Source organism: Pseudomonas sp. FW306-02-D09B (assembly GCF_058782685.1).
On sequence record NZ_JBYSXY010000024.1, the window covers coordinates 1 to 55143 of the forward strand.

Consider the following 55143-nt stretch of genomic DNA (forward strand, 5'->3'; position numbering starts at 1 on the left):
TTTCCCCATGTGAGAGTAGGTCATCGTCAAGATTAAATTCCGAAACCCCAATTGCGAAAGCAGTTGGGGTTTTGTTTGTTCTCGAAAAAAGCATTCTGAGACTGGGTACGAAGTACCGTATGCACAATCCTGGTGGTGCTGTCTTGAGTAGAGCGAAACCAGACGACCATCCGCTTGCTGAAGCTGCTCCAGCATATTGGGGGAGATTGTTCCCATTTCTCGTTGCAGTCAGCTCAGCGTCCGGATCTGGCCGATATCTGCCTGCCGCCAAGGGCTGTAATCGACCCAGAACAGCCTTTCGCGAAAACCAGCCAATGAGGCATTTTTTTGGACGTTACGGGGGCTTTTTCGTTTCTGGCGTTTTGTTTACCACACGCCAAGTGCCGGTTTAGGCATGCGGCATGCTGCAAAAGCCGTTCCTGGTACGCCGCTTCAGCGTTCGCCCAGCGCCTCTTCCTGCGGGGCAGTCTCTGTTTTGAACAGCAGCCAGACCAGGCAGAAGCTGATGCTGTAGATCGAGGTCATGATCATCATCGGGTAGACGCTGCCATCCGAGAGTTTGCCGGTGACGAAGCCGCACACCGCGGTCATGGCCATCTGGATAAAGAAAAACAGTCCGGACGCGGTGCCGGCAATGGCCGAGAACGGTTGCAGTACCGCCAGTTGGCAGGCCGGGATGGCGATACCCACCGAGAGCATGATCAGCAACATCGGGCAGACGATCGACAGCAGCGCCTCGGGCCAGAGCCGAGTGGCCATGATCAGTAGCAACGAGCCCACCAGATTCAGGGTGATGGCGTACCCGATCAAGGTATCGGCATCGTGTCTGGCGGACAGGCGGCGGAACAGATTGGAACCCAGCACATAACCGGCCACGGTGACGGCAAACACTTGGGCATATTCCATTGAGGACAGGTGCAGGGTGCGTTGCAGCAGGGTCGAGGACTCGGCGATAAACGGAAAATAGGTGCAGTACACGCAGCCTATGGCCAGGGAGTAGCGCAGGAAATAGCGGTCGCGCAGCAGCCGTGCGTAAATGCGCAGGGTGCCTTGCTGGCGGGTATCGGGCTGGGCGGACGGACGGGTTTCCGGCAGCAGCAGGCTGATCAGGATCAGCGTTAGCGCAGCAATCACGCTCAGGACCGCAAACACTCCACGCCAGCCGAAGGCGGTTTCGATAAGGCTGCCGATCATCGGGGCCACCATCGGCGAAATGGCCATGCCCATGGAGATCCGGCTGAGCAGGCGGGTCTGTTCATGGCGGTCGAAACGGTCGCGGACCATGACCCTGCCGATCACCGTGCCGCAGCAGCCACCGAGGGCCTGGAGCATCCGGGCGACGATCAGCACCTCGACATCGCGGGCGAGCGCGCACATCAGGGTTGCCATCAGGTACAGCGCCGTGCCGCCGATCAGCACTGGCCGCCGACCAAAACGATCGCAGAGCGGGCCGCCAATCAGCATCGAAAAGGCGTACCCGACCATGTACAGGGTTAGGGTCAGTTGCAGTTGGGCATCGCTGGCACGCAGGGCATCGGCCATTGCCGGCAACGCGGGCAGGTAGATGTCGATGGTGACGCGTGGCAGGCAGACGACCACCAGCAACAGCGCCGACCAGATCCAGGGTGCCAGGTTAGATTTTACAGGCATGGGTTATTCCGTAGGGGCGAGCGTGACATCCAGGTGGCAAGTCAGGCTCGGGCCGCCAATGATCGCGAGGGTGAATTCGGGTATCCGTTACAGGGCCGTGACGTTAGGCGCTTTGTGGTTTAATTCCGAGAGCCGTTAATTAGTATTTCGACTGGACCACTATGAGCCGAGGAAAGGTTTCCGTTCCCCTTGATCTGCCCCAGCCCGGCAGCCTGAGCGATGGCAGCCGGGTGTTGACCAAACAGGAAAGTGCCTACGAGGCATTGCGCGGCGCGATCCTGGAAAAGCTCCTGCCCGCCGGTAGCCAGTTGCCTTCTACGCGAACCCTGGCGCAGCGCTGGTCGCTGTCCCGGGGGACCGTGGAAATGGTCTTCGACCGCTTGCGCAGCGAAGGTTACGTGACCCGGGTGTCGGGTTCGGGGACTCGGGTCAGTGCGGTAGTGCCCGATCTCTTTATCCGCGCGCCGCAGGTTCCGGCGACCCTCCATGCGCGAGAGCAGCAGGCGCCAGTGGCATCGCCGCCGGCGCTGGAGATCGCGGTCAGGGTAGGGCAGCCTTTCGTGGCGCGCCTGGCGGACCCGGCGCTGTTCCCCATTCGCGTGTGGTCGCGGGCGGTGGCCAAGGCCATGGCCGAAGCCTCGGCGCAGTTGCTCTGTTCGCCGGACCCCGGCGGCATGCTGGCCCTGCGCGAACAGATTGCCGATTACCTGGCCAAGTACCGTGGCATCCGTTGCAAGCCGGACGACCTGATCGTGACCACGGGCATTCGCCACTCCCTGGACCTGGTGGCCCGCAGCCTGGTGACGCAGGGCGACAAGGTGTGTGTCGAAGATCCGGGTTACCTGTCGGCGAAAAGGATCTTTTCCATGGCTGGAGCGCGGCTGGTGTATATCCCGGTCCTCGAAGATGGCATCGACGATGGAGCACTGCGCGAGCACGGCGATGCCCGGTTGGTCTATGTCACGCCTGCGCACCAGTCGCCGCTCGGGGTGACCCTCTCGGTGTCGCGGCGCCTGGCCCTGCTGGACTGGGCCAGTCGGACCGATGCCTGGGTGGTGGAGGACGACTACGACAGCGAATTCAACTACAACAGCGCGCCACTGGCGGCCCTCAAGGCACTGGATCGCGATGACCGGGTGATCTACTGCGGCAGCTTCAACAAGACCTTGTTCGCTGGGCTGCGCGTCGGTTTCATGCTGGTTCCCGGGGCGTTGCGCAATCGCCTGCTGGCGACCCTGCAGACCACCGGCCGCTCCGTTGGGGTCACCGAGCAGGCAGCGCTGGCGGAATACATGAGGAGCGGGGCGTTCGTGCGTTACCTGCGTTCGGCGCGCCAGGCCTATCAGGAGCGCCGTGACGCGCTGCTGGCCTGCCTGGGGGAACAGGCGCCGGGAGGTTATTCGGTTTCCGGGCACCATGCCGGTCTGCACTTCGTCCTGGAGTTGCCGGCGGGCAGCGACGAATCCGATTTCTGTCGCCGTGCCAGCGCCATCGGGCTGGCCTTGCAACCGGTCAGCGAATTCTGTCAGGAGGTGCGACGGCCGGCGGCGGTGATGATTGGGTTCACTGCCCTGAGCCTGTCGCAGATCCGCTTCAGCGGCCGCAAGCTCGGGCAGCTGCTGGCCGGGCAGGCGGAACTTCTCGCATCAGGCTAAGGCGTCGTCGATTCTGGCTGCCTGCGTGCTGCTGAAGGTTTCCAGCGCTTCGGCGTATGACAAATCATGCTGTACGCAATACATGAAAGCCCCGTAGCTGAACACGCTACGGGGCTTTTTCGTTTTTGGGTTTATGGCTTGGCGCGCGCTCCGCGGGCTGTGCTTATTCGGCACTTCTCTCATGATGGCTGGAGACGAATTGCCGAAAGCGTTCGGTGGGCAAGCCTTCGAATAGTTCCGTCGGTGTACCCTGCACATCGATCAGGCCGCCATGCATGAACACCACCCGATTTGACACGTGTCGGGCAAAGCCCATTTCGTGCGTGACCACCAGCATGGTGCGACCTTCTTCAGCCAGAGAGCGCATTACGCGCAACACCTCTCCAACCAGTTCAGGGTCAAGTGCCGAGGTTGGTTCGTCGAACAACATGACTTGTGGGTTCATCGCCAGTGCGCGGGCTATCGCTACGCGTTGCTGCTGGCCACCGGACAGGTGCGCCGGGTAATAGTCGCGGCGGTCGTACAGGCCGACCTTGTGTAGCAGGGCTTCTGCTTCCTCAACGCATTCGGCACGGGAACGTTTGAGAACCCGCATCGGGCCTTCGATGACGTTTTGCAGCACCGTCATGTGCGACCAGAGGTTGAAGCTCTGGAACACCATACCCAGGCAACTGCGCATGCGCTCGACCTGGCGGCTGTTGCTTGGTGTCTGGCGGCCGTCGGCATGCTGCTTCATTTCGATCACTTCACCATTGACGCTGATGATGCCTTGATCGGGTGTTTCCAGGAGGTTGATGCAACGCAGGAAGGTACTTTTACCTGATCCACTTGCACCGAGGATCGAGATCACATCGCCCTTGTGGGCTTCCAGGGAAATGCCCTTGAGGACATGTGCGTTGCCGAAGGACTTCTGAATATTAGTTACCGACAAGGCTGAAGCGGGCTGAGTGCTCATGGCATGCTCCGTATCAAATCAGGAATGGGAAGGCAGCGAGGGGCTGGCTTTTTTGATGGCGTCAACTGGCCGCTCACGCAAGTGCGGCGAGAGGCGATACTCGAGCCAGGCGACAGCGCGGACGACCAGGAAATTCAGCACCAGATAGATCAGGGCTGCGCAAATGAACACTTCCATCGTGCGATAGGTACGCTGGATGATCTGTTGCGCGACGCCAGTGACGTCCCACACAGTCACCAGGCTAGCCAGAGCCGTGGACTTGACCAGCAAAATGGCTTCCGTGGAGTAGGCCGGCAGGGCCTGGCGCAGGGTGACCGGAGCAATGATCCGGAGTAGCAGTTCCCAAGGCGACATGCCCACGGCCTTGCCCGCCTCGATTTGCCCTTGTGGCACGCTAAGCAGCCCACCGCGAATAATTTCGGCGGTGTAACCGGCGGTACACAAGGCCAGTGAAAGCACCGCGCAGCCATAGGGCGATTTGAGCAGTACCCAGGCGAAGCTATCGCGAATGGCCGGGAACTGGCCCAGCCCGTAGTAAATCAGGAACATTTGAATCAGCAGCGGCGTACCGCGAAACAACATGATGTAGAACCGCGCCGGATAGCTGAAAAACCACCAGCGGCTGACCCGCAGGCTGACAATGCCGACAGACAGGGTAAGGCCGATCACCAATGAGCTGAAAAACAGCGTCAGTGTTGTGGGCAGCGCTGCCAAAAGCTTGAGCATGGTGTCAGCGAGGAACGGAAAATCGATCATACGTAGCGCTCCCGACTCGAACTAGACTGGACTGCGCTGCCGCGTGCGACGCACACGAGCCTCAGCCATATTGAAAAGCCGACCGGACAAGCCGGTTAGAATGAGGTACACGGCGCCCCCGATGATGTAGAACGTGAAATATTGACGAGTGGAACCGGCCGCAACCTGGCTGGCACGCATCAATTCCACCAGGCCGATGACTGAAATCAGCGCCGAGTCTTTCAGGCTCATTTGCCAAACATTTCCCAGCCCAGGCAGCGCAAATCGCAGCACCTGGGGGACCAGAATCCGTTTGAAGCGCATCGCGCGGGACATGCCTATGGCCAGGCCGGCTTCCAGTTCGCCTCGCGATACCGCTAGAAAAGCGCCACGGTAGACTTCAGCTTGATAGGAGCCCGAAATCAGCCCGACTGCCAACGCGCCGACCAGAAAAGGTGGCACGTCGATGTAGCCTTCACCCCCGAACCAGTGGCCAACCGCCGTCACCACACTGGCTCCGCCAAAGTAGAACAGGTAGATCACCAGCAACTCGGGGATCCCCCTGAACAGTATCGAATACAGGTCTCCCAGCCAGCGCAAACTGCGTCGACGGGATAGCTTGGCAGCCGCGACCAGGCTGCCAAATACCGCACCCACCAGCAGCGCTGCCAGGGTCAATATCACGGTCATGCCCGCTGCCTTGAGCAGCGCCATTCCCCAGCCTGAGTCACCAAAACTGAGTAGCTGCAAGAGGTTCATAGAGGCTCCCATTCTTGAGAAGGTTTAAGCAGCCCGGCAGCCTTCACGGTGCCGGGCAATTCAGGGGTCAAGACTTAGGTGTGAGGTCTACTTTGAACCACTTCTCGCTAAGTGTCTTGATCGTGCCGTCAGCCATGGCTTCCTTGAGAGCTGCGTCGAACTTGGCTTTGAGCTCAGGGTCTGTCTGGCGGAAGCCTAGAGCTTCCCCTTCACCCCAGATCGGGCCTTTGATGACCGGGCCGGTAAAGGCCAGCGGTTTGTTCTCCGGCTTGTCCATCACCGAATTGAAAAAGGTCACGTCATCGAATGCGACGTCAATGCGGCCGGCCAGCAGGTCGAGAATGGCTTCGGCCGAGCTGCCGTATTCACGAATGGTCGCCACATCCTTGAAGTTCTGATCAATGAATGACGTGTAAATGGTGCCGGAGGCGATACCAATGGTCTTGCCCTTGAGTGCCTTGCGCAGCTCTTCAACGCCGGCGCGTACTTCCTTGGCATCGGTACCCAGAGTGATGGCGGCTTCGGCACCGGTTTTGCCCGGCAACAGATCGGCTTTCAGCGCAACGAAACTGGCAGGTGTCTGGGCGTAGGGAATCGAAAAGGCCATTACCTTTTGGCGCTCTTCGTTGATGACAATGGCGTCCATCAGCATGTCGAATTTACCGGCATTGAGGCTGGCGATCATCCCGTCCCAGTTCTGTACGACAATGTTGCACTTGAGTTTCATGCGCGGACAGATGATATCCATCAGCTCCGGTTCGAAGCCGCCAATTTTTCCGCCTGGCAGAGTCACGTTCCAGGGCTCATAGGCGCCCTCGGTTGCAATATTCACCGAAGTCCATTCTTTGGCCTGCAGTGCCGGAGCACAGGCGAGAACGATTGCACTGAGCGCTACAGAACCCAACCAGCTTGATTTCTTCGACATCTTGATAATTCCTGCCTAATCAATGGAGTGTTGCGATCTGATCCGGCTCAGGCCGAATCTCCTATGCTGGTCTGCACAACTATTTTTGTGCAGACCGGACAAAGCAGTAAAAACCAGCCTAGGCAGCGGGCGAGCAAGCCCGTGCATGGCATTGCGTTACAAGCGAAATAGTGGCGGGTGCAAAGAGGTTCTCACGACTCTTACGCACACATACTTACTTGTACATACAAGAGTATGCAATCAAGCGGCCAACTTATTGGATCGCTGCTCTATAAAGCTCAGGTTTGGTAGGAATGGCTTTGGGACAAGGGTTTGGCGGGAGGCATTTTTTTTTGAGATATTTTGCGAAGGTGTGACGACCGTTACTTGAACGTGGAATTGCGCCATGCCGGGGCGCTCGGTAACAAATTGAGAGATGTTGGTGCGCGATGGGGAACGATTGGGTGAGTGCTTTTGTGGCGTTTATCCGCCGCAGCCACTTATGAATGGCTGCGGCTTGGCACGCTGCTTGGGAATCGATTTTAGTGCAGGCTCGGTAACGCGGTTTGCAGCAATTGCGGATCTTTCAAAACGCTTGCTGCACTGGCGATATCTGGCGCCAGCCAGCGGTCCTGGTCGTAGGCCGGAACGCGCTCGCGCAGCAGTCGCCAAGCGACCTCCGTGCCTGCACCGAAGCATGGCCCCTTGAGAAAGTCAGCCTTGAGAAATTCGAAGGCCTGGGCCGCCAGCAGATACTCGATAGCGAGGATCTGCGTGCAGTTTTCCAGCGCCCGATGCAGCTTTAGTGCAGCGTTGGTGCCCATGCTCAGGTGGTCTTCCTGCAGACCCGATGTGACGTAATTGTCGAGCACCGCCGGTTGCGCCAACTGACGATTTTCCGCACACAGGGACGCGGCAACGTACTGGACGATCATCATTCCAGAGTTAACCCCAGGGTTGCTCACCAGAAATGCCGGCAAGCCACTGACGTGCGGGTTGATCAAACGGTCCAGGCGACGCTCGGCAATCGAGCCGATCTCCGCCATGGCGATCGCCAGCAAGTCGGCAGCCAAGGCCACCGACTGGCCGTGCGGGTTGGCCTGAGACATCACCCGGTAGTTATCCGGTGTACCCAGAAGCAGCGGGTTGTCGGTGGCGGAGTTGAGTTCGGTTTCGATCTGCCGGGTCGCGTGGTCAAGTTGATCACGGGCCGCGCCATGTACTTGCGGGATCGAACGGATGCTCAGTGCATCTTGAGTACGAATGCCCTTGCTGCTGGCAATCACTTCACTGCCATCGAGCAGGCCGCGCAAGTTGATGCCGACTTGCTGCATGCCCGGATGTGGCTTGAGGGCGATGATTTCAGCGTCGAATGCGTCGATCTGACCGCGCAGGGCTTCGAAGCTCATGGCACCGATCACGTCTGCCCACTGGATCAAGCGGGTTGCATCGGCGAGGGCGAGGCAGCTCAGGCCGGTCATGCACGGCGTACCGTTGACCAGGCACAGCCCGTCTTTTGCGCCCAACTGCACCGGCTTCAAGCCTTCTTCAGCCAAAGCTTGCTGCGCAGGGACGATCTGCCCTCGATAACTGACCTGGCCGACCCCCAGCAGACTGATGCCGATATGCGCCATGTGAGTCAGGTAGCCGACCGAACCCTGGGACGGTACTTGTGGGGTAATCCCGCGATTGAGCAAGGCCAATAGCGCTTCGACCACTTGCCGATGCAGACCGGACTTGCCGTGGCTGTAGTTTATGATCGCCGCGCACATGATCGACCGCGTCTGCTCATCAGTCAGTGGTGCACCGACGCCACACGCGTGGCTAAGCAATGTATTGCGCGACAGCTGGCTCAGTTGTTCGCCTTGCAGCGAGACATTGCAGAGCGCACCCAAGCCGGTATTGACGCCATACGCGCGCTCGCCGCTGACGACGATGTGCTGGACGATGGCCTGGGCATTGTCGATCCGTGCCCAGGTTTGAGCCGACAATTCAAGCACAGCACCGTGCCGGGCAACTGCGACCACATCCTGCCAACGCAACGGCGCATCGGCGATAACAATTTTTTTAGCCTGTGACATGTGAAGCCTCACGCAAGGGTTGTTGTCGAGTTACACCTGTGGCCAGAGGGTTCGGCCCCTGGCCACATTGGATACACGTCGTCCGGAAAAACTCATTTCAAGCTAGGTGCGGCAGGACGCTGAACGAAGCGATCAATCTATTCGTCAGCAGACGAGTCAAGGATCTCTTTCGGCGCACCGATCTGAATCAATCGGCCGTCCTTGAGAATCACGACGCGGTTGCCGATGCACACGTCTTTGTTGTGCGCGGCATTGCTCTACAAGCAAGGCGGTGGAGGTGAAGAGGTTCCCGCAACTCTTGTGCACACACGTTTACTTGTACATACAAGGATATGCAATCAAGCGGCCAACTTGTTGGATCGTTGTTCAATAAAGCACAGGGTTTGGCTGGAACGCTTTTGGGGCAAGGGTTTGGCCGGAGGCGATTTTTTCGGGAGGTTTTGCGAAGGCGTGACGGCTGTTACTTGAGCGTGGAGTTACGTCGCGTCGGGACGTTCGGTAACAATTGGGTGTGCTTAGGAAACGGCTGCAAACCAGAGCCGAAATTTGATTCACCCCCCTCTTGGTCTGAATGGTTTGAGCTGGAAGGTGTCCCCGTCGAGCAATCACATCGAGTCAATCGCAGCCGTTGCGCAGAGGAATGCAGCACCGCTACGCGAAGTCGCTGAGGATCACCGAGTCGATGGTGATGTCGCCACGCATCGCGAGGTTTTCCAGAATCTGCGTAAAGGCCCGCGTTCAAGCTCTTGGAAAGAGTATCGAGTATTTTGGCGTTGGATAAGCGAGCGCTGAAAATATCCCCCCTTTCATTGACCGCTTCCCTTCCAAGGCGCATTTCTTGTGATGATGTCATTGAGCCATTAACTCAACTCTATTATCCTCCTCGCGTTTTCAGGGACAGCCGCCGACACTCCGGCCTTCATTCGCAGACCCTGATACGACGTTTACCGTTACTCGCCCCTTTTTGGACATCAAGGATCGACCATGCTCCGTTTGCTTTCTATCTCCCTGTTTGCCCTTGTTCTCACTGGCTGTGCTTCATCAGCCAAGGTCGAGAATATGCAGGTCAATCCCGCGCAAGCACAAACCTATGACGTTGCGCTTCGCGACAACATGAAAGTCGACAGTGTCGGCGGCGGCAGCACGACCAACCCGCTGTGGACTTCGCAGATCGAAAGCGCAGACTTCCGTTCGGCACTCGAGCAATCGTTGAGCAACGCTGGCCTGCTGGGTAAGAACAGCAAGGCAAACTACGCCCTGCGCGCCAATCTGGTAAGCCTCGACCAGCCGCTGATCGGCCTGAACTTCACCGTCACTTCGATGGTTGAATACAGCCTGGTAGAGAATGCCACGGGCCGGGTGATCTGGACCGACAAGCTCAAGGCTCCCTTTACCGCCAGCGTCGGCGACTCCTTCTTCGGTGTGAAACGCCTGCGACTGGCGAACGAAGGCTCGGCGCGGGAGAACATCAATGAACTGCTCAAGCGCCTGGCCGGGTTGAAGCTTGGCGCTGGCCAGGTGTCGCTGGCCCAGTAAGAAAGCGTTTGTCCCCGTTATTTTGGGGACAAATCCCTATCTCTGCGCCATTACATAGAAAAAGCCCCCGTAGCTGAAAAGTTACGGGGGGGCTTTTTCGTTTTTGGGTTTATGACTTGGCGCGTTCGCTTGCGGGCGACGGCTGCGCATCCAGACGTTGCGAAATCACATCAAGCAAGTCGCAGCCATCACGTAGAGGAATGCAGCAGAGCTGCGCGAAGTCGCTGAGGATCACTGAGTCGGTGGTGATGTCGCCGCGCATCGCGAGGTTTTCCAGAATCTGCGTTACGGCCCGGATTCGATAACCGGCCGTGTCGAGCAGTACGTGCAATTTCAGATACCCATCGGTGATGGGCGAAAAAAATGTGCCGAACTATCAACAAGATTTTTATCTTTCACCCGCCCCTAATTTTCAAGGACCGTATCCGCATGGACGCCAGCTCTACCTTTTTCCGCCACCCGGTTGTGTTGGGCTTCTCGCTGCTGGCCCTGAGTCTGACCGGTTGCAGCTCCAGGCCGATCCCGCAGGAGCCCAAGGTGCACCCGGGCCTGGCCGTCTTCAATGAGGCCCTCACGTTGCCCGTCCTGGAGCACTCCATTGTGCGCGAAGGCGACAAGGTGACCTACTTGGTCACGCGAGTGGGCAACACTGCGATCTATGCCAGGTTCAATGCGTCCTGCAAGCAGGGGCCGAACAGCATGTTCTATCCCACCCGTAACGGTTTGAGCGCGTTTACCGACCAGCCAATGACCAGCACTGCTTTGCCGGCGGAGCAAAGTCAGCAGTTGCAGCACAGTGCGCAGTTGCAACAGGTATGCACACAACGTCCCACGCCCGATTGGCGGATGCTGGAATTAGCCGAGGATCAGGATTGGCTGATGCTTGACCGCAATAGCCTGCAACAGGAAGGCGGACTACTGTATGTCTGGGCCGGCCGCGATTATCGGCACTACCTTATTGCCAGCGACGGAGCCGCGCTGATAGCTCAGAGCCAGGAGCGACTGGCCTTGGACTGCAAGCAGCAAACGGTCACTGCACTAAGCCAGTTCATGATTGATGGCTCGCACGAAGTTTCCAGCGGCAAAGTCGAAAGGCCGGCTGTGCCGCAACCGCTGATGCAGGCTTCGGCCGACCGGCAACGCGTGTTCAAGGCCGCTTGCCTGCCGCAAGCGGAGCTGGCCAGGTTGCCCGTCTTCAACGCACGCCAAACCTTGCCGCCGGTCATCAGCACGCCGACGGTTGCACCGTCAGTCGTAGCGGCCATCCAGGCCCTGGACCTGCCCGCGCCGGCCAGGCCCCTGCGCCACCTGGGATATCGCTATGACATGGTGATGTTTAACGGGACTAAACTTGGCGACTTCTCCAAGGAGGTCTTCATCAGCACCGACAGCGCCTCGGGGCAAACTCTGGTGCAGCCAGTGGACTTTGTGCTCCCGCCTGCGATCAACCTGACCTTCCGTGGCTTGTTCGATCTGGCCAGCCACAACATCGACAAAGAAACCGGCAAGGAAGTGGCGGATTCGCGGCCCCTGGTCGACCTGAGCTTCCAGGGTGACTGGCGCAACTTGCCGCTCAAGACCCAGGTCAGCTATATCGAAACCCGGGCAGAGCCTGCCAACGCTGACGGCAGCCCTTCGCACAAGACCAGTGAACCCAGGACTGTGACCTGCCAGATCGTCCGCGAACAACCTGCCAGCGCCTTGCATCCGACTCTGCTGGGCTCGGCCAAGCTCCTCAATTGCACCAAGATGAAAGCCCGCGGGCTGGATTGGACCGATCTGTCCTGGTACCTCGCCGACTATGGACAGTTCGTTCATGTTCTCGAGAACAGTCCGGTAGGTCTGTGGAAGTGGCGCATCGAGTCGGTGCGCTGATAAGCCCGGAAGCATGACGCCATGACATCCAGTGTTGGTGATGGCGAATGATGAAAACGCCGCTTGTCTCGACATGAGAAAGCGGCGTTTTACTTGGTTTTCACCGTAGAGTTTGAAATAAAAAAGCTCTGGTCTCCGGCTTAAGTGAACAGAATGGCGGGTAATGCCGGGTTTTTTATTGAAGCGCGACCCGATTCAAACCGCTGCAAGCCCCGGCCGAATCCGCGCCGACCGCACCGCAGTCACCAGCGCCAGAATCGGCGCAATGGTAAACAGCGCAAACAGCCAGCGTGCGGCGTTGGCAGTGCCTTGCGTGTTGCTCGGGTCGTTGAGTCCGGCCATGTTGGCGATCATCCCGGCCAGTGCCGCGCCGAGTGCGGTGGCGAACAGTTGTACGGTGGTGATGGATGAAGCCGCCGAGTCCTGGTCTTCGGCCGAGGCCACTTGCAGGACTCGGGTCAGCAGGTGTGGCCAGCCGATACCGATGCCGAATCCCACCAGGGTCAAGGCAATGCAGATCGGGGTGAGCCGCGCCCAGTCTCCACCACTGTCGAACGGTATGGCGACGGCCAGGATGATCAGTCCGACCAGTACGAACACCGGGCCACTGATGATTGCGCGGCGCACGCCACGCTCGCGCCAGCCGGAGCTCATCACTTCGGACAGCGTCCAGCCAGCCGCCATGAGGGCTGCCAGGTAGCCGGAAATCAGCGGCGTCTGCCCGTGCAGGGTTTGCAGGAAGTACGGCACGAAGATTTCGCTGGTCATGCCAACCACCAACAACCCCATGGTCGCGTACAGCGCACAGAGTGGGGTGTTGAGCCGCAAGGCATCCTTGGGCAGCAGGCGTGTCAGGGTGCTGGATTCATGACGAACCAGGAAAAACACCAGCAGCAGGCAGAGGCCTATGCCCAGCAGGTTCCAGGTCGGAAGCGACGAAGCGCTGCCGATGCATACCGAGAGCACCGCCGCAGCCAGCAGGAACAGTTGCAGCAAGGGCAAGCGGCCCACGGGCGGTTGATTCATGTCACGTTTGGGCAATACGCTGCTGGTCAGCAGTATGTACGCCAGCGTCACCGGCACCAGCGTGCCAAAGGCTAAACGCCAGGCATCCATTTCCGCAAAAATGCCGCCGATGGCCGGGCCGATCAGCGTGGCGATCCCCCACATGCCCGAGACCAGGGCCATGGCCCGAGGCCAGAGGCGCTCTTCGAACACCAGCTGAATCATCGAGTAGCACAGGGCGAACATCAAGCCGCCGCCCAAACCTTGAACCGCGCGACCGACCAACATCACTGGCATGCTCGGTGCCAGGGCACAAATGAGGCTGCCAGCGAGGAAAAATAACGAGGCTATCGCATAGGAAACGCGTGGCCCTGTGCGTTGCAGGATTTTGGCCGTGAGCGCGGAGCCGAGGATGGATGCGACGACGAACAGTGTGGTGTTCCAGGCGTACAGGTCGAGCCCGCCGATTTCCTTGACCACGGAGGGCAGGATAGTCGTAGCGATGTAGATATTGATCGCGTGCAGCGTAACGCCTCCTGACAGTGCGATGGATCGCGCGGCGTTTTTTCCGGAGAGTAAATCGCTCCAGCTGCTTCCTTGTGTAGACATACAACCTCCTGCTGTGACTCGCGACCCGGCGGATTGCGAGAGTCAATTGCCTGCTTTCAAGGCTTGGGTTAGATTTACCAAGTTAATTCTTTAAATATTGAAGCTGCGAGGGCTGTTGTTTGTCAAGTAAACACTTGGAAAACCAGGATGACGTGTCGATGTCGGCTGCCGACCGACTGCTTCACATGCTCAAGACCCGCGGCCCGCAACTGGCGGCCGATGCCGGACGCGCGATGGGCACCACGGGGGAAGCGGCGCGCCAGCAGTTCGTCAAACTGGCCGCCAGTGGCCTGGTGGAGGCTCAGTCCGAGGCCCGAGGCGTCGGGCGCCCGTCGCAGGTCTGGCGTCTGACGGCGGCCGGCCATGCGCGGTTTCCCGATACCCATTCGGAGCTGACCGTGCAGCTCTTGCAGACCGTGCGCGAGACCTTCGGGCCCGAGGCCATCGATCGTCTGATCGACGTTCGCGAGCAGCAGAGTCGCACCTTGTACCTGCAAGAGCTGGCCAGTGCCGAGACCCTTCAGGAACGGGTCAAGCGCCTTGCGGCCCTGCGGGCCCGCGAGGGCTACATGGCCGAGTGGAGTGAGCAACCGGATGGGGCCTTTGTGCTGATCGAAAACCATTGCCCGATCTGCGCGGCGGCGACCGCGTGTCAGGGTTTTTGTCGCGCCGAACTGGATGTGTTCGAGCACGTTCTGCAAGCGAGGGTTGAGCGTGTGGAGCACATTCTGATGAATGCCCGCCGTTGCGCTTACCGCATTACTCCGGTTTGAAGAGCCTTCGAGATACTCATTTGCGGCATATCAGGGCCAACTGATCGCGCTGCCGGGGATGACCCCGGCAACGATGTCCGTGGGGGGAGGGTTACTGAGTGGGATCACCGCCTGCCATTTTGGCAAGGCGGCCTCCAGGCGCTTGCCGAACTACCGGGAAAGATCGTCCTCGCGAATCATCGGTCTGCGCTCCGTGGGGTCATGGCGTAGGGGATGCGGTAGAGATTGCGGATGATCGGCGTCATCAGTTTGAGCATCCAGCGCGGCTTGCTGGCGACGGCCTCGAGGGATTCTTCCAGGGCCTTGAGGACCTGGCTCACTTGCGCGGTGCTGATGGTCAGCGGTGGATAGAAACGCAACACCGGCGCCGAGGCTTTTTCGTTCAACGAGTGCCCTGAGTGAACCCCGCGTTTGCTCAGTTCCATGCTGATCAGGTTTTCCCACACCGCGCCCTTGAGGCGTAAACCGGTCATCAGGCCAATCGCTGGCGCGTCGCTGATGATCTGCGGGTAGGCTTCGGCCAGTAGCTGCAATCCCTGACACAACTGTGTGCTGGCAGCCTGGGATTTTTCGATCAGTTGGCCTTCTTCAATCGCATGAATTGCGGCCAGGGCCGTTTCGCAGGCATAGGGCAAACCGCCCTGGCCGCAGACCTGATCTTCAAGAGGGTCGAGTGGCTGCCGGTCGATCAAGGCGCGGCTGTACATCACCGCCGCGATGGCTGCGTAGCCGCCGGTCAAGCCCTTGGACAGCACCATGATGTCAGGCACCACGTTGTCGTAATCGACGCCGAACCATTTGCCGCAGCGACCGAACGCCGTCTGGATTTCATCGGCGATCATCAGGCAGCCGTGGGCGCTGCACAACTCGCGGATCCGCGTGTTGTAGCCGGCTTCGGGCAACGTCAGGTGGGCACCGCCGAGGATCGGCTCGATGTAGACCGCCGCCACCTGGTCGGTGATGGCGTGTTCCAGGGCGGCGAAGTCGCCGTAGGGAATGAAGTCGACCATCACGCGGTTCAGGCCATGCTGGTTGCTTTGGTACTGCTGGCCGAGGATCGCCATAGTGGTCAGGGTTTTGCCATGGTAGGCATTGCGCATGACCACGATCCGTTTGCGCGGCAACTGCCGTTTGAGCGCATAGCGCAAGGTTTGCTCGATGGCTTCGGCACCGGTCATGGTGTAGCGCACATCGCCCCACTCGCCGGGAGCCAGACGCTTGAGGGTCTCGCTCAGTTGGTGCTGCGAATTGTGGGTCAGCCCCTCGGGCTGCCAGGCCATCCGGTTCAGCTGACGCTGGCTGGCGTACTTGACCTGAGGGTTCTGGTGACCGACCAGGAATATTCCATAGCTGCACGCACAATCGATGAAGTGCTTGCCGCGATGGTCGGTAACGATCACCCCTTCGGCGGAGCGTTCGATGCCGGTATTGGCAATGCGATAAAGCTTGGCCGCCGAGGGCGTCCAGTGTTTGTAGCAGTCATCCACCAGGCGGTTAAGCAGCATATTGCAAAGTCCTTTTTATCAGGTGTGCGGCGTCGACCACGCGCTCCGTGCGCGCGACCAATGGGCAACGCAAGAGCAGTTCGCGCCCGCTTGGCCGGCGAATATGCACACCGGCGGCGTACAGCGCCCGTTGCGCCTCGAGGGCTTGCTCGGTGCTGGCCAGCGGAACTTTGACGATGCCACCGATGGCCCTTGCATTGAGGTCGGCCAGTTCGCTGGCCAGCGCCTTGCCGTTGTCGAGACTGCGCTGGTCCAGCCGCTGTTCCTGCGCGTAGCGCAGGGCAGTCTGTGCCGCGATGCACGATGGCGGGTTACCCGCCGTGGTGCTCCCGTGTTTGGCCGGTGTGGCTTTGCCGTAGGCCTTGTAGGCCAGCGCATGGCTGCAGGTGTAGGTGCCGATGGGGATGCAGCCGCCGCCCAGGCTTTTGCCCAGGACGACGATGTCCGGGCGCGCACCGGACAGGTTCTGCGACAGCAGATGCCCGACGCTGCCCAGGCAGGTGTCGACGTCATTGAACAGGGTCACAATTCGCTGGCTGTTGGCGATCCGTTCCAGGCTGGCGATCAGCATCGGGTCGACCGCTTCCAGCAGCCCGTTGGCAGCCGTGCGCAATGGGCCGTAGCACAGGGCAAAACAGTCCTGCCAGATCGCCATGTCCGGCAGGTCGTGCACCGAGTCGACGTGCACCACCTTGATCCCCAGAAACTCCCCGGACTCCGGATAAAGTTCGGGGGCGCTCAGGTAGCGTCCGTAAGACAACGAACCGTATGCCACGCCGCCCACGGCGATCACTGTGCGCCGATGGGGGTTGATCGAGCGCGCAAGTTTCAGTGCACCTTCAAACGCCTCGTCGCCAGAGTTGCAGACGTACGAGTTCTCCAGTCCTTCGGGCATGAACTCGCTGAGTTGCTTGCACAACTCGATCAACGGCGCGGACAGCAGGACACGGTTGGACAGGCCGATTTTATCGACCTGCCGACTCACGGCCTGCACCACCTCAGGTACTTGCAGGCCGAACCCGCCACTGAGGTCAATCAGTTGATGGCCGCGGTTGTCGATGAAACTTTCGTACTGGCCTTCGACGGCCCAGGTCTGCCCTGGGTGAATCGTCACGGCGGCCATTATCGATAGCTCAGTGCATTGAAGATGCGACGCTGGTCGTCGATGATCGCTTGCCGGCCGTGCATCACCCGGCGGTTGTCGATCATCACCAGGTCCAGGTCCTGCCAGCCTACGGTGTGCGTGTTGCGTTCGGTGACCTCGGTGATTTCCGCCAGCAGGTCGGCGGGAATCTCTTCGCCGTTCTCGAAGTCGATCACCGGTTTTTCGTAGTTGAAGGACGGCCCGAGAATGCTGTTGGCGAAGGCTGGGTGCTCACAGAAACTGGAGGTCTGGCACGCCGGGACACTGTAGGCGTAGGCCACGCAATCGGTGCTTGGGTTGTACTCCATCCGGGTGTTGGGGTCCTGGCCGATGATCTCGTTCAGGTGCTCGAAACTGGCGTCTTCCAGCTGCTGGATTTCCGGTTTGTAGTAGCAGACGATCTTGCGCCACTTTTCGCCCGTCACCGTGCGGCGGTAGCGGATGCGGCTGCTCTCGAAGCGCTGACGGGCTTCTTCGCTGAGTTCCTGGTAGACCTTCACCCCATCGCACAAGGTGGTTTGCGAACCTTTGGTGGGGGCGATCTCGCAGAAGAACCAGGTCAGGTCAGGCCAGATCGGCGCGTTGCCGTTTTCGCAGTGCAGGCCTACAGCATCGGTGCCGGCGTCCACCAGTTGTGCAACGCCTTTGGCTATCACCCGGCCCGGGTCCAGGCTCAGGCGCGAACTGTGTTTTTTCACGAAGGCGCCGAACTCATCCAGCGACTGGATACAGTTGCGGAAGATAATCACGCCAGCATTCGATAGCTCTTCGAACACCGCCGCAGTGTCGGCGTTCAAGGCATACGCGCGATCGGTGATGACACTCGCCTGATAAGTAGATTGAGTCATGTCGCTAGTCCTTTAGTGAGTACATGTCTGACGATGCAGGTCGGTGGCGTGCGCTCTACGGGCCGGGCCATTGAGGGCATAGAGGCTTTGCAGCTGCGGGGCGTCCGGCGCCAGTGGCCAGATGGCCTGCGGCAGCTCGACTTCCGAGAAGCGCTGTTGCGCCCAGTCCTGAGTGTGCTGGTGATCGAATAGCGGTCCGATGCTGAGTACGATCGCCAGTTGCCCGTCTGTGGTCATGAACATCAGTGCATCGTTCACGCCGGTTTGCTCTTTGAACTCCAGCTCGATTTGTTCCGGAGAAACATTGCGGCCGTTGGGCAGGCAGATGATGTTTTTCTCGCGGCCGGTGATGAACAGGAAACCCTCGTCATCGAACTCGCCGATATCACCGGTGCGTAGCCAGCCATCCTCGGTGAAGGAGCAGGCGCTCGGATCGACCCACGAGTAACCCTGGAACATCGAGCTGCTTTTGATTTCTACCCGTTGCTGATCCGTCACCCGGACCTGGACGTGCGGCAGGGGTTTGCCAACGCTGCCGAGCTTGCTGTTGGCCGGGGTGTTGACGCTCACCACCGAACCGTTCTCGCTCAATCCGTAACCTTGATGAACCTGAATACCCTGTGCGCTCAGACGCTGCAGTTTTTCACTGCTGATCGGAGCGCCACCGGCGGTGATGTACAACTCGTTGCGCAGCAACGACAGCAGCTCCGTGTCGGTGTTTTGCTCGGCCACTTCAAGGAGCACGTCGAGCATGATCGGCGGTACGGTCACCGCGCTTGCCCGGGTTTTGAGCAGTTGCGCCAGAATCGCCGAGGTGTCGTAGCCCGCTTCGCCGATCAACGGCGTGCGCTCGTCGAGGAAGTACACCGTGCCGCCGGACAGCAGCGGCAGGTAGACCGCCGTGACCTGTTCGATCAACAGGCTCAGCGGCACCACCGACAGGTAGCGCTTTTGATAGCTGGCCGGGACCACGCCGAGTAGCGATTGCAGAACGGCGCTCAGGCCGCCCAGGCTTTGCTTCACGCCTTTGGGCTTGCTGGTGGTGCCGGAGGTGTGGATGACTTTGCAGGTCCATTCGGCATCGGCGCTGTCGATGAAGCTCGGGCCCGTCGGCACCGGAGCCGGGGTCTCGAGTGCGCTGGGCACATGGATCAGGCGGCTGGCGTTCAGGTCGATTTCCCAGCGCTTTTCCAGCGTCTCCCGGCCTTTGTCATCGACCAGGAAGCCCGAGCATTCGAAGGCCAGGTGTTCGGCCTGGTACTTGCTGAAACCCAACGGCAGCGGCAAGGAGGTGAAGCCGAAGAGCAGGCAGGCGAAGTCGGCGATGACCCAGTCGCTGCTGTTGCGCATGACGATGCCGATGGTGCGCTTTTCGTCGGTGAACTGACGGTTAATGTGTTGCCCAAGCTGCCGGGCATGCTCCAGCACCTGGGTGTAGGTCAGGCGCCGCCCACCCGTGCCGTCTGCCGCAGGAATATCGACGACGCAGACGGCATCCGGTGTGCGTTGGGCCTGGGCCAGCAAGTCTTCGACGAAATGCGTCATGCTGCTTGCTCGCTCTGCACGTCGAGTCGGAAAACGGTCTTGAGGACGGTCTCGTGATAGTGATGCTTCATCTCGCCCAGCTTGATGTAGCCGGTGATGGGCGTCTGCTCGTAGTAGGAGCCCCATTCGACTTCCGCTTGGGGAGTCATGCGTTGCGGGTCGGCATCGCAGATCTTGTGGACCTTGACGTTGCAGTAGCCCATCGATTTGATCAATTGCGGTGTGCAGGTGCACAGCACGTAGCGTGCGCCCATGCACCAGGTCACCATTGAGAGCATGTTGAACAGGGTCTGGCCGGCAACCGAATTGATCGACGCGGTATTGCCGATTTCGACGATGCTGTCGCGTTCAATCCGGGTGTTGGTGATGCGCGACAGCGTCTCCTCGGACGGTGAGTCCAGATAACACTCGGACAATAGAGGGCCTGACTTGGCGAAACTGAAACCGGCACACGACTGAATGGAGTCATTGCTATCGAATACGATTAAAAAGTACTCGGGAGATGGCTCGATGATGGCATTAAAGGCTTTCATGTACCGACGTTTTACAAAGTCAACGGCGGACTTCCAGAGTAAGGTGTTGCGTTTGGCTACTTGAGTACGCATGCAAGTTTTCCTTTCTTTTCTGCGTGAGTCGATAGACGGGTTGTTTTGGTACAAAGGTACTAAAGCCTCTTGTTGTTACGGCAACAGGGGGCTTATCCATGCCCTATGTAATAGCGTGGCTTAATCAAGTTATTGGATTGATTTTTATAGTGTTTTTATTTAGTTATGACGAATTTTCAGGCCGCCGCACGCGTCCGCAGAAAAGGCCACAAAGGTATGTGCGGTTTTTCTGAACGTAAGATATGGGTGTGATTTGGCGTGTCAGCGAGTAGCGAATCCTTCCGATGGATTAATGAGATAGCGTCCTGCTTGGCGTGGCGTTTTATCATGAGCGGCTTGATTGTTTTAAATGAATTAATTAGTCGCTATTCATTCAGAATCTTCATGTGAGGCATGAGGGCAATCGCGGTATCGATGGTGTAGGGCGAGAGGTTTTTTTGTGGTAAAACGCCGAGCCGCAGTAGCGGTGGTTTTTACCCGATACGGACATGGAGGTTCGAATGTTTTCCAGGATCAGTCTCGACCAGTGGCAGGCTTTTGTTTCTACAGTCGAGTGTGGAGGTTTCCAGCAGGCCGGCGAGTATATGTTCAAGTCACAGTCTGCCGTCAGCCATTCGGTCAACCGCATGGAAACCCTGCTGGGTCAGGAACTGTTCCTGATCGAGGGGCGCAAGGCCGTATTGACACCTCTGGGCCAGGCCCTGTTGCCTCAGGCCAAGCATCTGCTGGGCTCGGCGAAAAAGCTTGAGCGACTGGCCATTCAGTACCAGCCGGGGTTGTGTATCGAACACTCGCTGGCGGTCGACATGCTGTTTCCCGCCAACGTGCTGGAGCAAGCGCTGTCACGCTTTTCTTCGGTTTTGCAGGGGTACCGTGTCCGGCTTCACGAAACGGCCGTGTCCGGCGCATACGAATTGCTGGAAAACGGCAAGGTCGAGTTGGGCATCGCCAGTAGTCTGCCGAAGGGCTATATGCAGGAGTTCCTGCTCAACGTTTCACTGCTGTGTGTCGTGGCGTCTGATCACTCTCTGGCCCATTTCAATGGCGAGTTGAACCTGGCTGACATGAAAGACTACCGGCAAATCGTGGTTAGCGATTCGGCTATCCGCAACTCCCAGAACAGCAGTTGGTCCGGCGCGTCCCAGTGCTGGACCGTAAGCAACCTGAGCACCGCGCTGACGTTTGTCGAACGCGGTCTGGGTTTTGCCTGGTTGCCTGAACACATGGTCAGCGACAAGCTGGCGAGCGGTCAGTTGCGCCTGGTGCCACTGTGTCATCAACGCGAATGCAACGTGCCGATGTATATGGGGTTCCTGGAAGAGTACAGGTTCAACCCGGAAGTCCGGCTGATGACCGACATCATTCGCGAGCAGTGCCGGAACATTAATAGCGCCAAGGCCGATACTCTGGCCCTGGCGCTCTGATGTGGTCGACCGAGACGGGTGGGCTGGTCAATTATCCTCGGCGCTCGGCAGGCTCTTGAGGAGTTGATTGATGCGTTTGACCTCTTCGGTTTTGGCGCACTGTTCCCAGTGCTTATAGAGACTGCATGGGGTATTTCCTGAAATCGATGAGATGGCAGGACTATCCCTTGGCAGGTGATGAACAAAAAAGCGACTTTTTTGAGGTATATCCACCCAGGGTGCTCATCATCGGGCGGATAGCTGTTGCAGCAGAAAGTTATGGGGGCGGTGCAAAGACGGAACGATCCTGTTTGTTCCGTGCTTTTTTTCAGCAGGTCGGGATGAATGCGGCCCAGGCGCTGTATGAAAAATAAGTACGATTTCCTGAAAAGTGACGCTGTTCAGTCAGCCTTTTAACTGGCCTCAGTGTCTGTTGGCTTTCGTCGGGGTGGAGGATTTTTTGGGTAATGTCTGCTTACTTTTGATCGCCGTTAAATCTTGAATCACTCGTCTACTCTGCCTGCACAGACCAGGAGTCTGTCGTTATCAGCAGTCGCAAGGAGCGAATCATGTACTTTGAGATCTACAGGCAGTCGCGAGGCACCCCGCTTACCGGGAAGGGCCAATGGCGCTGGCGTTTAAGGGCGGCCAATCATGAGACGGTTGCCAGCGGCGAGTCGTACGTCAACAAGGCGGATTGCCTGCACGTGATCGGGTTGATCAAAAGCGTCCACAACGAAACGTCGGTGAAGGAAATCTAGGCTGTACCTGTTGGTGTGTGGAAACGAAGCTGCTCAAGCACATCGAGCAGCTTCGCGGCTTCGGCGTCTGCTGAATCAGGTCATCTACCAGGTGGCGAAAGGGGGTAAATGAATGGCCAAAATCGCCGCAATTTCGCCCTTGCATCACCTCCCACGCTCCTGCTTAATGTCACGCAGTTCATGGCGCTGGAGATTAGCCGGCGACCTCGGATAGTAGAAAAATCACTATAAAAAGAGCAATCAGTGACTCATCAGCATGGAACGCATTGGGGCGAGCATGTGGCGCTATCGCTCGTCATTCCGGTCTTTAATGAAGCTGCCACCATCGATTTGTTCATGGCGCGGATCACTGACGTCTTCAAGGATGAGGCGCTGGTCGGTTTGGAGATGGTGTTCGTCAATGACGGCAGTACCGACACCACGCTGGAGCTGCTACTGGAGCGCCAGAAGACTGACCCCCGCGTGCGAATCGTCGATCTGAGTCGCAATTTCGGCAAGGAAGCGGCGTTGACCGCGGGCTTGCAGACTGCCACTGGCCAGGTGGTAGTGCCCATCGATGTCGATCTCCAGGACCCTCCCGAAGTTGTCCTCCAGATGATCGCCCGCTGGCGTGAAGGCTATGAAGTGGTGCTGGGCCATCGCGTGAGTCGTCACAACGACTCTTGGGCCAAGCAAACCTCCGCCAACTGGTTTTATCACCTGCACAACAAAATCTCTGATCAGCCGCTGCCGAAAAATGTCGGTGATTTTCGGCTCATGGACCGCTGCGTGATCGATGCCTTGCAGACCTTGCCGGAGTCGCGGCGTTTCATGAAGGGCTTGTTCGCCTGGGTCGGGTTTCGGACGACCCATGTCGATTACGAGCGTCCGGAGCGGGTGGCGGGGGAAAGCAAATTCAATGGCTGGCGCTTGTGGAATTTCGCGCTGGAAGGCATCACCAGTTTCAGCACCGACCCGCTCAAGGTCTGGACGTATCTGGGGCTGTTGGTGTCGGTGGTTTCTTTTTCATTTGCCACTTTCATTGTGCTGCGGACGTTGTTGACCGGGATCGATGTCCCGGGCTACGCCTCGCTGATGGTTGCCGTCACCTTTCTGGGCGGGCTGCAATTGATCGGTATCGGGGTGCTGGGTGAGTACCTGGGCAGAACCTACATCGAATCAAAACGCCGCCCGGTTTTTCTGGTGCGTCGCGTCCATAACGCCAAGGACTGACCATGGATCTCAAGGAAACCGACATCCTCGGTTCAAGCATCGAGCAGCATTGGTATTACCGCTCAAAAGCGGCGGCGGCGACTCGTTTGCTGGGCAATGCGCGGGTCGACAGGATTCTTGACGTAGGTGCGGGTTCGGGGTTCTTTTCCCATCATCTGCTGACCCATACGGCAGCCACCGAGGCCTGGTGCGTGGACATCAGCTACGAAGCGGATTCGGACGCCACGATCGCCGGGAAACCGGTGCACTATCGCCGTTCGATCGACTCGGTTGATGCCGATCTGGTGCTGCTGATGGATGTGCTGGAACATGTCGATGACGATGTCGGGTTACTCAAGGCGTACGTCGATAAAGTCCCGTCCGGCAGTCGTTTCCTGATGACCGTGCCGGCGTTTCAGTTTCTCTGGAGTGGGCACGATGACTTTCTTGAACACAAACGGCGCTATACCTTGGCGCAAATGGAAGCAGTGGCCAGGGACTCCGGTTTGATAGTGAAGAAGGGGGCTTATTATTTCGGCGCGGTGTTCCCGATTGCAGCGACCCTGCGGTTGCTGTCCCAAGGCGCACAACCTTCGCCGCCACGCTCGCAACTCAAGCAGCACCATCCATTGGTCAATACGCTGCTCAAGACCTTATGCAGTATCGAACGTCCGTTCATGGGCGCGAACCGCCTGGCGGGTCTGACGGTGTTCGTGCTGGCGCAGAAACCGTGACCTCAGCCGAAAAATCAGCCCTGATCAAGCGTGGCCTGCGTTTTGCCGTGACCGGGTTATTCGTAACGGCCCTGCATGCGGTGGTGGCCGTGTTGCTCATCAACTACGTGCTGGCGCTGCCACCCGTGGCCAACGGTGTAGCGTTTTCTGTGGCGACCCTGGTTTCTTATGTGATCAACACGAGCTGGAGTTTTTCCAGCCGATTGCATGGCCGGACGCTGGCGCGCTTCATGATGGTTTCCGGGGCCGGTTTACTACTGGCGATGCTGGTGGCCTGGGCCGCACAAATGGCCGGGCTTCATTACTTGCTGGGGATAGGGGCGGTGGCGCTGACCATTCCGGCCTTTACGTTTGTATTGCATAACTTCTGGACGTATCGATGAAGGTTTCGGGCAAGCATTGGGCGATCGGGTTATTGCCCCTGTTAATGGGCGTGGTGGCATTTTTCATGGTGATCGGGCCACGGGCCCTGGACCCGCAAAACATTGCCTGGCTGGAAAGCGGCGATCCGGCGACCCATTACTTGGGGTGGACGTTCTTTCGACATTCTCCCTGGACTTTTCCGCTCGGACTTAACCCGTCCTATGGGTTGGAACTGGGCAGTGCGATCATTTTTTCCGATTCCAATCCGCTGTTGGCGCTGCTGTTCAAACCCTTCAACTCAATCCTTCCCGAGACGTTCCAGTATTTCGGTATTTGGCTGCTGGCATGTTTTGTTCTGCAAGCCTGGTTTGCCTGGAAGTTGCTGGGGCTGGTTACGCCCAGTGTTGCGCTCAGGGTGCTGGGGTCAGGCCTGTTTCTGTTTTCGCCGCCGATGTTCTTGCGCATGGGGGGGCATTTGTCCCTGGCCGGGCATTTTCTGATTCTGGCCGCGCTCTATCTGGCGCTGCACCCGGGCGTGCAGAAGCGCCGGGTGGCCTGGGGAGCGCTGTTGGCGGCGACGGCGATGATCCACGCTTACCTGCTGGCCATGGTGGCTTTGATCTGGGTAGCCGATGTTGCCGGTCGAACCCTCAAAGGCCAGCTGACTCGATGTACTGCATTCATCGAGGTGGTCTTGCTGTTTTTGCTGGTGAGTCTGTGCTGCTGGCAGGCGGGCTATTTCAGTATCTCGGATGGTATGGCTTCCGGTGGTTTTGGCTTGTACCGCATGAATCTGCTGGCGCCGATCGACTCCAGCGGCTGGTCGTTGATCTTGCCGGACTTGCCCGAGGCCAGCGGCGATTACGAAGGTTTCAACTACCTCGGGTTGGGGACGCTGGTGCTGGCCATCTGCGCCTGCGTCGTACTGCTGCGACGTACAACTGACTTTGGCAGTGCGGTGCGCCGTTTGCCGGTTCTGCTGTTGGCGTTGATTGGGCTGACGCTGTTTGCGCTCTCGAACGAGATCGGTGTCGGCCTGCTCAGTGTTCATTACCCATTGCCGGAAAAAATCATCAAGCTGGCGAATATCTTTCGGGCGTCGGGGCGGATGTTCTGGCCGGTGTTCTATGCCATCGTGTTTGCCGTCATTTTCCTGGTGGTGCGTGGCAACCGGCCACGCACCGCGCTGTGTTTGCTGACATTGGCACTGGTTGTTCAGGTGGTTGATACCCGCAACGGATGGGTGGGTTTACGGTACGCGAGGATGATGACGCCTGCGTCCGAGTGGTCAACAGCATTGCATGACCCGTTCTGGTCCAGCGCCGCCGCCCACTACGCGAATATTCGTTCTTTACTGCCGCAGAACCAGTCGCAGACCTGGCTTGCGTTAGCCTACTACGCGTCTACTCATGGTCTGAAAACCGATACCGCTTATCTGGGGCGCATGAGTTCTACGGCGCTTGAGCATGCCCAGCAAAAAGCCGGGCAAATGCTTGTGAGCGGGCAGTTCGACCCTGATTCGCTGTATATCCTCGACGAGAGTGCCATGCTTGACGCCGTGAAAAGCGTCAACAGCGACACCGATCTGCTGGCCCGCATTGACGGCCTGGTGGTGCTTGCGCCGGGCTGGAAAAAATGCGCTGAATGCCTCCCGGTCGTGGACGAAGGACGTTCGATGCAGTTAGTGCCGTTGATCAAACTCGGGCAGCAACAACGGTTCAACTACAAGACCCCTCATCTGGCCCATGGCTGGTCGACCCCGGAAGCCTGGGGCACATGGTCCGAGGGAGAGGAGGCAGAGATCGTGCTTCGGGTTCCACCTCAGGCTCACTCCATCGTGATCGAGGCGCTGGCCTTCGTACTGCCGATGCATCTTGGCCAGGACGTGGTTTTTACCATCAACGGTGTACAAGCCAGTTCGACACGTCTGACCCGGCTTCAGGACAATCGCATCGAAATCCCCCTGACTGCGGCCATCCATGAAGCCATCGCCCGAGACACGCTGATGCGTATTCATGTGCAGTTACCCGACGCAATCAGCCCAAAACAATTGGGGCTTGGAGAAGATCAGCGTGTGATGGGCCTGGGAGTGAAGTCGCTGACGGTACAGTAAGCCGTCGCAGCCTCTCGTTCACGTGCAGCGCTCATGTCGATAGACGCCGTCCCCCCGGCCTTTCTAAACTGGCCCGAGTATTGAGAGCCGGGAGTAGCTGATGAACCGCAATGAATTGCGTAAGGCCGACATCAATTTGATGGTGGTATTCGAGACGCTGATGCTCGAACGCAACGTGACGCGAGTGGCAGAGAAGCTGTTTCTCGGGCAACCGACCATCAGCTCGGCACTCAACCGTTTGCGGGCGATGTTCAACGATCCGCTGTTTATCCGGGTTGGCCACCGCATGGAGCCAACGGCGCGGGCCGAGGAACTGATTCAACACCTCTCGCCGGCGCTGGATGCGTTGTCCTCGGCGTTGAGCCTGACCCACCACTTCGAACCTGCCAGCAGCACCATGACCTTTCGCATCGGTTTGTCCGATGATGTCGAATTCGGCCTGCTGCCACCGCTGTTGCGCGCATTGCGCCAGGAAGCACCGCAAGTGGTGTTCGTGGTTCAGCATGTCGATTACTGGCGGATCCCGGACTTGCTCGCGTCCGGTGATATCACGGTCGGCATCAGCCAGACCCGCGGCCTGCCGGCCAATGCCAAGCGCAAACTGTTGCGGCACATTCAGCCCTGCATACTGCGCGCCGATGCCTGCGATACGCCGCTGACCCTCGACGAGTACTGTTCGCGGCCGCATGTGCTGGTTTCGCATACGGCCAATGTCAGCGGTTATGCCGATGAGTGGCTGGCCGAGATCGGTCGCAAGCGCCAGGTGGTGCTCTCGGTGCCGCAATACAGTGCCTTGCCGGCCCTGCTCGCGGGGACCGACCTGATTGCCAGCCTGCCAGACTACGCGGCAGCGGCGATGGCCGCCTCGGGTCAGTTGTTCATGGAACCGTTCCCGTTCAAGACGCCGACCCTGGACCTGTCCATGGTCTGGCTGAGCCACGTCGATAGCGACCCCGCCGAACGTTGGCTGCGTGCACGGCTCGAAGCCTTCATGAGCGAGCGCGGTGTGTCCGGGATACAGAGCGACAAATTGCTCGGACGGTAACCGGCGGCGGCTTGCTTGCCCGACATAGTGTTGTTTTGCTGCCAGTGTTTTCCCGATGACTGACCGGAGATCCATCCCATGAGCAGTTCCCGTTCTCTGTTGCGTGGGCGCGGCAGTCAAGACAGTGGCAAGGTTGGCATGATCGAGCTGTTTTTCGATCTGGTGTTCGTGTTCGCCGTCACCCAGCTTTCTCACACCTTGCTCGCGCACCTGACGCTAGGTGGCGCGGTGCAGGTCGCCTTGATGATGGTGGCGGTGTGGTGGGTATGGATCTTCACCTCTTGGGTGACCAACTGGCTCGACCCCGAAAAGTTGCCGATCCGCCTCGGCCTGTTCGGTTTGATGGTCGCCGGCCTGTTGCTGTCGTCGTCGATTCCCAAGGCTTTTACCGAGCATGGAGTGATGTTCGCCGCAGCCTTTGTCTTCATGCAGGTCGGCCGCACGCTGTTCGCGATCTGGGCGGTGCGTGGCGAGCCGTTGAATATGACCCGCAACTTCCAGCGAATTCTGGCGTGGATGGTGCTGTCCGGGGTGTTCTGGATCAGCGGCTCGCTGCTTGAAGGCGATCAGCGCCTGGCCTGTTGGGCGCTGGCATTACTGATCGAACTGATCTCGCCGTCGTTGTACTTCTGGGTGCCGGGGCTCGGCCGTTCAACGCTGGCCGACTGGAACGTCGAGGGCAATCACATGGCCGAGCGCTGTGGTCTGTTCGTGATCATTGCCCTGGGCGAGTCGTTGCTGGTGACTGGCGCAACGTTCGCCGATCTGGTGCTGAACTGGCAGGCGCTGGCGGGTTTTTTGATTGCCGTGCTGGGTAGCGTGGCCATGTGGTGGGTGTATTTCGACAGCGGCGCCGAGCGCGCTCACCACCGGATCGCCCATTCCAGCGACCCTGGGCGGCAGGCGCGGATTGCCTACACCTATCTGCATGTGTTGATCGTTGCCGGAATCATCGTCAGCGCGGTGGCCGATGAGCTGGTGCTGGTGCATCCGGAACAGGCGAGCGATGCCGGGATCCTCGTGATTGTCGCCGGGCCCTGGCTGTTCTTGCTGGGGTGTGCGTTGTTCAAGTGGGTCATGGCCGATCGGATTTTGCCGCCGCTGTCTCATCTGGCGGGCCTGGCGCTGCTGCTCGCGCTTTTGCCTGCGGCGCTGAATCAGCTGTTTTCGGCGTTGGTTCTGGGAGGGCTGACCACCGCGGTGATGATTCTGGTAGCCGCGTGGGAAACGCGGGTACTGCGTGAATCGCTACCGGCGCAGGAGCATTGACGCGCCAGGTGTTTTCGCGTGGAAGGGCTGGGGCGCTCTATGGTATATCTTCGGCCCTTCGTTCAATCCTCAAGGAGCATCGCAATGCCTCACCTGCACATGGAATACACCGCCAACCTGCCGAACATCAATGCCGATGTGGCGTTGTTGCGCTTGAACAACGCATTGGTGGCGTCTGGGCAGTTCGAGGAGTTCGATATCAAGAGCCGTGCGGTGCAGGTCGGCGCATTCCGGGTCGGAACCGAGTTGGGTGAGCGTGCTTTTGTGCATGTAAAACTGGCCTTGCTGAGCGGGCGCTCGCCCGCGATCAAGAAGCAATTGTCCGAGAGCCTGTTGGCGGTGGTGCAGGATCTCTGCGAATGGCCTGCCAGTGTTGATGTGCAGCTATGCGTCGAGATTCTGGATATCGATCGCGATTCCTACGCCAAGACTGCCATCAGTCACTGATATCCTGCGCGCCGATCCTCAGATAAAACCCTGTTCTGTGCAGGCCTTGACCACTTGCTCGCGAAGCCAGGTGTTGGCGCTGTCCAGCTCGTGGGTTTGACTCCACTGCATCTCAAGGGTGAACCCTGGTACGCCGTTCGGCGCCTCGCAATGGCTGAAGACCGAGTCTTTGGCCAGCAGGTGCTGGATGCGCCGGGGCATGGTCAGAATGAAGTCAGTCCCGGTGATCAGCTTCAGTGCAGCGCTGTAGCTGTTGGCGCGTGCAACGATCTGGCGTTTGTGCGCCTGTTGGGCGAGCCAGCCGTCGACCATGTTGGTGGTGGACGTCCACGGCGTGGGGAACACGTGTCGGCGCTCGACGTAGGCTTTGAGGCTGATGCGAGGTTCCAGCGGCGTCGCCCGTTTATCGAAAACGCACACCAGATCGTCCTCAAGCAACACCTGGGATCTGAAGTCAGTGTGGCTGCGATGAAAGTTCGGGCCGAAGCCGATCACCAGGTCGAGGCTGCCATCGCGCAGCTCTTCGGCGGGTATGTCGGTTTCGAGTTTGTGCACATTGACGATCACCGGCAGGTCGGCGAAATCGAAGTTCTTCAATAGCCGCGGCAGGATCAGTTGCTCAAAGTATTCCGGCGCACAGATATTGAAGGTCACGGCTTGCTGCGTCGGGTCGAATGCCTGAACCCCGGCATGGCACAGGTTGATGCTTTCGAGAATCTTCTGCACGTGTGTGTACATGGTGCCGGCCTTGTAGGTCGGACGCATACCGGTGCGGGTATTGATGAACAATTCATCCTCGAAACTGGTGCGCAGTTTCTTCAGGCAGTAACTCACCGTGGACTGGCTGACAAACAGCGCTTCAGACACACCGGTGACGCTGCTTTGCTCATACACGGCGATGAACACCATGAGGTCCTGCATGTCGAGCTTTCTAAGCAAGTTACTGTTCAGCATCCGTACTATCTCACTCCGCTCGTTGCGCAAGTTGTGCGCAAACGTGTGCGAGTGATGCTAGCGGAACGATCGTCCTAGGAGAATGGCCCGTAGGATTATTCACGGACAAGTGTGGGACAGAAGTTGTTGCGAATGCGACGTCTGTCTGATTCGGGCCGAAGGCGGGTGAGCACCTTCAGCCTTCAGTCGCCGTGTTTACGCGGTTACCGGAAGCGCGCGACGGCTGGACATCACCAGCGCGAGCATCCCGCTGGCCACCAGCAAGGCACCTGCGACTTCCAGCATCAGCGGTTGCTGCGCCAGCCAGAACCAATGGAACAAGGTGATGAACAACGTGCTGAGGTAGACGTAGGAAATGACCGTGGACGGTGCAATCACCCCGATCGCCCGGTGCAGCAACCAGAAGGTTGCCAGGGTCGCGAACAGCGCCAGGTAGACCAGCCAGAACAGGTCGTGGGCGGACAACAGGGCGCCGGACCGCCAGCCGCCATTGACCAGGCTGAACGCAAACAGGAACAGCGAGCCGAAGAGCATGTTCCAGAACGTCATCACCACAGGCCCACGACCCTTCAGGCTGTTCGCCTTGAAGCGCTGACTCAACGGTGAATAGAGCGCCATCGCCAGGCAGCCAATCCCGAACACCGACACCGCGTAGAGCGAAGGGACTTCGCCGGGGCCTGTGCCCTTGAGGATCAGCAGCAGCGCACCGGCTGCCGCAATCAGCATCGGCAGCAGGCGGCTTTTCGAACGGTTGCCAGGTATCAGGAAGGCCTCGAAGCACAGCGTCATCAACGGCACCAGGGTAAACAGGGTTCCGGTGTTGACCGCCGAGGTGTAGCGCAGCGCTTCAAACAACGAGCCGAAATACACGGCCAGCAACAGCCCGAGCCAGGCATGACTGACAAGGCCTTTGGCGGTGATCGCGGTGCCGCCGTTGAGCAGCAGCATCGGCAGAAACGCCAAAGCCGAAAACAGCAGCCGCAGGCCGGTCAGCAGGATCGGATCGATGGATTGGCTGACCTCGGCAGCGGCGAAAAACGAGGCGGCAACCAACGCTGCCCAAAGCAACATGCCCGCGTTGGCGGAGGCGAAACTGATCTGTTTCATTGGTGTGTCCCTGATCAATCAATGTGTTTGGCGTAATGCCGTGGGTCAAAGCGCAACACCATCAGAACCATCAACAGCATCACTGCCGTCAGTGACCACCAGGCCCATTCGAAACTGCCCAGTTGATCGCGAATCATCCCGGCAATCAGTGGCGACAAGCCGGCGATCAAATAGCCGATTCCTTGCACGAATGCCGTGAGCCCACCGGCGCGCTGCGGATTGTCCAGGTGATCCAGCGAGACAATCAGGCTCATGGGAAACAAGCCGCCAATACCCAGGCCCAGCAAACACGGCCAGAGCAGGCTCAGGTGTTGCGGGCTGAGGATCAGTCCGCAGAAACCGGCCATGATCAATCCCAGCAACACCACCAGAACCAGTCGTTTATCGCGGCTGCGGTTGGCGATAGCCGGCGTCAGCAAGCCAGAGATCACCTCCATGGCCGTCAAAAAGCCTAGCAGCAGGCCGGCGTTCTGCTCGCTCCAGCCTTTCTCGACGTAGTACGGGGCCAGCCAGGCCAGCACGCAGGTGTAGGACGCAGTGCCCAAGCCGAAGAAAATCGCCAGCAGCCAGGCGCGCGAATTGCTGAAAAACGCTTCTTTGCGTTGAACTGCGGCAGGCGTCGCGGGGACGGCGTGACGTTGGCCATACCAGAGCAACAGGGCGAGCAATGCCAACAGCGCCCAGATCGCCAAGCCCACACGCCAGCTGCCGGTACGCGTCATCACCAAGGGCGCGAACGATGCCGCGATGGCCGCGCCGCCCATGATCGAGGTGACGTAAAGCCCCATGAACAGCGAGACGTTGTCGCTGAAGCGGGATTTGATCAGCGCCGGCATCAAGGCCTGGATCAGCGCAATGCCGATGCCGGCAAGGACTGCACTGAGGATCAGCTCGGCGGCCGAATCGAGGAACAGCCGGGAGACAGTGGCCAAGCCAATGATCAGCAGCGACAGCACCACTGTTCGATGTTCTCCCAGGCGCCGGCTGACGCTCATGCCGAAGAACATCGCCAAGCCCATCGCCATCACCGGCAACATGGTCAGCAGCGACGCCAGGCTGAAACTCAACGCAATATCACCGCGAATGGCCGACAACAGCGGACCGACGGCGGCCATCGACGGACGCAGGTTCAGGGCGACGAGGATCACGGCGATCATCAGCCAGACAGCGGGGCGGGAGGTGGCGCGAACGTTTTCCATAACCATACCTTGAAGGACAAGGTATGGATTAGGCGGTGCGCGGCGGGCGTCGGCAAATCAGAAAGTCATGTGCAGTATTTAAAAATTAAATACTGCTCGGCTTACCGGAAAAAGTCGCAAGGGAAGGCGCACGAATACTGTTTCCAGCCATAGCGTCGCGGACCAGCTTATGATGCCATCCATAATCCATGTCTATAGTTGAGCCGGCATGCTGTTACGCCATATCCGTTACTTGCTCGCCGTCGCCGAGCATCGCAACTTCACTCGGGCGGCCGAGGCATTGCATGTCTCGCAGCCAACGCTGTCGCAGCAGATCAAGCAACTCGAGGATGTCCTCGGTGCGCCGTTGTTCGATCGTTCCGGGCGCACGGTGCGTTTGACCGATGCCGGCGAGGCGTATGTGCGTTATGCGCGGTTGGCCTTGCAAGACCTGGAGGCGGCCAAACGGGCGATGCACGATGTGCAGGACCTGACACGCGGCTCGTTGCGGCTGGCCATGACGCCGACCTTCACCGCTTACCTGATCGGCCCGTTGCTGGCGCGTTTCAACAGCCTGTACCCGGGCCTCACCCTGAGCGTCGAGGAGATGACCCAGGACCAGATCGAGGCCGCGCTGGCCGAAGACCGACTGGACCTCGGCATCGCGTTCACCGGCAGTCACTTGGCGGATATCGACAGCCAGACGCTGTTTGCCGAAACCTTGAGCCTGGTCGTCAGTGAGGCGCATCCGGGGTTTGTCCGGCAACAAGCACTCGACGCGCAGGCGCTGGGCCAGCAGTCGCTGGTGTTGCTCAGCGGCGACTTTGCAACCCGTCAGCACATCGACCTGTATTGCCGACAGCAAGGCATCGCGCCACGCATCGTCATCGAAGCCAACTCCATCAGCGCGATTGTCGAGATTGTTCGTCGCGGGCACCTGGCGACCATTCTCCCCGAAGCCATCACCCATGCGTTGCCGGGGTTGCGCCCGCTGGCGCTGCAACCAGCGTTGCCACAACGCACGGTGGCGTTGCTCAGTCGTAAGGGCGCTTATCGCAGCGCGGCGAGTGAGGCATTCCGGGTGCTGGTCAGTGTTCAGTGACCGGGAGCGGTCGCCAACCACTGGGCGAGCACCGCATCATAGGCGCCCGTGGCTTTGCTCAGGTGTAGCCACTGATCCACATAGGCTTTCCAGGCCACGTCATCACGAGGCAGCAAGTAGGCTTTCTCGCTGTACTGCAAGTACTGCTCGGGGTTGACCGCGCACAAACCGGGTTTTTGCTTCTGCTGATAGCGCGCTTCGGAAGCGTCGGTGATCATCACGTCGGCCTTGTTTTCCAGTAATTGCTCGAAAATCGTCACGTTGTCCGGGAACAGGGTCAGCGTGGCATTGGGCAGGTGAGTGCGGGCAAACACTTCGTTGGTACCGCCTGCCGGCTCGATCAGCCGCACGGACGACTGGTTGAGTTGTTCGACGGTTTGATAGCGTTGTTTATCTTCGCAACGCACCAGCGGGATTTTTCCGTCGACGCCCAGCGTGTCGCTGAAAGCCGCCTTTTTCTGCCGCTCCAGTGAAACCGAAATGCCGCCCATGCCAATATCGCAACGGTCAGCCAGAAAGTCCGTCATCAGGTTCTTCCAGGTGGTGGGGACCCATTGCACATCAACGTTCAGACTTTTCGCCAGGGATTGGGCCATGGCGATATCGATCCCTTCGTATCCGCCCTCTGCACGCAGATAGGTGTAAGGCTTGTAATCGCCGGTGGTACAGACCTTCAGATGACCTCGTTCAATCACCTGGTCCAGGTGCGAAGGTGCATTCTGGGCAATTGCCTGGACGCTGAACGTGAGCAAGGAGCAGAGCAGTAAACGAGCTTTCATCGGGTCGTCCTTGAGTGTTGCCAGAGGAGGAGGGGAGGTCGACGTCAGTATTTGTTGGCCGGGTGCGCTGGTGCAAGGGTGAAACCAGCGTGCGGCGCAGCAAAAGCTGCAGGCTAGCCCCGGCATCGTCATTAAACCTTTTTTTCACGCGCAACTTGATAACCTGTCGCCAGTAAGTCGTTTCCTTTATCAAGAGTCGCCAGTTATGTCTGCGCAACCCCCTTCCTCAGTCGAGCACGAATGTGCTCGACGCTACGATCAGGAGCACGCTCGAGTCTGCCTCCAGCCGCATCCCCGTGGGCTGGTGCAGCGGTTTTTGCAGTGGCGTGGCAAGCGACTGGTGCGGCGCGCACTCAAGGTGGCCGGCGAACCGGGGCTGATTCTCGATGTGGCCTGCGGGGCAGGGGGCAACTGGCCGGTGCTGGCCGAGCATACCAACCGGGTGATTCTCGCCACCGACCCGTCCCAGGAAATGCTCGACCACGCCCAGACTCATCATCCGGCCGAGCTGCTCAAACGGGTCAAAACCTTTCAGAGCTCGGCATTCACCATCGGTTTGCCGGAAAATTCCGTGGATTGCATTTTTTGCATGCCGTTGTTTCAGCATATCGAAAACAGTGAAGATCGCCTGGCGATGCTGCGTGAGTTTCACCGGGTCAGTCGCGACGCGCTGATCGTGTCGGTACAGCGAGACGGGTATTTCAAGCTGCGTGCGCGGTTCGGCGAGGATGCACAAGCGCATCAACTGGCGACCAAGGCCGAACTTGAGGCAGAGTTTCGGCAAGCGGGCTTCAAGACGCTCAAGTACCTGGACACCCTGCCTGGCAGCGACCTGCCGCGAGTCTACGTGCTGCATAAAGCCGACTAGTTGTCCTATTCTTCTCGAGCCGCGGGAGTTTTGCTCAAGCGCTTGCTCAGTCAGTGCGCGGAAATCGCCGGGGCCGATATATACTGCGCGCCATTCTTCAAGGGAGAGCCGTGTGGCCATCGATATTCACTGGATTCGCGACAACGATAGCCTCGGTCAGTTTTGCGCCCAATGGCAGCAGTTGCCGTTCGTCGCCCTCGACACCGAATTCATGCGGGTCGACACCTTTTATCCGATCGCCGGCCTGTTGCAGATTGGCGATGGCGAGCGGGCTTTCCTGATTGATCCGTTGACGATCGACAACTGGCAACCGCTGGCCCAATTGCTGGAAAACCCGGCAGTGGTCAAAGTGCTGCACGCCTGCAGCGAAGACCTCGAAGTCCTGTTGCGCTTGACCGGCAGCCTGCCGGCGCCATTGTTCGACACGCAACTGGCGGCTGCCTACCTGAATCTGGGTTTCTCCATGGGCTACTCGCGTCTGGTGTCGGAGGTGCTCGGCATCGACCTGCCCAAAGGTGAGACCCGTTCTGACTGGCTGCAACGTCCGCTCTCGGAAACCCAGATCAGCTACGCCGCCGAAGATGCCGTGCATCTGGCGGAGGTTTTCGTACATCTGCGGCCGAAGCTGTCGGACGAAAAGTACGCCTGGGTCCTGGAAGATGGCGCCGAACTGGTGGCCAACCTGCGCCGCGAAGTCGACCCTTACGAGGTGTATCGCGAAGCCAAGCTGGCCTGGAAACTTTCCCGCGCGCAACTCGCCGTGCTGCGTGAACTCTGCGCCTGGCGCGAGCACGAGGCCCGTGCCCGCGACCTGCCGCGCAACCGCATCGTGCGCGAGCATTCGTTGTGGCCGCTGGCACGCACCCAGCCGGACAATCTCGGGGCATTGGCGAAAATCGAAGACATGCACCCGCGCACCGTGCGTCAGGACGGTGAGTTCCTGCTGGGCTTGATCAAGCAGGCCGGCAGTGTCCCGCCGGACCAGTGGCCGCCAGCGGTGCCGGAGCCCTTGCCGGTGGAAGCCGCGGCACTGGTCAAGCGGCTGCGGGCGCTCGGTCAGGCCGAAGCTGAGCGCTTGAACATTGCCCCGGAACTGATGCTGCGCAAGAAAACCCTCGAAGCCTTGCTCAAGAGCGGCTTCCCCGAGGGCCCTTACCAATTGCCTGATTCGCTGCGTGGCTGGCGCCGCGAATTGATGGGCCAGGCCCTGCTCGACTGCCTGGCCACTGCCGGAGAACAGCCTTGAAACGTATTTGCTCGATCTACCGAAGCCTGAAGAAAAACGAGATGTACCTCTATGTGCTCAAAAGCGATGCACTGGAGCGCGTCCCGGAAAACCTGCTGCTGGCGTTCGGTAAACCACATCACGCCTTTGACCTGGTGTTGACCCCCGAGCGCAAGCTCTCGCGCGAAGACATCACGGTGGTCCTGGAAAACCTCGACAAGCAGGGCTATCACCTGCAAATGCCGCCGGCTGAAGACGAGTACATCGAACACTTGCCGGAAGAGCTGCTACGACGTAATGATCCGGTTTGACGGATATCTGTAGAGGCTCTGTCCAGAGCCTCTGGAAACAATGGAATTGATAATTTTGGCGAGGGCCGCGAGCGAGGGAGAAACACTCCTTCGGCGGCCTTGTGCACTGTTTTTGAAGGTTTGAACCATGCGCGTTCTGATTGCCGAACACGACCACGCTGTATATGCCCAATTGTTGCGACAGGCCGCGCCTGAACTGCAGGTACTGACCAGCGGCGACTCCGCTGAACTGGCCAGCATGGCCGCCGACTGCCCGGTATGGCTCGGCCAGCCGGACCTGTTGGCGACGCTGTTGCGTCAAGGTCATGAGCCTCAGTGGCTGCAATCGACCTGGGCCGGTATTACACCGTTGCTCGCCGACGGCTTGCCACGCCACTATCGGCTGACCCGTGCGGTCGGGATTTTCGGTCAGATGATGGCTGAATATGTGCTGACCTACATGCTTGGCCATGAGCGCGAAGTGCTGGCGCGACTGGTCAGCCAGGTCGAGCGCAAGTGGGACAACCGTCTGGGCCAGAGCCTGGCGGGGCGCAAGGTGCTGATCGTCGGTACTGGCGACATCGGTCAGAGCGTGGCGCAGTTCCTGGTGCCTTTTGGCGTCAAGCTGTACGGGATCGCCAGTTCGCCGCGCGAGCAGGCGCCGTTCATTGAGGTCGCGGGGCTGGAGGATCTGGGGCGTCTGGTCGGTGAAGTCGATTATGTGGTCAACCTGCTGCCGAATACGCCGAACACTCACGATCTGTACAACGCCGCGTTGTTCAAGCAGTTCAAGTCGACCGGTTTGTTCATCAACGTCGGGCGTGGCGTGGCGGTGGTCGATGCGGACCTGGTGGAGGCCCTGAAGGAAGGGCATCTGGCGGGGGCGGTGATCGACGTCTGCCGTCAGGAACCGTTGCCGCAGCGCCATCCATTCTGGACCGCCTGGGGCTTGCTGCTGACCGGCCACAGCTCGGCACCTACCTCACCGCCAATGATGGTGCAGCTGTTTGTCGAGAATCTGCGGGCGTTTCAGGCGGGCGAAGCGTTGCGCGGCGAAGTGGATTTCACACGGGGTTATTAGTCGTATCGAGTTTCAATGTGGCGAGGGGGCTTGCCCCCGTTGGGTTGCGAAGCAGCCCCATAACCGGTAATTGCGTTTTGTCAGACAGAACGCATTCTCGGGTTTACGACCGCTTCGCGGTCGAACGGGGGCAAGCCCCCTCGCCACAGGTGTGATTTCAGCCTCAGAGGGTGAAGTCGCCTTCAGCCGCCAGCTCGCTCAGCGGGCGACGCGGGCTTGGGACTTCCCGGGCCTGCAGGTAATCGGCGAGCGTCGCCTTGTCACCCAGCTTGCCAATCGCGACTGCCGCGTGCAGCGCGTAGCCTTCAGGAATATTCAGCTCCTTGCGGGTCAGTTCCTGATCGAAACCGGCCATGCCGTGGGTGTGCCAGCCGCTGATAGAGGCTTGCAGGGCCAAATGGCCCCAGGCGGAGCCGGTGTCGAAGGTGTGCCACAGCGCGGCAGTTTCTTCAGTGGCGCCTGGCGCGGTGAAGGTGGTTTTCGAGATCACGATCACCAGGGCCGAGGCGTGTTGCGCCCAGCTGCGGTTGAACTCGTTCAGCAGACCCAGGTAACGCTCCCAGTTCGGCGTATCGCGGCGCGCGTAGAGAAAACGCCATGGCTGCGAGTTGTAGGCCGACGGTGCCCAGCGAGCCGCTTCGAAAAAGCTCAGCAGGGTTTCTTCAGGGATACTTTCACCGGTGAAGGCGCGCGGCGACCAGCGATCAGTGAACTGTGGGTGAATGGCATATTCGGCAACGCGGGGATTAGCGCTCATGGACGAGTTTCCTGACTACATTTATGAAGGAAAAGTTGAGTAAAAACCGACGCGCGCAGTGGAGCTGGGCAGTGAGGTTTTTCAGACCCGGGGCAATTGCCCTGAATGCAACGCGGTAGAGCGTTTATGGCACCTTGGCATGGGTCGTTGCGACTCGCAAAGCTACTTCGTGGCGGCATAACTGACAAGTTCTGTTCTACCGGCAGTCGCCAGCACTTGGCCCGCAGGGGCGGGGGCACTAGACTGGCGGCCTTTTCACCACCTGATGTTGATGCTTGAGCCATGGCCGCCAAAGTCGAACCTTTCTGGATACGCAAAACCCTCGAACAACTCGATCAAGAGGAGTGGGAGTCGTTGTGCGACGGGTGTGGCCTGTGCTGCCTGCAAAAGCTTGAGGACGAAGAAGACAACAGCGTCTACTACACGCGCATCGCCTGCAAACTGCTGGACCTGAAAACCTGCCAGTGCACCGACTACGCGAACCGTCGCGACTCGGTACCGGACTGTATCCAGCTCACGCCGGGCAAGGCCGATCAGTTCAAGTGGCTGCCGCCGACCTGCGGTTACCGTTTGGTCAGCGAGGGCAAGGACTTGCCGCTTTGGCATCACCTGGTTTGCGGCGACCGGGATGCCGTGCACCACGAGCGCATTTCCCAGTCCGGGCGTATGCTCGCCGAAGGCAGCGTGGCTGAGGATGATTGGGAAGATCATCTGATTTTTCGGGCGGGTTAAGCACCTGTCGTAGTACGAGCAAGTCACGAAGGAGTGTGTATGGCTGTTGGGTTGAAGCTGCCGATGGTTTTGTCGTTGCTGGTGCTGAGTTCACCGGTATGGGCGGCAAAAAAAGTCGATCTCGATTACCACGTACGATTATTGCCGCAAAGCGATCAGGCTGAAGTGCGCTTGACCCTGGCACGTGGCTCGGCGGTGCACAGCCTGGATTTTGATCTGGGCGATGGCAGCCAGTACAGCGACTTCAAGGCCGATGGTCAGTGGCAACTCATGCCGGGCAACGCAGCGCGTGGCGTCTGGCATCCGGGCGCTGACAAGGCCAGCCTGACCTACCGGGTACGCATCAGTCACACCTTCAAGAATTCCAGTTTCGATACCCGCATGACGCCCAATTGGGCGTTGATGCGTGGCGACGACCTGGTCCCGGCGGCGCGCCTGGATCAGCAGGACGGTGTCGAGCTGGTATCGCGTCTCGAGTTCGAATTGCCGGAAGGCTGGAAAAGCGTCGAGACTTCCTGGCCGCGGGTCGGCAAGAACCGCTTTCGCATCGACAACGTTGCTCGACGGCTCGACCGGCCTACGGGCTGGATGCTCGCCGGCAACCTGGGCAGTCGTCGCACACGCCTGGGCGAAACCGAAGTCACGGTCGCCTCGCCGCAAGGGCAGGGCATGCACCGGATGGACGTGTTGACGCTGCTGACCTTCGTCTGGCCGCAAGTGCAGGCGCTGTATCCGCGTCATCCCGGCAAGCTGCTGATTGTGGGGGCCGCCGACCCGATGTGGCGCGGCAGCCTGGCCGGGCACGAATCGATTTATCTGCACAGTCATTTGCCGTTGGTCAGCGAAAGCGGCAGCAGCCCGTTGCTCCGTGAGTTGGCCCAGGTATTGGGGCGAATCAAGGACAGTGATCGCAGTGACTGGATCAATGAAGGCTTTGCCGAGTACTACGCGATTGAACTGCTGCGCCGTGCCGGCGGCATGAGCGATGATCGTTATCAGGTGCTGGAAGATAAAATGACCAAGGCCAGCCATCATGTCAGCACCCTGCGCGGCGATCAGCTCAGCACGGCACAGCTCGCCAAAGCGGTGTTGCTGTTGCAGGAACTGGACCGCGAAATTCGCCTGAAAACCCGTAACAAGCGTTCGTTGGACGACATGTTGCGCGGCGCCATGGACCTCGGGCGGGTGAGTACCAAAGAGTTTGTGGTGCTGGCCGAGAGCATTATCGGTGAGCCGTCGAAAGTGCTGGACACCGAGTTGCTCAGATAACTTGAGTCAAGCGCAATTGTGGCGAGGGAGCTTGCTCCCGCTGGAGCGCGAAGCGGTCCTGAATGCGGTAAACGCGGTTTACAGATAAACCGTGTAAGTCGAATTTACGACTGCTTCGCCCGAGCGCGGACCGGCCGGCGGGAGCAAGCTCCCTCGCCACAGGGTTTTGCAGTGTTTCTCAAACCCCGGCCTTGGGCGACTTCAGCGAATCATTGCCCGTCACCGTCGCGGTACGGGTTGCCGCCTCGGCATTGGTTTTCAGGGTTTTGAGCTCTGCGCCGGCCCGTTCGATTTTCGAACGAATGTTGTTCAGGTCCTGACGACTTTTTTCGAAGAAACTTTTTGCCGAACTGTGACCGGTGATACCGCGGGCCAGGGCTACACCGCCGAGCGCCACCTCGATCAGCCCGAACACGCCACCACGGCGCAGGCCTTTGCCGACCATCACTACACCGCCGGCCGTGCTCACGATGCGTTCCCAGCCCTGGACGTTTTGCGTTGGCTGCGTCTGGAACGGCGTGGGTTCTACGCGTTTGATGTCGCTCATGATCTGTCTCCTCAGGGGCAATGGCTATACAGCTGACTGTGCAGTCGGCCGCCTTGCTCCATGCCGCGCTCAGCGTATCAGCGAAATTTTGGACCGGAACGGGTGTTATTGCCCTTGGCCATACGGTCGTAAAGCACCACGTTGACGGTGGCGGCCAGATTCATGCAGCCGGTGGTCGGAATGTAGACCACGTCTTCGCACCACTCGCGAATCTCTTTATCGAGCGAACCGTCTTCCGGCCCGAAGATGTACAGCGCACGGTCCGGGTGGGTGTACTCGGGCAACGAACGGGCGCCATCGACCAGCTCGACCGCCACCGGGACGCAGCCCAGCGGGAGGATTTTCTTCAGGTCGTCGATGCCGATCAGCGGAATGTCGTGGTGGATTTTCTTGGTGTCGGTGACAAAGTCACGGGCGCGTTCATAACGCTTGCCGGTGTAGAACACCGACGCCACGCCGTAACAGCCGGCGGCGCGCATCACCGAACCGACGTTCTCCGGTGATTTGGGGTTATACAAACCGATGCAGCTGTACCGTTTGTTTGCCACGAGCGGGGTGCCCTTCGAGAAAAACCGCGATTATACGGGGATTGGGTGGGAACGGTCAGTTTCGAGATTGGCGGTGCGTGGGCAATGGCTCTCGCGAGTTTGCTCGCGATAGGGCCGGTGCATACAGCGTCAATCTCGACTGTCGGTCAGCTGCCGTTGCTCCAACCGCCACCCAACGCCACGACCAATCCAACGCTCGCCTGCAACTGCCGGGTCTGCAGATCCTGCAAACGTCGTTGTGCCTGCAGGGCAGAGGTTTGTGCGGTCACTACGTCCAGATAGTTCACGGCTCCGGCTTCATAGCTGTTCATGGCCAAGGTCTGAGTCGTTTGCGCGGCATGTACGGCTGCCTGCTCATCCTCCGCCTCACGCTGCAGGTCACGCATTTGCGCGAGGTTGTCTTCGACTTCGCGTACCGCTCGCAACACCTGACTGCGGTAATGGGCGGCCGCTTCTTCAAATTCGGCCTTGGCCTGACGCTCGTTGGCATCCAGGCGACCGCCGTCGAAAATCGGCAGATTGACCAACGGCCCAAGCGCCCAATAGCGGTTGCCGGCAGCCAGCAGATTGCCGCTGCCGGCGGTTTGCCCTCCGAGCAGCCCCGTCAGGCTGAAGTCCGGGTACCAGGCCGCTCGGGCGACACCAATGCTGGCGTTGGCGGCAAAGACTCTTCGCTCGGCTGCTGCGACGTCCGGGCGCCGTTGCAACAAGGTGCTCGGAAGCGCGCCGGGTATCGATGGCAGACTCAGGGCCTGGCTGTTTGCGTCCAGATGGAAATCACTGGCCGGTTGGCCAACCAGCTCACCGATCGCATGTTCGGTCAGATTGCGTTGCGCGCGGACATCGTCCAGTTGTGCCTTGGCCTCGGCCAGTTGGCTCTGGGCTCGGGTCAGATCGAGTTCCGAGGCGATTTCTCCCTGATAGCGGTCACGGGTCAGTTGCAATGCCTGGCCGTAATCATCGAGAGAACTGGCGAGGATCTTGCCTTGGGCATCGAGGCCATTGAGCTGGACATACAGCGTTGCCAGTTGACGTTGCAGGCTCAAACGAGCGGCGGCGAGGTCGTCGGCAGAGGCTTGGGCCTGGGCATCGCCTGCGGCCACCTGGTTGCGAATCCGCCCCCACAGGTCGAGATCGAAGCTCAGTGCAAAGCCTGCGGTATCGCTGTTGTACACCGACGGTTGGCTGGCCCCGCGTAATGGTCGGTTGTCCGACTGGCGCTGGCGCAGCGGCTGCGCGCTGGCGGTGACCTGTGGGAACAGCCCGGCATGCAGTTGGCCGGCATAAGCCTGCGCCGCATCAAAGTGCGCGAGGGCTGCCGCCAGGTCCGGGTTGGCCTTGAGCAGCTGCTGTTGCAGGTTGTCCAGACGCGGGTCCTGGTACAACTGCCACCATTGCGAAGACAGCTGTTCGGCGGGTTTGGCCATGTGCCAGGGACCGTCGCTGGTCTGTTCGCGGTATTGCGCGGGCAAGTCGATCGGCGGCGCCTTATAGGTCGGCGCCAGTGAACAGCCCTGCAGGGCCAGCGCCATGGCCAGCACTGCGGCGAGAGGCTCAAGCCTTGGGCGCATGAGAACCCCCAGCGTCGGCCAGTTGTACGGAATCGCCTTCACGCAACGCATCCGGCGGGTTGTCGACGACGCGGTCGGCAGGCTTCAAGCCCTGGTCGATGACCAGGCGCTCGCCCAGGTCCAGGCCGATATGAATCTCGCGCAGGTGCACATGGTTATCCGGGTCGAGTACTGCCACTTGAGTGCCTTGGGCGCGGAAGATCAGCGAGCTGGCGGGAATGCTCACGCCATGGGTGTCGGCCGGAATCTGCAGAGTGGCTTCGGCATAATCGCCGGGCAGCAACGCCCCGTCCGGATTGTCGGCGACAAACTGTGCGAGCAAGGTCCCGGAGCGGCGGTCGACGGCGGTGGAGTCACCGATCAGCCTGGCGCTGAAGTGCTGGCCGGGGTGTTCCGGCACAATCAATTCGGCTTGCATGCCGGGACGGATCACGCTGGCGTAGTTCTGCGGCACCGGCACATAGAGGCGCAGCTGATGGGTGTCGGCGATGTCGAACAGCTCCGGATCGCTGTCGCTGTCAGCCTTGATCAACTGGCCGATGTCAGTGTTGCGGGCGGTGATGGTCCCGGCGAACGGAGCGCGAATGGTTTTGTAGTCTTCCAGCGCCGAGAGCCGGGCGTAATCGGCGGCGGCTGCCTGAGCGTTGGCCCTGGCTGCTGCTGCATTGGAGCGTTTTTCATCAGCTTCCTGACGCGACACCGAATGCGTCGCCAGCAGGTTTTGCCAGCGGGTTGCAGTGGTTTCGGCGAGGCGTGCGTTGGCCTGCTCCTGGATCAGCCGCGCATGGGTCTGTGCGACTTGTTGATCGAGGTCCGGGCTGTCGATTTCTCCGAGGATCTGCCCGGCTTTGACCTGAGTGCCAATGTCGGTTTTCCAGTCCTTGAGGTAGCCGCTGACCCGGGCATGAATCGGTGCCTTGCTCCAGGCTTCCAGATGCGCCGGCAGACGCAGGCTGTCGCCATGCACGTTCTGTTGCGGCTGGAACACGCTGACTAAGGGCATGGCCGCCGTTTCGGTCCAGGCGGCAACGGCTTTTTCATGGCGGGTGTGGGCAGCCAGGCCGTTGGCGACCAGCAGCGCGGCCAGGGTCAGGCCTCCGATACCCGCCAGCATCAGGCGTTTGCGCGAAGGTTTTTGATCAGGCGACATGAGAGCTTTCTCCAGCAAGGTTTTCTTCAGCAATAGTGCGAGATTGACGTCCGTGGACCAGGCTGAACACCACCGGAACGAACAGTAGAGTGGCAGTGGTCGCGAGGATCAGGCCGCCGATGACGGCGCGGCCCAGTGGCGCGTTCTGTTCTTCGGACAGGGCTAGCGGCAGCATGCCGATGATCATCGCCAGGGCCGTCATGCACACCGGGCGAAAGCGCGTGTAGCCGCCTTCCAGCGCAGCCTTGAGGGCATCGCCGTGTTCCGCCAGGCGTTCGCGACAGAAGCTGACGACCAGAATCGAGTTAGCGGTAGCCACCCCCATGCAAAGGATTGCCCCGGTCAGTGCCGGCACCGATAACGAGGTGCCACTGAGAAAGAGCATCCAGACAATCCCGGCGAGCGCCGCGGGCAGGGCGGTGATGATCACGAACGGATCGACCCAGGACTGAAAGTTGACCACGATCAGCAGATAAATCAGCACCACCGCACCCAGCAAGCCGAAGCTCAGCCCACTGAAGGCTTCATGCAGCGCGTCGATCTGCCCGTGCAGGCTGATCACCGAACCCTTGGGTCGCAAGGAGGCGGTGTCATCCAAAACTTTCTGGATGTCCTTGGCCACGCCGCCGAGGTCACGGCCCTGCACGTTGGCGTACAGATCCAGGGTCGGCATGACGTTGTAGTGGCTGACGACCGCCTCGCTCTGCACCCGGGAAATGCTCGCCAGGCCGCCGAGGATCTGCGAGCGACCGTCACTGCCGGTGACCGGCAAGGCTTCCAGCGATGGCAGGCTGTCCAGGCGATATTGCGGGGTGGCCGCGACCACTCCATACGACACGCCGTTGGCCGGGTTTAGCCAGAAGGTCGGCGCGACCTGGGAGCTGCCGGCCAGCGAGGCGACCATGCTGTTGGTCACGTCTCGTTCGGTGATGCCCAGGCCATTGGCCCGCAGTCGGTCGACCTTGACTTGCAGTGACGGATAACCGGTGGACTGCTGGATTCGCAGGTCGGCAATACCGGCCACATGTTGCAGGCGTCGCTCCAGTTCCACCGCATAGGCCCGGTTGGCATCGCTATTGGGGCCGGAGATTTTCACGTCCAGCGGCGCCGGTGCGCCGAAGTTGAGGATCTGGCTGCTGATGTCCGCCGGCAGAAAAGCGAAATGGCTGCCGGGGAAGCTTTCGGGCAAGGCCTCGCGCAGCCGCCTCACGTAGTCGGCGGTGGGGCTGTGTTCCGTTTTGAGGGTTACTTGAATGTCACCGTCCTGGGGACCGATGGTGCCGCTGTTGCTGTAGGCCATGTCGATGCCGCTCAGCGGGATACCGATATTGTCGACGATCGTGTCCAGTTGCTCGGCCGGAATGATCTCGCGAATGCGTGCTTCGATCCGGTCGAAGGCCGCAGCGCTTTCCTCGATCCGCGTGCCCAGCGGCAAACGCACGTGCAAGGACAGCGCACCGGCGTCGGTGGCCGGGAAAAAGTCCTGGCCCAGGCTCGGTAGCAGCGCAAAGGAAGCCAGGACACAGGCCAGAAACCCCAGCAGGAATCGCTTGCGGTATTCCAGAGCCAGTTCCAGCAGTCCGTAGTAGGTGTCTCGCAGGTTGGAAAATCGCTGTTCGAACCCCTGCTGGAAATTCAGCAGCGCTTGCAGCAACGGATGCCGAGGCGTGTGGTGATGTTCTCCCTCATGATGATTGATGAATTCATCTTCCGGGTGATGCCCCGGACCTTGCTCGGGCACGTGGGGTTTGAGCAGGAACATCGCCAGGGTCGGCACCAGCGTCCGCGAGAGGATGAACGAACTGGCCATGGCGAAGATCACCGCCAGGGCCATCGGCCGGAACAGGTATCCGGCGATGCCCTGGAGCAGGAACATCGGCACGAACACGATGCAGATACACAGCAGCGACACGAAGGCCGGACCGACAATCTGTTTCGCACCGTCGAGGATGGCGGTCTTCACCGCCTTGCCTTGTTCCAGATGCCAGTTGATGTTCTCGATGGTCACCGTGGCATCGTCCACCAGAATCCCCACCGCCAACGCCAGCCCTCCAAGGGTCATGACGTTCAGGGTCTGGCCACTGGCGGCCAGCAGGGCGATGGCCGACAGTACCGCCAGCGGAATCGAGGCAGCGATGATCAGGGTCGAACGCCAGCTGCCGAGAAACAGCAGAATCATCGCGCTGGTCAGCAAGGCGGCGATGATGCCTTCCCGGGCTACGCTGCCCACCGATTGTTTGACGAACACTGAAGCGTCGCCCAGCAACGAGGTCTTGAGCGATGGCGGCAGGGTTTCATTGATGCGCGGCAGCATCTGGCGAATGCCGTCGATGATCGACAGGGTGGAGATGTTGCCGTTCTTCAAGGCCGGCATCAGCACGGCGCGTCGGCCGTCGACTCGCACGATATTGGTCTGTGGCGGTGAGCCGTCACGCACGTGGGCCACCTGGCCGATGGTGATCAGCGCGCCGTCGACCGTCTTGATCGGCAGGTCGTTGAGTTCGTCGATGGCTTGCGGGCTGTTGTTCAGCAGCACTGTGTATTCGTTGGGGCCGAGCTTGGCGGTGCCCACCGGGATGATCTGGTTTTGAGCCGCCAACGCGTTACCCACATCCTGGGCCGAGAGCCCCTTGGCGGCCAGCGCCTGAGGGTCGAGGTCGAGGGTGATCTGGCGCTGTTTGCCGCCCATGGGGGTGGGGATCGCCAGGCCCGGGACCGAAGTCAGTGGCAGGCGGATACTGTTCTGCACCAGGTCGCGAATTTTCGCTTCCGACAGGGTCGGGCTGGAGAACGCCATCTGCAGGATTGGCACCGTGGAGGCGCTGTAGTTCAGGACCAGCGGCGGGGTAATCCCCGGGGGCATCTGTTTCAGGACTGTCTGTGACACCGCCGTAACCTGGGCATTGGCGGTACGGATATCGACGCCTGGCTGGAAGAAAATCTTGACGATGCCCATGCCCGGCAGCGATTGCGACTCGATATGTTCGATGTCGTTGACCGTGGTGCTCAGGGAGCGCTCATAGGTATAGATCACCCGTCCGGCCATATCCTGCGGGGCCAGTCCGTTGTATTGCCAGACCACTGCAATCACCGGAATGCCGATGTCAGGGAAGACATCGGTCGGTGTGCGCAGCGCCGCCATGGGCCCGATGATGCAGATGAAAATTGCCAGCACGATAAACGTGTAGGGCTTTAGCAGTGCAGTCTTTACCAGCCCGAGCATGCCGTAAACCTCCGAGGAGTTGAGTTGCAATCCTCGGCAGTCTTGCGGTTGCAAACTAACAATTTGCCTTCATAGGGATGAAGAAATTTTTACCGATTTCCTGAAAATCCTTTCACCTGGATTCATTTGTCTGCACCTGCCTGTCTCGTCACTCTGATGCTCAAGCCGATGGGCTGCTTTCAACCCTGACGACGACATCGGCTGTCATTTGCGAGGTTTTTTTCAATGACATTCAAACCCCTGTTACTGATTCCAGGTCTTGGCCTGGCCTGCCTGTTGTCTGCCTGTGCGGGGCCGGTCCCCAAGTCCGATCCGAGCGATGCCTGGATTGCTCTGCAACAACCCTCGAGCAGCAGTTTGCTGGCGGATCGGGTTGATGGCCGGCGAGTCGACGATGGTCGCTATTTCGAGGTCAAGCCTGGCGCTCATCGTCTGCAGATGACGCTGCTGACCGGGGCAGATGGCAACTCGGTTGAGCCCACTTGCATGGGGCATCTTCAATACAGCGGCTTTCAGGCAGGTGAGCATTACCAGATAAATACGTCGAGCGAGGGGCAGTCCGCCAGCGCCCGCCTGGTCGATTCCCACGGCAAGCAAGTCGCGCAAAGCGACCGCTTCAAGTGTTTGTAGGCCAGCTTTCCAACGATTGCTGATTGACCTGCAGGCATGCCGGGGTCTGTGTTTTTTACATGAGAGAGAGTCATTCGATGACACTTAAACAACTGCTGCTGATTCCTGGCCTGAGCGTGGCCTGTCTGTTGTCCGCCTGTGCCGGTCCGATGCCAAAACCTGATCCGGGCATGGCCTGGATCGGGCTTCGGGATGAGGCGCCCAATGACATGTTGGCAGAACGGGTGGATGGCAAACGTATCGATGACGGACGCTTTTTCGAAGTGACCCCCGGTGCTCATGATCTGGCCGTGACGCTGTTCGAGATCCCTAGTGGTGACTCGAACCAGCAGGACTGCCAAGGCGAGGTCCGCTACAACCAATTCAAGGCGGGCGAACACTACACACTGGTGGAGTCGAGCCTGGGGCAGGAAGTCAGTGCACGTCTGGAGGACTCCCACGGTCAGCAAGTCGCGCAGACTGGCGACTTTAGATGCATGCCGGGGTAAACCCTTCCAGGGGGCCGTCGTGCGCTACTGAAACTGGACAGGTCGGCACACTAAGGCTTTGCCCGAACCGGATCTAACCGGAATGACAATCCAGAATCAGCCGCGCGCCTCCATGCTCACGGGTTCCGACCTTCAGTCTGAACCCGTGCAGATCGATGATCGCTGCAACAATCGATAGCCCCAGTCCGAAGCCGTTCTGCTGGTGAGTGCTGTCGCAGCGATAGAACCGCTGGAATACCGCCTCTCGTTCAGCGGGAGGAATTCCCGGGCCGGAGTCCAACACTTCGATCCGTGTGCTGCCGTCATGACTGACGGCCTTGAGGATGACCTCACCGCCGTGCGGTGTGAACTTGATCGCATTGCTCAGCAGGTTGGCCAGCGCTTCGAACAGCAGTGCCCGGTCGCCGTCCAGGGACGGCAGCGATTGCGGTAGCTGCAACAGCAGGGTGAGTTGGCGCTCCTCGGCAAGCGGCGAATAGAAGTCATGAACCTCCTTCAACAACGTCATTGGATCGAACTGGATGAACGCGGAGCGACGCTGATGATCTTCCAGTTCAGAGATGCGCAGCAGGCCGCGAAAACGCGCCATCAACGTATCGGCTTCGGCAATGACCTTGTTCATGTGCAAGGCTTGCGGCGAACCTTCACTGGCTTGTTGTTGAATACGGTAGAGCTGTGTCCGTATATGGGTGAGGGGGGTGCGCAAGTCATGCGCAATGTTGTCGCATGTACCTTTGACTTCATTCAGCAACCGCTCGATGCGTTCCAGCATGGCATTGGCGATAGCCGCGAGCATATCCAGTTCGTCGCGTCGATCCGACAGCGGCAGGCGCTGGGTCAGTTTGCCGGCGACAATGGATTGCGCACTGGCCTGAATCGCTCGAATCCGCTGCAGTGGGCGGCGGCGCAACAGTTGCCAGGCCGCGATACCGGGAATGATGGTCAAGGAAATACCCCAGAGCAGCGCATGCCAAATGATCAGGGTGACGGCGAGTAATGAACCGTTATCCCGAACCAGTACCAGCCACCGGTCATTCTGGATGTGGGTTGCGATGGCATAACAACTGGACTGCGGCAGCGCCGGATCGTCGGAATCTACGCAACTGTTCAATTCGTGAATATGACCGTCCAGCGGCAGTTGTGCAGGGATTTTCCGGATCGCACCGTTCAGCGGTTTTTTTTGCCTGTCGAATACCCCAAAGGCATCCACGTTCGGCATATCGAACTGCATGCTGGTGGTCAGCGCTTCGATCAGTTGATCGCCTTGAAAACGCGAGAGCAGGTGTTGGCGCTGCATCAACGAGTGTTTGGCCAGACGGTTCATGTAGCCGGAAACTTCGTAATAGAGTCCGCCCATCAGGACACCGCTCCAGATCACGAACAACGTACTGTAGAGCGCCAGCAAGCGACTGGTCGAAGAGCTCCAGCCTTTAGAGGGGGTCAGCAATGACATAGCCCGAGCCTCGCATCGTCCGGATCAGGGGCGTCAGGCCGGGAGGATCGATCTTCTTGCGCAGGCGCCCGATATGCACGTCGATCAGGTTGGTTCCCGGGTCGAAGTGATAACCCCATACTTCTTCGAAAATCATCATCCGCGAGAGAACTTGTCCCGGATTGCGCATCATGAATTCGAGCAGTTTGTACTCGGTAGGCAGCAGACTCAGCGGCTGACCGGCACGATTGGCTTCGTGGCTGATCAGATTGAGTTCCAGGTCGGCGACTTTGAGGGTGGTTTCGAACTTTCCGACCGGGCTTTTACGCCGTAGCAGCACTTCGACACGCGCTGCCATCTCATCGGTGGCGAACGGCTTGGACAGGTAATCGTCGCCACCTGCGCGCAGGCCGCGTACGCGTTCGTCAATATCGGAGAGGGCACTGATCATCAGAATCGGCGTCACCACGCCGATGGCACGCAGCGTGGTGACAATGGCCAGGCCATCAAGCTCGGGGAGCATGCGGTCGAGCGTGATCAGGTCGTAATTGCCACTGACGGCACTCACCAGGCCTTCACGGCCATTGTCCACCCAATCCACTTCAAATCCGTGGCTTTGCAGCTCGGTTGCAATTTCCCTGGCCGTCACGGCATCGTCTTCTATCGTCAAAATACGGGACATTTCGGTTACCTAATGAAAAGATCATTACCGGGTGTCCAATTTTGCCAATAAAAGTTGCCAGACTTTCTGATGAAAGTTTCATGTTGAATACAAGCAGCTTGCGGTAGGTACCGAGTTTGAAAAAATCCGATGACGTTCGGGACTTTGCACGTCAGTCGTCTTTTTTCATCAACCCGGCCAACGCGGCGAACGGGTTATGCGTTGCCTTGGCGATTTTCGGCGTGCTCAGCGAGCCGTCGCCGAAGTACTGCTGGTCGGTGTAGCGCGAGTGTTCGTTGTCGTGGCAGTACAGGCACAGCAGCTCCCAGTTGGAGCCGTCCTGCGGGTTATTGTCGTGGTTGTGGTCGCGGTGGTGCACGGTCAGCTCGCTCAGGCGCTTGCCGGAGAACTCGCGGGCACAGCGTCCGCAGACGTGCGGGTACATCTTCAGGGCCTTGTCGCGGTAACCCATTTCACGGTCGCGCTGGGCGTCGGCGAGGATGCGGTCCAGTTTGGCCGTGTTGGAGGGAGGCGTTGACGAACTCATGGGTTCACCTTTGTAAAAAAGACTAATGAGGTTATGAGGCAAGTTTAGCTCAGCCCTTGAGCTTCTCGGCAATCCAGATCGTGTGTCGGGTGCCTTTGTTGCCGTGGGCGAAGACTTGCACTTCTTCGGACTTGAAGCCGGCTTTTTTCAATTTGTCGGAAAATTGCCGGTCAGCGCTGGCCGACCACACCGCGAGCACGCCTTTGGGGCGCAGGGCCTTGGCGCAGGCGCTCAGGCCGCCGGCCGAGTACAGCCAGCTGTTGGCTTTCTGGGTCAGGCCTTCGGGGCCGTTATCGACGTCGAGCATGATCGCGTCGAAACCTTGCGGCTCGGCCTGCAGGACCTTGGCCACGTCATCCATGCGGATCACCGTGCGCGGGTCGAGCAGCGGTCGCCCGGACTTCTCGCCCAGCGGCCCGTGGTTCCACTCGACCACCCCTGGCACCAGTTCGGCGACCACCACTTCAGCGGTCTTGCCCAAGTGCTTGAGCGCCGAAGCGAGGGTGAACCCCATGCCGAGGCCACCGATCAGCACCCGTGAATTCGGCCGGCCGGCGACCTTGCGGCAAGGAATCTCGGCCAGGGCGTCTTCGGAGCCGTGCATGCGGGTGTTCATCAATTGTCCGCCGTCACCGCCCTGGATCTTGATGACGAAATCTTCGCCATACTCGAACAGGCACAGGGCACCGCCGTTTTCGGGGATCGGGGTGGTGTCGAGCAGAACGAAACGTTTCATGGGGCTCTCTTTAAAGGAGGGAAACTGGCATCAGGGAGGAGAAACCGGCATTGAGAAGGGCAATCTTGCGCGGTTGGGAGTAGCCTTAAGGCAACAAGCAAGGGCAACGGAGCCATTGATGAAGTGCACCATTCTAACGGTCATTGTGTTGGCCGCGCTCTCGATAAGTGCAGCGCAGGCGCAAGAGTTGCAAACGGTCCCTGTTGCACCGTCAGCGGCCCCCGGTTCACCCGGCACCGCAACCCCTACGCCATACCCGCAGATTACCCCGACCACTGTACCCAAGGTCGGCAGCAGTAGCGGCGGTGAACCGTTGTTGCCACCGATCGAAATGCCCAATCCGCCCAAGGACCAGACCTTGCCGGGGCTTGAGCAGATTCAGCAAAAAAACAAATCTCCCGGCGGTTAAATCTGTTGCGAGAGCAATTGGCCGTCGGCCATGCGCAGGCGTTTGGACAGCGACACGGCAATGGCGCGGATGATCTTCGCGGCGATTTTCGGTGCGTCGTTGAGCATCTTTTCCAGCGAGTCCTTGCCCAGGTTGAGCAGTTGGCAATTGCTCGCCGCCACGCAACTGGCCGAGCGCCGTTCGCCATCGAGGACGGCCATTTCGCCGAATGCCCGGCCGCTGCGCAGCGTTGCGATCGTCACCGGCTTGCCGTCGCTATTGGTTTTCTGCACCGCCACCTGACCCGAGTGAATGATGCACATGAAGCTGCCGGCATCACCTTCGTGGAAGATCTCCTGGCCCTCGGCGATGGTGCTGATGCTGAAGTAGCCGGCAGCCGCCGTGAAATCGGCCAGTTGCAGTTGATCGAACAGGCCGCAGTCCATCAGCCAGTCGCGAATTTCTTTGTTCAACAGGGTCGGTTCTGACATGTCATCACAGTCTTTTTCTTGTGTGTTGCCGGTTCGGGTTTTTTGGGTAATTGCCAATCCCTTGTGGGAGCGAGCCTGCTCCCACATTTAAGACCCATACGCCTTACAGAGTTCCTCAGGCGATTCCCAATACCTTGAAAACAAATGCGTATTCGAGGGCTACGTCACGTAATCCTTGATAACGCCCGCTCATCCCGCCATGACCGGCACCCAGTTCGGTCTTGAGCAGCAACAGATTATTGTCGGATTTGGTCGCCCGCAACTTGGCCACCCACTTGGCCGCTTCCCAATACTGCACGCGGCTGTCGTTGTAGCCGGCGATCACCAGGGTTGCCGGATAGATATGAGCGCCGACGTTTTCGTACGGCGCGTACGCCCTGATCCGATCATAAACCGCTGGCTCTTCAGGATTACCCCACTCGTCGTATTCAGTGACGGTCAGCGGCAGGTCCGGGTCGAGCATGGTGTTGAGCACATCGACGAACGGCACCTCGGCAATCGCCGCCGCAAACAGTTCCGGGCGCTGGTTGAGCACCGCGCCGATCAGCAATCCACCGGCACTGCCGCCGCTGATGGCCAGTTGTTTTGAGGTGGTGAAGCCATTGGCGATCAGGTGTTCGGCGCAGGCGATGAAGTCGTTGAAGGTGTTCTGCTTGTGTTCCTGCTTGCCAGCGCGATACCAGGCTTCGCCCAGCTCACCGCCGCCGCGCACGTGGGCGATGGCGAAGGCCATGCCGCGATCGAGCAGGCTCAGGCGCGCATGGGAGAACCACGGGTCGAGGCTTTCGCCGTAGGCGCCGTAGCCGTAAAGGTAAAGCGGCGTTGGCTTGCCGAGCATTTCACGTTTGACCACCAGGCTGATCGGCACCTGTGTGCCATCGGGCGCGGTCGCCCACAGGCGCTGACTGACGTAGGCATCGGCGTCGAAAGGGCCGAGCACCTGGGTTTCCTTGAGGACTTTCTGTTCGCCGCTGGCGAGGGTGAGCTGACGAATCTGCGCCGGGCGATTCAACGCCTCGTAACGCAGACGGATCTTGTCGCTGGCAAACTCCAGGCTGTTTTGCACATGCAGACTGTAGGCCGCGTCCGGCAGTTGCACGCGGTAAGCGGGCAGGCCTTGCGGGTGAACTTCGATGATTGGCAAACCGCCTTCGCGCAGGCTCAGGGTCATGGCCGAGGCATTCAGGCTCATGCCGTCAAGCATCACCGTGTCGCTGTGAGGGATCAGGTTTTGCCAGTCGCTTTCGGTTGGCGCGACCCCAGTGTCGGCAGCCTGATACAGCGCAAAGTTGATGCCGTCGCGGTTGCTGCGAATCAGCCAGGTCCATTGATCGTCGAGCTTGCCGTGGTCGACGTCGTACTCGTGATCTTCAACCCGTGGTGCCAGGCAGGTGAAGGCTTGCTGTGGCTGCGACGCATCGAGCACCCAGACTTCGCTGGTGGTTTTGCTGCCCAGCGACAGCAGCAACTGGCGTTCGGAGCTTGAACGGTAGCAGTGCAGGAAAAACCGTCCGTCCGGCTCAAAGAAGACTTCTTCGGCGGCGGTACCGTCAAGACGATAGCGAAACAGCTTGTGCGGGCGATGGGTGTCATCCAGCTCGCCAAAAAACAGCGTCAGGCTGTCGTTGGCCCAGGTCATGCTGCCGTCGCAATTGTCGAATGCCAGTTCGCTGACCTTGCCGTTGGACAGCTCCTTGACGAACAGCGTGTAAATCTCTTCACCGCTGGTATCGAGGCTGTAGGCCAGGCGCTGGTGGTCCGGGCTGATGCTGAAGGCGCCCAGCGAGAAAAAACCGCCATTGGCCAGCACATTGGGGTCGAGCAGTAGCTGTTCCTGGCTTTCGTCGACCAGCAGGCTGTCGTCAGCCGGACGCGGGCA

53 protein-coding genes and 2 pseudogenes (1 of these 55 only partly in view) are annotated in these 55143 nt (G+C 59.5%); 24 read left to right on the forward strand and 31 right to left on the reverse strand.

Annotation, left to right across the window (positions count from 1 at the left end; genetic code table 11):
- Positions 1–432: 432 nt before the first annotated feature.
- Positions 433–1650: a multidrug effflux MFS transporter gene (locus AC3WK5_RS26645; protein WP_103316189.1), complete on the reverse strand. Its 1218-nt coding sequence runs from the start codon at positions 1648–1650 to the stop codon at positions 433–435.
- Between the two features lie 161 nt (positions 1651–1811).
- On the opposite strand from AC3WK5_RS26645, the gene pdxR reads away from it, so the two are divergent.
- Complete coding sequence (gene pdxR / locus AC3WK5_RS26650; RefSeq protein WP_103316190.1) at positions 1812–3305, forward strand: MocR-like pyridoxine biosynthesis transcription factor PdxR; 1494 nt, start codon at positions 1812–1814, stop codon at positions 3303–3305.
- A 163-nt stretch (positions 3306–3468) separates the two neighbouring features.
- Here the strand turns inward: pdxR and AC3WK5_RS26655 are convergent, their stop codons facing one another.
- The 7 genes and pseudogenes from AC3WK5_RS26655 to AC3WK5_RS26685 form a co-directional block, all read right to left on the reverse strand.
- Positions 3469–4260, reverse strand: a complete 792-nt coding sequence (locus tag AC3WK5_RS26655) for an ABC transporter ATP-binding protein (RefSeq protein ID WP_103316191.1) — start codon at positions 4258–4260, stop codon at positions 3469–3471.
- 18 nt (positions 4261–4278) lie between these two features.
- Positions 4279–5016: an ABC transporter permease gene (locus tag AC3WK5_RS26660; protein WP_054596119.1), complete on the reverse strand. Its 738-nt coding sequence runs from the start codon at positions 5014–5016 to the stop codon at positions 4279–4281.
- A gap of 21 nt (positions 5017–5037) precedes the next feature.
- Complete coding sequence (locus AC3WK5_RS26665) at positions 5038–5754, reverse strand: ABC transporter permease (RefSeq protein ID WP_054596120.1); 717 nt, start codon at positions 5752–5754, stop codon at positions 5038–5040.
- Positions 5755–5821: 67 nt separating this feature from the next.
- On the reverse strand, positions 5822–6586 hold the full coding sequence (locus AC3WK5_RS26670; protein WP_102667258.1) for a transporter substrate-binding domain-containing protein: 765 nt from the start codon (positions 6584–6586) through the stop codon (positions 5822–5824).
- 614 nt (positions 6587–7200) lie between these two features.
- A complete protein-coding gene (hutH, locus tag AC3WK5_RS26675; RefSeq protein ID WP_103316192.1) occupies positions 7201–8739 on the reverse strand; it encodes a histidine ammonia-lyase in 1539 nt (512 codons plus the stop codon).
- A 137-nt stretch (positions 8740–8876) separates the two neighbouring features.
- Positions 8877–8972: pseudogene (locus tag AC3WK5_RS26680) on the reverse strand (glycine betaine/L-proline ABC transporter ATP-binding protein); the annotation flags it as partial.
- Between the two features lie 421 nt (positions 8973–9393).
- Positions 9394–9474, reverse strand: a pseudogene (locus tag AC3WK5_RS26685) (short-chain dehydrogenase); the annotation flags it as partial.
- Positions 9475–9723: 249 nt separating this feature from the next.
- Between AC3WK5_RS26685 and AC3WK5_RS26690 the strand changes: the two are divergent.
- On the forward strand, positions 9724–10275 hold the full coding sequence (locus tag AC3WK5_RS26690) for a hypothetical protein (RefSeq protein WP_103316193.1): 552 nt from the start codon (positions 9724–9726) through the stop codon (positions 10273–10275).
- Positions 10276–10384: 109 nt separating this feature from the next.
- Here AC3WK5_RS26690 and AC3WK5_RS26695 read toward each other — a convergent pair whose 3' ends face one another.
- Positions 10385–10627 (reverse strand): short-chain dehydrogenase, encoded by a 243-nt coding sequence (locus AC3WK5_RS26695; protein ID WP_103316194.1) that lies wholly within the window; start codon positions 10625–10627, stop codon positions 10385–10387.
- 77 nt (positions 10628–10704) lie between these two features.
- Here AC3WK5_RS26695 and AC3WK5_RS26700 point away from each other — a divergent pair, with 77 nt between their 5' ends.
- Positions 10705–12150, forward strand: coding sequence for a hypothetical protein (locus tag AC3WK5_RS26700; RefSeq protein ID WP_103316195.1), 1446 nt, complete (start codon positions 10705–10707; stop codon positions 12148–12150).
- Between the two features lie 195 nt (positions 12151–12345).
- Here AC3WK5_RS26700 and AC3WK5_RS26705 read toward each other — a convergent pair whose 3' ends face one another.
- Complete coding sequence (locus tag AC3WK5_RS26705) at positions 12346–13764, reverse strand: MFS transporter (RefSeq protein ID WP_103316196.1); 1419 nt, start codon at positions 13762–13764, stop codon at positions 12346–12348.
- 158 nt (positions 13765–13922) lie between these two features.
- On the opposite strand from AC3WK5_RS26705, the gene AC3WK5_RS26710 reads away from it, so the two are divergent.
- Complete coding sequence (locus AC3WK5_RS26710) at positions 13923–14537, forward strand: helix-turn-helix transcriptional regulator (protein WP_218275925.1); 615 nt, start codon at positions 13923–13925, stop codon at positions 14535–14537.
- Positions 14538–14713: 176 nt separating this feature from the next.
- Here the strand turns inward: AC3WK5_RS26710 and AC3WK5_RS26715 are convergent, their stop codons facing one another.
- The 5 genes from AC3WK5_RS26715 to AC3WK5_RS26735 are packed head-to-tail and all read right to left on the reverse strand — an operon-like array spanning position 14714 to position 20184.
- Complete coding sequence (locus AC3WK5_RS26715; protein ID WP_103316198.1) at positions 14714–16042, reverse strand: aspartate aminotransferase family protein; 1329 nt, start codon at positions 16040–16042, stop codon at positions 14714–14716.
- Positions 16032–17165, reverse strand: a complete 1134-nt coding sequence (locus AC3WK5_RS26720; RefSeq protein WP_103316199.1) for an aminotransferase class III-fold pyridoxal phosphate-dependent enzyme — start codon at positions 17163–17165, stop codon at positions 16032–16034. The genes AC3WK5_RS26715 and AC3WK5_RS26720 overlap by 11 nt, the downstream gene beginning before the upstream one ends.
- Positions 17165–18034, reverse strand: a complete 870-nt coding sequence (locus AC3WK5_RS26725; RefSeq protein ID WP_103316200.1) for a TauD/TfdA family dioxygenase — start codon at positions 18032–18034, stop codon at positions 17165–17167. The genes AC3WK5_RS26720 and AC3WK5_RS26725 overlap by 1 nt, the downstream gene beginning before the upstream one ends.
- Before the next feature lie 12 nt (positions 18035–18046).
- Positions 18047–19579, reverse strand: a complete 1533-nt coding sequence (locus AC3WK5_RS26730; protein ID WP_158248916.1) for an AMP-binding protein — start codon at positions 19577–19579, stop codon at positions 18047–18049.
- Positions 19576–20184, reverse strand: a complete 609-nt coding sequence (locus tag AC3WK5_RS26735; protein WP_103316202.1) for a thermostable hemolysin — start codon at positions 20182–20184, stop codon at positions 19576–19578. The genes AC3WK5_RS26730 and AC3WK5_RS26735 overlap by 4 nt, the downstream gene beginning before the upstream one ends.
- Positions 20185–20684: 500 nt before the next feature.
- On the opposite strand from AC3WK5_RS26735, the gene AC3WK5_RS26740 reads away from it, so the two are divergent.
- The 10 genes from AC3WK5_RS26740 to AC3WK5_RS26785 all read left to right on the forward strand — a co-directional run bounded on the left by AC3WK5_RS26740 (position 20685) and on the right by AC3WK5_RS26785 (position 29510).
- The gene (locus tag AC3WK5_RS26740) at positions 20685–21608 is read left to right on the forward strand and encodes a LysR family transcriptional regulator (protein ID WP_158248917.1); all 924 of its coding nucleotides are present in this window, start codon (positions 20685–20687) and stop codon (positions 21606–21608) included.
- 125 nt (positions 21609–21733) lie between these two features.
- Positions 21734–21961 (forward strand): hypothetical protein, encoded by a 228-nt coding sequence (locus AC3WK5_RS26745; protein WP_103316204.1) that lies wholly within the window; start codon positions 21734–21736, stop codon positions 21959–21961.
- A gap of 195 nt (positions 21962–22156) precedes the next feature.
- Positions 22157–22348, forward strand: a complete 192-nt coding sequence (locus tag AC3WK5_RS26750) for a YegP family protein (RefSeq protein ID WP_054596133.1) — start codon at positions 22157–22159, stop codon at positions 22346–22348.
- A gap of 243 nt (positions 22349–22591) precedes the next feature.
- Complete coding sequence (locus tag AC3WK5_RS26755) at positions 22592–23560, forward strand: glycosyltransferase family 2 protein (protein WP_054596134.1); 969 nt, start codon at positions 22592–22594, stop codon at positions 23558–23560.
- A 2-nt stretch (positions 23561–23562) separates the two neighbouring features.
- Positions 23563–24273, forward strand: a complete 711-nt coding sequence (locus AC3WK5_RS26760) for a class I SAM-dependent methyltransferase (RefSeq protein WP_103316205.1) — start codon at positions 23563–23565, stop codon at positions 24271–24273.
- A complete protein-coding gene (locus AC3WK5_RS26765; protein WP_103316206.1) occupies positions 24270–24656 on the forward strand; it encodes a GtrA family protein in 387 nt (128 codons plus the stop codon). Before AC3WK5_RS26760 ends, AC3WK5_RS26765 begins: the two co-directional genes overlap by 4 nt.
- Positions 24653–26749, forward strand: coding sequence for a DUF6311 domain-containing protein (locus AC3WK5_RS26770; protein ID WP_103316207.1), 2097 nt, complete (start codon positions 24653–24655; stop codon positions 26747–26749). Before AC3WK5_RS26765 ends, AC3WK5_RS26770 begins: the two co-directional genes overlap by 4 nt.
- A gap of 100 nt (positions 26750–26849) precedes the next feature.
- Positions 26850–27794, forward strand: a complete 945-nt coding sequence (locus AC3WK5_RS26775) for a LysR substrate-binding domain-containing protein (protein ID WP_103316208.1) — start codon at positions 26850–26852, stop codon at positions 27792–27794.
- A 78-nt stretch (positions 27795–27872) separates the two neighbouring features.
- A complete protein-coding gene (locus tag AC3WK5_RS26780) occupies positions 27873–29063 on the forward strand; it encodes a low temperature requirement protein A (RefSeq protein ID WP_103316209.1) in 1191 nt (396 codons plus the stop codon).
- A gap of 84 nt (positions 29064–29147) precedes the next feature.
- Positions 29148–29510 carry a 5-carboxymethyl-2-hydroxymuconate Delta-isomerase gene (locus AC3WK5_RS26785; protein WP_103316210.1) on the forward strand — a complete coding sequence of 121 codons (363 nt, stop codon included), beginning with the start codon at positions 29148–29150 and terminating at the stop codon, positions 29508–29510.
- Positions 29511–29528: 18 nt separating this feature from the next.
- On the opposite strand, the gene AC3WK5_RS26790 is transcribed toward AC3WK5_RS26785, so the two are convergent.
- The 3 genes from AC3WK5_RS26790 to AC3WK5_RS26800 form a co-directional block, all read right to left on the reverse strand.
- Positions 29529–30464, reverse strand: a complete 936-nt coding sequence (locus AC3WK5_RS26790) for a LysR family transcriptional regulator (protein ID WP_054596141.1) — start codon at positions 30462–30464, stop codon at positions 29529–29531.
- A 195-nt stretch (positions 30465–30659) separates the two neighbouring features.
- Positions 30660–31571, reverse strand: coding sequence for a DMT family transporter (locus tag AC3WK5_RS26795; RefSeq protein ID WP_103316211.1), 912 nt, complete (start codon positions 31569–31571; stop codon positions 30660–30662).
- Between the two features lie 14 nt (positions 31572–31585).
- Positions 31586–32770, reverse strand: a complete 1185-nt coding sequence (locus AC3WK5_RS26800; protein ID WP_103316212.1) for a cyanate transporter — start codon at positions 32768–32770, stop codon at positions 31586–31588.
- Between the two features lie 208 nt (positions 32771–32978).
- Between AC3WK5_RS26800 and cynR the strand changes: the two genes are divergently transcribed.
- Positions 32979–33851: a transcriptional regulator CynR gene (gene cynR, locus AC3WK5_RS26805; protein ID WP_103316213.1), complete on the forward strand. Its 873-nt coding sequence runs from the start codon at positions 32979–32981 to the stop codon at positions 33849–33851.
- Here cynR and AC3WK5_RS26810 read toward each other — a convergent pair.
- Entirely contained in the window at positions 33845–34630 is a 786-nt protein-coding gene (locus AC3WK5_RS26810; protein ID WP_103316214.1) for a transporter substrate-binding domain-containing protein, read from the reverse strand. The genes cynR and AC3WK5_RS26810 overlap by 7 nt on opposite strands.
- Before the next feature lie 205 nt (positions 34631–34835).
- Here AC3WK5_RS26810 and AC3WK5_RS26815 point away from each other — a divergent pair, with 205 nt between their 5' ends.
- From AC3WK5_RS26815 to AC3WK5_RS26830, 4 genes are all read left to right on the forward strand, one after another.
- Complete coding sequence (locus AC3WK5_RS26815) at positions 34836–35498, forward strand: class I SAM-dependent methyltransferase (protein ID WP_103322129.1); 663 nt, start codon at positions 34836–34838, stop codon at positions 35496–35498.
- A gap of 112 nt (positions 35499–35610) precedes the next feature.
- Entirely contained in the window at positions 35611–36744 is a 1134-nt protein-coding gene (rnd, locus tag AC3WK5_RS26820) for a ribonuclease D (protein WP_054596147.1), read from the forward strand.
- Positions 36741–37034, forward strand: coding sequence for a YcgL domain-containing protein (locus tag AC3WK5_RS26825; protein ID WP_019692499.1), 294 nt, complete (start codon positions 36741–36743; stop codon positions 37032–37034). The genes rnd and AC3WK5_RS26825 overlap by 4 nt, the downstream gene beginning before the upstream one ends.
- A 127-nt stretch (positions 37035–37161) precedes the next feature.
- A complete protein-coding gene (locus AC3WK5_RS26830) occupies positions 37162–38094 on the forward strand; it encodes a D-2-hydroxyacid dehydrogenase (protein WP_103316216.1) in 933 nt (310 codons plus the stop codon).
- Between the two features lie 163 nt (positions 38095–38257).
- On the opposite strand, the gene AC3WK5_RS26835 is transcribed toward AC3WK5_RS26830, so the two are convergent.
- Positions 38258–38851: a nitroreductase family protein gene (locus tag AC3WK5_RS26835; RefSeq protein ID WP_019692497.1), complete on the reverse strand. Its 594-nt coding sequence runs from the start codon at positions 38849–38851 to the stop codon at positions 38258–38260.
- 282 nt (positions 38852–39133) lie between these two features.
- Between AC3WK5_RS26835 and AC3WK5_RS26840 the strand changes: the two genes are divergently transcribed.
- Both AC3WK5_RS26840 and AC3WK5_RS26845 read left to right on the forward strand, forming a co-directional pair.
- A complete protein-coding gene (locus AC3WK5_RS26840) occupies positions 39134–39583 on the forward strand; it encodes a YcgN family cysteine cluster protein (protein ID WP_054596149.1) in 450 nt (149 codons plus the stop codon).
- Positions 39584–39622: 39 nt separating this feature from the next.
- On the forward strand, positions 39623–40852 hold the full coding sequence (locus AC3WK5_RS26845; protein WP_054596150.1) for a hypothetical protein: 1230 nt from the start codon (positions 39623–39625) through the stop codon (positions 40850–40852).
- Between the two features lie 178 nt (positions 40853–41030).
- On the opposite strand, the gene AC3WK5_RS26850 is transcribed toward AC3WK5_RS26845, so the two are convergent.
- From AC3WK5_RS26850 to AC3WK5_RS26870, 5 genes are all read right to left on the reverse strand, one after another.
- The gene (locus AC3WK5_RS26850; protein ID WP_103316217.1) at positions 41031–41399 is read right to left on the reverse strand and encodes a YgaP family membrane protein; all 369 of its coding nucleotides are present in this window, start codon (positions 41397–41399) and stop codon (positions 41031–41033) included.
- 77 nt (positions 41400–41476) lie between these two features.
- Positions 41477–41947 (reverse strand): RNA methyltransferase, encoded by a 471-nt coding sequence (locus tag AC3WK5_RS26855; protein WP_019692493.1) that lies wholly within the window; start codon positions 41945–41947, stop codon positions 41477–41479.
- 146 nt (positions 41948–42093) lie between these two features.
- Positions 42094–43518: an efflux transporter outer membrane subunit gene (locus AC3WK5_RS26860; RefSeq protein ID WP_103316218.1), complete on the reverse strand. Its 1425-nt coding sequence runs from the start codon at positions 43516–43518 to the stop codon at positions 42094–42096.
- The gene (locus AC3WK5_RS26865) at positions 43502–44668 is read right to left on the reverse strand and encodes an efflux RND transporter periplasmic adaptor subunit (protein WP_103316219.1); all 1167 of its coding nucleotides are present in this window, start codon (positions 44666–44668) and stop codon (positions 43502–43504) included. The genes AC3WK5_RS26860 and AC3WK5_RS26865 overlap by 17 nt, the downstream gene beginning before the upstream one ends.
- Entirely contained in the window at positions 44658–47891 is a 3234-nt protein-coding gene (locus AC3WK5_RS26870; protein ID WP_103316220.1) for an efflux RND transporter permease subunit, read from the reverse strand. Before AC3WK5_RS26870 ends, AC3WK5_RS26865 begins: the two co-directional genes overlap by 11 nt.
- A gap of 225 nt (positions 47892–48116) precedes the next feature.
- Between AC3WK5_RS26870 and AC3WK5_RS26875 the strand changes: the two genes are divergently transcribed.
- Together AC3WK5_RS26875 and AC3WK5_RS26880 are read left to right on the forward strand one after the other, a co-directional pair.
- Positions 48117–48521: a PA0061/PA0062 family lipoprotein gene (locus tag AC3WK5_RS26875; protein WP_103316221.1), complete on the forward strand. Its 405-nt coding sequence runs from the start codon at positions 48117–48119 to the stop codon at positions 48519–48521.
- A 77-nt stretch (positions 48522–48598) separates the two neighbouring features.
- Positions 48599–49009, forward strand: coding sequence for a PA0061/PA0062 family lipoprotein (locus tag AC3WK5_RS26880; protein WP_054596156.1), 411 nt, complete (start codon positions 48599–48601; stop codon positions 49007–49009).
- A gap of 73 nt (positions 49010–49082) precedes the next feature.
- Here AC3WK5_RS26880 and AC3WK5_RS26885 read toward each other — a convergent pair whose 3' ends face one another.
- The 4 genes from AC3WK5_RS26885 to AC3WK5_RS26900 all read right to left on the reverse strand — a co-directional run bounded on the left by AC3WK5_RS26885 (position 49083) and on the right by AC3WK5_RS26900 (position 52385).
- Complete coding sequence (locus AC3WK5_RS26885; protein ID WP_103316222.1) at positions 49083–50462, reverse strand: sensor histidine kinase; 1380 nt, start codon at positions 50460–50462, stop codon at positions 49083–49085.
- Positions 50440–51123: a response regulator transcription factor gene (locus tag AC3WK5_RS26890; protein ID WP_103316223.1), complete on the reverse strand. Its 684-nt coding sequence runs from the start codon at positions 51121–51123 to the stop codon at positions 50440–50442. Before AC3WK5_RS26890 ends, AC3WK5_RS26885 begins: the two co-directional genes overlap by 23 nt.
- A gap of 151 nt (positions 51124–51274) precedes the next feature.
- Positions 51275–51649, reverse strand: coding sequence for a YajD family HNH nuclease (locus AC3WK5_RS26895; RefSeq protein WP_054596159.1), 375 nt, complete (start codon positions 51647–51649; stop codon positions 51275–51277).
- Between the two features lie 49 nt (positions 51650–51698).
- Positions 51699–52385 (reverse strand): spermidine synthase, encoded by a 687-nt coding sequence (locus tag AC3WK5_RS26900; RefSeq protein WP_103316224.1) that lies wholly within the window; start codon positions 52383–52385, stop codon positions 51699–51701.
- A 118-nt stretch (positions 52386–52503) separates the two neighbouring features.
- On the opposite strand from AC3WK5_RS26900, the gene AC3WK5_RS26905 reads away from it, so the two are divergent.
- Positions 52504–52794: a hypothetical protein gene (locus AC3WK5_RS26905; RefSeq protein ID WP_054598262.1), complete on the forward strand. Its 291-nt coding sequence runs from the start codon at positions 52504–52506 to the stop codon at positions 52792–52794.
- Here the strand turns inward: AC3WK5_RS26905 and AC3WK5_RS26910 are convergent.
- Together AC3WK5_RS26910 and AC3WK5_RS26915 are read right to left on the reverse strand one after the other, a co-directional pair.
- Positions 52791–53264: a cyclic nucleotide-binding domain-containing protein gene (locus AC3WK5_RS26910; protein ID WP_054598263.1), complete on the reverse strand. Its 474-nt coding sequence runs from the start codon at positions 53262–53264 to the stop codon at positions 52791–52793. The genes AC3WK5_RS26905 and AC3WK5_RS26910 overlap by 4 nt on opposite strands.
- A gap of 115 nt (positions 53265–53379) precedes the next feature.
- Positions 53380–55143, reverse strand: the 3' portion of a protein-coding gene (locus AC3WK5_RS26915) for a S9 family peptidase (RefSeq protein ID WP_103316225.1). 291 nt of this gene lie beyond the right edge of the window; only the last 1764 of its 2055 coding nucleotides appear in the window; its start codon lies off the right edge, out of view; the stop codon is at positions 53380–53382.

Excerpts from the sequence above, each read along its gene's own strand:
- AC3WK5_RS26645 (WP_103316189.1), bottom strand. The coding sequence starts at position 1,650 with ATGCCTGTAAAATCTAACCTGGCACCCTGGATCTGGTCGGCGCTGTTG.
- pdxR (WP_103316190.1), top strand. The coding sequence starts at position 1,812 with ATGAGCCGAGGAAAGGTTTCCGTTCCCCTTGATCTGCCCCAGCCCGGC.
- AC3WK5_RS26655 (WP_103316191.1), bottom strand. The coding sequence starts at position 4,260 with ATGAGCACTCAGCCCGCTTCAGCCTTGTCGGTAACTAATATTCAGAAG.
- AC3WK5_RS26660 (WP_054596119.1), bottom strand. The coding sequence starts at position 5,016 with ATGATCGATTTTCCGTTCCTCGCTGACACCATGCTCAAGCTTTTGGCA.
- AC3WK5_RS26665 (WP_054596120.1), bottom strand. The coding sequence starts at position 5,754 with ATGAACCTCTTGCAGCTACTCAGTTTTGGTGACTCAGGCTGGGGAATG.
- hutH (WP_103316192.1), bottom strand. The coding sequence starts at position 8,739 with ATGTCACAGGCTAAAAAAATTGTTATCGCCGATGCGCCGTTGCGTTGG.
- AC3WK5_RS26690 (WP_103316193.1), top strand. The coding sequence starts at position 9,724 with ATGCTCCGTTTGCTTTCTATCTCCCTGTTTGCCCTTGTTCTCACTGGC.
- AC3WK5_RS26700 (WP_103316195.1), top strand. The coding sequence starts at position 10,705 with ATGGACGCCAGCTCTACCTTTTTCCGCCACCCGGTTGTGTTGGGCTTC.
- AC3WK5_RS26705 (WP_103316196.1), bottom strand. The coding sequence starts at position 13,764 with ATGTCTACACAAGGAAGCAGCTGGAGCGATTTACTCTCCGGAAAAAAC.
- AC3WK5_RS26710 (WP_218275925.1), top strand. The coding sequence starts at position 13,923 with ATGTCGGCTGCCGACCGACTGCTTCACATGCTCAAGACCCGCGGCCCG.
- AC3WK5_RS26715 (WP_103316198.1), bottom strand. The coding sequence starts at position 16,042 with ATGCTGCTTAACCGCCTGGTGGATGACTGCTACAAACACTGGACGCCC.
- AC3WK5_RS26720 (WP_103316199.1), bottom strand. The coding sequence starts at position 17,165 with ATGGCCGCCGTGACGATTCACCCAGGGCAGACCTGGGCCGTCGAAGGC.
- AC3WK5_RS26725 (WP_103316200.1), bottom strand. The coding sequence starts at position 18,034 with ATGACTCAATCTACTTATCAGGCGAGTGTCATCACCGATCGCGCGTAT.
- AC3WK5_RS26730 (WP_158248916.1), bottom strand. The coding sequence starts at position 19,579 with ATGACGCATTTCGTCGAAGACTTGCTGGCCCAGGCCCAACGCACACCG.
- AC3WK5_RS26735 (WP_103316202.1), bottom strand. The coding sequence starts at position 20,184 with ATGCGTACTCAAGTAGCCAAACGCAACACCTTACTCTGGAAGTCCGCC.
- AC3WK5_RS26740 (WP_158248917.1), top strand. The coding sequence starts at position 20,685 with ATGTTTTCCAGGATCAGTCTCGACCAGTGGCAGGCTTTTGTTTCTACA.
- AC3WK5_RS26745 (WP_103316204.1), top strand. The coding sequence starts at position 21,734 with ATGGGGTATTTCCTGAAATCGATGAGATGGCAGGACTATCCCTTGGCA.
- AC3WK5_RS26750 (WP_054596133.1), top strand. The coding sequence starts at position 22,157 with ATGTACTTTGAGATCTACAGGCAGTCGCGAGGCACCCCGCTTACCGGG.
- AC3WK5_RS26760 (WP_103316205.1), top strand. The coding sequence starts at position 23,563 with ATGGATCTCAAGGAAACCGACATCCTCGGTTCAAGCATCGAGCAGCAT.
- AC3WK5_RS26770 (WP_103316207.1), top strand. The coding sequence starts at position 24,653 with ATGAAGGTTTCGGGCAAGCATTGGGCGATCGGGTTATTGCCCCTGTTA.
- AC3WK5_RS26775 (WP_103316208.1), top strand. The coding sequence starts at position 26,850 with ATGAACCGCAATGAATTGCGTAAGGCCGACATCAATTTGATGGTGGTA.
- AC3WK5_RS26780 (WP_103316209.1), top strand. The coding sequence starts at position 27,873 with ATGAGCAGTTCCCGTTCTCTGTTGCGTGGGCGCGGCAGTCAAGACAGT.
- AC3WK5_RS26785 (WP_103316210.1), top strand. The coding sequence starts at position 29,148 with ATGCCTCACCTGCACATGGAATACACCGCCAACCTGCCGAACATCAAT.
- AC3WK5_RS26790 (WP_054596141.1), bottom strand. The coding sequence starts at position 30,464 with ATGCTGAACAGTAACTTGCTTAGAAAGCTCGACATGCAGGACCTCATG.
- AC3WK5_RS26795 (WP_103316211.1), bottom strand. The coding sequence starts at position 31,571 with ATGAAACAGATCAGTTTCGCCTCCGCCAACGCGGGCATGTTGCTTTGG.
- AC3WK5_RS26800 (WP_103316212.1), bottom strand. The coding sequence starts at position 32,770 with ATGGAAAACGTTCGCGCCACCTCCCGCCCCGCTGTCTGGCTGATGATC.
- cynR (WP_103316213.1), top strand. The coding sequence starts at position 32,979 with ATGCTGTTACGCCATATCCGTTACTTGCTCGCCGTCGCCGAGCATCGC.
- AC3WK5_RS26810 (WP_103316214.1), bottom strand. The coding sequence starts at position 34,630 with ATGAAAGCTCGTTTACTGCTCTGCTCCTTGCTCACGTTCAGCGTCCAG.
- AC3WK5_RS26815 (WP_103322129.1), top strand. The coding sequence starts at position 34,836 with ATGTCTGCGCAACCCCCTTCCTCAGTCGAGCACGAATGTGCTCGACGC.
- AC3WK5_RS26830 (WP_103316216.1), top strand. The coding sequence starts at position 37,162 with ATGCGCGTTCTGATTGCCGAACACGACCACGCTGTATATGCCCAATTG.
- AC3WK5_RS26835 (WP_019692497.1), bottom strand. The coding sequence starts at position 38,851 with ATGAGCGCTAATCCCCGCGTTGCCGAATATGCCATTCACCCACAGTTC.
- AC3WK5_RS26840 (WP_054596149.1), top strand. The coding sequence starts at position 39,134 with ATGGCCGCCAAAGTCGAACCTTTCTGGATACGCAAAACCCTCGAACAA.
- AC3WK5_RS26845 (WP_054596150.1), top strand. The coding sequence starts at position 39,623 with ATGGCTGTTGGGTTGAAGCTGCCGATGGTTTTGTCGTTGCTGGTGCTG.
- AC3WK5_RS26850 (WP_103316217.1), bottom strand. The coding sequence starts at position 41,399 with ATGAGCGACATCAAACGCGTAGAACCCACGCCGTTCCAGACGCAGCCA.
- AC3WK5_RS26860 (WP_103316218.1), bottom strand. The coding sequence starts at position 43,518 with ATGCGCCCAAGGCTTGAGCCTCTCGCCGCAGTGCTGGCCATGGCGCTG.
- AC3WK5_RS26865 (WP_103316219.1), bottom strand. The coding sequence starts at position 44,668 with ATGTCGCCTGATCAAAAACCTTCGCGCAAACGCCTGATGCTGGCGGGT.
- AC3WK5_RS26870 (WP_103316220.1), bottom strand. The coding sequence starts at position 47,891 with ATGCTCGGGCTGGTAAAGACTGCACTGCTAAAGCCCTACACGTTTATC.
- AC3WK5_RS26875 (WP_103316221.1), top strand. The coding sequence starts at position 48,117 with ATGACATTCAAACCCCTGTTACTGATTCCAGGTCTTGGCCTGGCCTGC.
- AC3WK5_RS26880 (WP_054596156.1), top strand. The coding sequence starts at position 48,599 with ATGACACTTAAACAACTGCTGCTGATTCCTGGCCTGAGCGTGGCCTGT.
- AC3WK5_RS26885 (WP_103316222.1), bottom strand. The coding sequence starts at position 50,462 with ATGTCATTGCTGACCCCCTCTAAAGGCTGGAGCTCTTCGACCAGTCGC.
- AC3WK5_RS26890 (WP_103316223.1), bottom strand. The coding sequence starts at position 51,123 with ATGTCCCGTATTTTGACGATAGAAGACGATGCCGTGACGGCCAGGGAA.
- AC3WK5_RS26895 (WP_054596159.1), bottom strand. The coding sequence starts at position 51,649 with ATGAGTTCGTCAACGCCTCCCTCCAACACGGCCAAACTGGACCGCATC.
- AC3WK5_RS26900 (WP_103316224.1), bottom strand. The coding sequence starts at position 52,385 with ATGAAACGTTTCGTTCTGCTCGACACCACCCCGATCCCCGAAAACGGC.
- AC3WK5_RS26905 (WP_054598262.1), top strand. The coding sequence starts at position 52,504 with ATGAAGTGCACCATTCTAACGGTCATTGTGTTGGCCGCGCTCTCGATA.
- AC3WK5_RS26910 (WP_054598263.1), bottom strand. The coding sequence starts at position 53,264 with ATGTCAGAACCGACCCTGTTGAACAAAGAAATTCGCGACTGGCTGATG.